Here is a 57,535-nt window from a genome sequence, read left to right on the forward strand (position 1 = left end):
GGTACTACATTTGTGGGAGAGTAGGTCGTCGCCTTTTTTAGAAATCCTCAACATTATTTGTTGAGGATTTTTTTGTATATAACTTTTAAATGTTTTTACTAATACGGTTAATAATTTTATAATATGATTTATTCTCTTTAATTTCGTTTTTATGAATATGATTATAGAATCTACACTATTAACTCTTAAAAAATCCAAAAGTATATTATTAAAACTCTCAAATAAAGAACTTAGTGATGCTAGCGTATCACCATACTATTCTAGTATTGGAACACATATAAGACATATATTTGACTTTTATGATTGTTCATTAAAATTTAATGATAAAGGTAAAGTCGATTTAACTTCGAGAGAGCGTAAATTATCTGTGGAAGTATGTTGTAAATCATCATTAGAGTATTATGATATTATTATAAATAGACTTAATAACATCAAAGATTCAAATATTAAGCATATTAAAGTTATAGATGATTTAGGTACTGGTAAAATAGAGATAGATTATACTTTTGATGCTTTATTATCCCAGGCAAATAGTCATACAATTCATCATTATGCTATTATTGGTTATATTCTTGATAGATTAAACATAAAAATAGAAGACTCTGGTTTTGGTTACAATCCTACAACACCAAAAGAAAACTAAATTAATTTTTAAACATACTATCTAAAATTGTATTTATACCTCTATAGGCTAAATAGATAGCACTACAACAAGATATAATCCCTAATACTAATAATGGAATAAATAAAACTCTTTCTTGATTACTAAATGAGATATATATTAGAGTTGGACCCAAGAACATAAGGATAACAGTTATACCCATTTTTTTTATTCCTTTTATTAATACATTCCTATTAGTTTTTTTCGTTTCCATCTATAGATATATTGTAAGCATTAATTGAACCTCTTACATTATTATTATTATCCTTTAATAATGATATTGCTTTTTGTTCATCAATATTTAGTTCCAACATTATTATTTTAACACCTCGATTTACAAGTTTATTATTACTGAGTTGCATATCAAGCATCTTGTTTCCTTTCACTCTGCCAAGCTTTATCATAGTTGATGTTGTTAACATATTTAAAACTAATTTTTGTGCAGTCCCAGCTTTCATTCTAGAACTACCAGTTAAGAACTCAGGTCCTACGACTATATCTACTGGAAATTTTGCAGAATTTGACAACGGGCTATTTTTATTACAAGAAATTGATCCTGTTATAATATTATTATGATTACATTTCTTCACTGCTTCTATTACATATGGAGTAGAACCAGATGCTGCGATACCAATAACTATATCCTTAGTTGAAACATTATGGCTTTTTAGATCTATCCAACCTTGATTTTTTGAATCTTCAGCAAATTCTACTGCTTTTCTAATAGCTTTATCTCCTCCAGCTATTAATCCAATAACCATTTCGTGTGGTACTCCAAATGTAGGTGGACATTCTGATGCATCCACAATACCTAGCCGTCCACTAGTTCCTGCTCCAATGTAGAATAATCTGCCATTATTTTTTAGTTTTAAAACTATTTGATCAACTAATATTTCAATCTGTGGTATCGCTTCTTTTACAGCTAAAGGAACTGTTTGGTCTTCTTTATTTATGTTTTTTAGAAGTTCTAAAGTACTCATCTTTTCTAGATGATTATATTTAGACTCTTTTTCTGTTGTTTTCTCAAAAGTCATAATTCAAAAATACAATTTTAGTTTTGATTATTGCTCTGTAATTGTTTTAGAGGTAGTAGTGTTATTATTTTTTTTAATATTTATTCAAAAAAAAAATAATTAGAGGCATTACTATGACTTGATATTTAAAAGTTTTGGTCATGCCTAAAATGTATCACTCTATAGTATATAATACTTCTGTGGCTTGAGAAACTCTAAAGTAGCCAAAAGGGAAGTTTTGAGGATTTGTTTGATTTATGCAATTGCCACGAACTGTTGCTGGCTGGATTTCGAATGGACCACCTCCACCATCTGAAGTTTGTTGTAATAATAAAAACATGAATTCGTAAAATTGTTTAGAAACGCCGTAGTTTTTAATACTTAATTGATTACCAACTTCTGAATCTGGATTTGAGTAGAAAGCGAAAATTTGGTTACCATCTATAAACTCATCTTCATAAACCTCTAAACTCGGATTGATCTCTGTGTCTTCTTTAAATTCAAAAAAATATTGATTTTCTTCTCCTGCAGGATCAGTATAGTAAGCTTTTATTTCAATTTCATCTCCAGTAAAGCCACCTTCATTATTTTGCTCTACATAATCTATTGGAGTAACGCTAACTAGGATTTCAGATCCTATATAACTTTCCTGATTGTAGTTGATGTTTAAGGTGTATTCTTGACCTATTTGAGGATTGAAATTGAAGCATTCATAAGTACCATCGTTGTTAGAGTCTATAAAGTTATATGTATTAGTATTATCAGTAACAATAACAATGGCTCCTAATGCAGGCGGTATTTGATTATCGAAAAAGGGTGCAGAAAGAGACAATTTAATCGTTTGGTATTCTCCAGAATCTCCTTCGAACCAATTTAATGAGGCATCTATAACGAGTCTTGGTTCTGCATTTGGGACTTCTACATCTATTACATCTTCGCACGATGTGTAAATAAGCAATAGAATAAATATGTATTTTAAGTTTTTCATTTTCTAAAATTTAAAATTGTAAGCTACTGACGGTACAGCACCAAAAATAGATAATCTCGTGGCTTCGTTATTACCTGAGTCTTGATTTTGACCGAATGAAATTGATGCTGCATTCCTTCTATTATAAGCATTATATAAGCCAAAGACCCATGAGCCTTGCCATCCTTTTGTTTTTTCTGGCTTTGGTGTATATGTTGCAGATAAATCTAAACGATGATAACTTGGTAGTCGAGTGGAGTTTCTAGGACTATAGTTAGGTACAATTATTCCGTTATACTCATACTGTCCGTTTGGAAAAGTCGTAGGTCTTCCTGTTTGAAAGAGGAAATTAGCATTAAAGTCCCATTTTTTATTTAGGTTATAACTTGTTGTTATAGATATATCGTGTGTTCTATCGAAAACAGTATTATACCAATCTCCATTGTTTATTCCGGTTTCGTTAGGTGCGCGACCTTCGGTTTTTTGTTCAGATTTAGATAGTGTATATGCAATCCAACCTTTAAAACGGCCTTCATTTTTTCTAAATAAAACCTCTAAACCATATGCTCTGGCTCTACCATTTAATATTACTCGTTCAATAGCATCATTAGCAATAAGATTTGCTCCATCTATATAATCTATTCTGTTTTTAACATCTTTATAATAGGTTTCTACTTCTAGTGAGTAATCACCGTCTTTTATATTTTTAAAATAGCCAATTGCATATTGATCTAAAATTTGTGGTTTAATAAACTTTCCACTTGGAGCCCAAACATCTAAAGGCGTTGGAGAGCTAGTGTTAGATAATAAATGTAAATATTGAGACATTCTATTATAACTCGCTTTTACAGAAGTATTCCGATTAAATTTGTAGGCTGCAGAAAACCTTGGTTCTAAGTTTAAAAATGATTTTATTGTTTTACTTCTACTTGAGGATTCTGTTGCTATTGCATCTGCACTTTGATAAATTTGAAAATCATCATTAAAAATTACTGCTTGATTGTTTTCATAAATATTCAATTCATTTTGTCCTAAACGCATAAAAGCGCTTAATCGCAATCCATAGGCTAGTGTAAGATTTTTTGATACTTTATGTTCAGTGTCAATGTAAATAGCATTTTCAAAAGCATACTTATCTGTAAGTTTATCTGCATTTATTCCAGAAGTAGGAGTAGAAGGTTCTATTTCTCCAGGATTAAATTTATAATACGTGCTATTTAAACCATACTGTAACTTAAATTTTGAGTTTAGATAATGTTTAAAATCGTATTTAAAATTAAAATTTTGGATACCTGAATTCCATTTAAACTCTACAAAATCAAGATTTAATCCGTAATAGTAATCAGAATAAATAAGAGACATGTTTGAAAACAACTTATCGTTAAACAAATGATTCCATCTAAAATTAACAATAGTATTACCATAAGTATTCTCGAAACTATCTGCTAAATTAAAAACATCCCTACCAAAATATCCAGACAAATAGATATTGTTATTATCGTTTAATTTATAACTTAATTTTGTGTTTAAATCGTAAAAGTAGGCCACGTTATCTAAGTCGAAAAGAGGCAAAAACAAATGAGCATAAGAGCTTCTTCCACATAATAAAAAAGAACCCTTGTCTTTTTTTAAAGGTCCTTCTACCAATAGTCTACTCGATACAATACCAATACCTCCATTGGCATGAAACTCCTTACTATTTCCTTCTTTTTGATAAATATCTAAAACCGAAGACACACGTCCACCATAACGAGCAGGAATACCACCTTTATATAATTTTAAGTCTTTAATCGCATCTGGATTAAAAACAGAAAACAAACCAAATAAATGCGAAGAGTTGAATACTGTAGCCTCATCTAAAAGTATTAAGTTTTGATCTGCAGCACCACCTCTAACATTAAAGCCGGAGGCTCCTTCTCCAGCATTTGTAACACCAGGCAAAAAAGTTATAGCCTTTAATACATCAGCCTCACCAAGTACTACAGGAATTTGTTTTATAGTAGAAGCAGTGAGTGCATTAACACTCATTTGTGGTTTTCTAATACTTAGTTTTTCAATATTCTCCGTAATTATTACTTCTTCTAAACTTTGTGCAGCCTCTGCTAATATGAAATTTTTCTTAAGGTTTTCGACAAGATTAATAGTTTCAATTTTATCGCTATATCCAATGTAGCTAAGCGATATTTTATAGTTTCCTTTGGGTAAGGTTATAGAATAAAAACCATATTCGTTTGTAGACGTACCAGTGTTTAATTCTGGAAAAAAAACAGTAACACCAATTAATGTTTCGTTGGTTTCTTGATCTTGAATAACACCACTTAATGTGAATTTTTCTTGTGCAAAACCGAAACTAATACTCAATAATAGGAGAATAACTGCAACTAGTTTTGATTGATTCATTTATAGCTTTTTTTTTGTAAAGTTAAGGAAAACACAATTTTTCATGAATAGTTTAACAAATATTTGGGCGTTACAAAAACATAAAAACACGTTTTTGTTGTGTTATCCACTCTATCTTTTTTTTGCATATTTACAACAAAAAAAGGATGCAGTTGCTAGTACTAATCCAAAAAAAAACTCCTAAAAAGGAGCTTTTTTTACAACTAATATTTTATTTGTATTAGTTTAAAATACTATTTAACGTTTTACTTGGTCGCATAGCAGCATTAATTAATTCTTCCTTTGGTTCGTAATAACCACCAATATTAATAGGTTTTCCTTGTATTTCGTTAAGTTCTTTTATAATTTTAGTTTCGTTGTCTTCTAATTGTTTTGCTATCGTAGAAAACTCATTAGCTAATTGTTTATCTTCTGTTTGGTTTGCTAATTCTTGAGCCCAATACAAAGCTAAATAAAAGTGAGATCCTCTATTATCTAATTCGCCAGCTTTACGAGATGGACCTTTTTTATTTTCTAATAAAGTTTCTGTAGCATTATCTAAAGCGTCACCTAATACTTTTGCTTTTGGGTTATTATTTACTTGACTAAAGTGCTCAAGTGAAACAGCCAAAGCTAAAAACTCGCCCAAAGAATCCCAACGTAAATGGTTTTCTTCTGTAAATTGTTGTACATGTTTTGGTGCAGAACCTCCAGCACCAGTTTCAAATAATCCACCACCATTCATTAAAGGCACAATAGATAACATTTTTGCACTAGTTCCAACTTCTAGAATTGGAAATAAATCTGTTAAATAATCACGTAATACATTTCCAGAAACTGAAATTGTATCTTTTCCTTCTTTTAATCTTTTACAAGTAAAAATAGTAGCGTCTATTGGTGATAATATTCTTAAATCTAAACCATTAGTGTCATGGTCTTTTAAATAGGTGTTTACTTTTTTAATTAGTTGTGCATCATGAGCTCTGTTTTTGTCTAACCAAAAAACGGCAGGAGTATTGGATGCTCTTGCTCTACTTACAGCTAGTTTTACCCAATCTTGGATTGGTGCATCTTTAACTTGACACATTCTCCATATGTCTCCAGTCTCAACATTGTGTGCTAATAAAGTTTTCCCGTTAGCATCTATAACTTCTACTTTTCCGTTAGAAGCGATTTCGAAAGTTTTATCATGAGAACCATACTCTTCTGCTTTTTGGGCCATTAATCCAACATTAGGAACTGTTCCCATTGTAGTAGGATCGAAAGCTCCATTAGTTTTACAAAAATCTATAGTTGCAGTATAAATTCCTGCATAACTACTATCTGGAATGACCGCTTTTGTGTCTTGAGATTTTCCGTCTGCATTCCACATTTGCCCAGAGTTACGTATCATTGCTGGCATAGATGCATCAATAATAACATCGCTTGGCACATGTAAATTTGTAATCCCTCTTTCACTATTTACCATAGCTAGATCTGCACTATGCTCTAAGGCATAGCGAATATCTTCTCTTATTTCTTCTCGTTTTTCTTCTGTTAACTCATTTAAGTTGCTTAATAAGTTACCAAAACCATTGTTTACATCTACACCAATTTTATCAAATGTTTTACCGTGTTTTTTAAATAAGTCTTTAAAAAAAACACGAACAGCGTGACCAAAAATAATGGGATCACTAACTTTCATCATCGTTGCTTTCATATGCAAAGAGAACAAAACACCTTTGTCTAAAGCGTCTTCAATTTGTTCTTCTAAAAAGGCTATTAAAGCTTTTTTACTCATTATGGTGGCATCAATAATTTCACCTTCTAAAAGCTCTAAATTATCTTTTAAAACTGTTGTTTTTCCATTTGTGTCTGTATGTTGAATTTTAACAGAAGTTGGCTTAGCTAAAGTTACAGACTTTTCATTATGCGCAAAATCTCCCGCAGTCATTGTAGAAACATGCGATTTTGAATCCTTGGACCATGCTCCCATAGAATGAGGATTCTTTTTTGCGTAGTTTTTTACTGCTTTAGGTGCACGTCTGTCGCTATTACCTTCACGTAACACAGGATTTACTGCACTACCTTTAATTTTGTCGTAACGTGATTTGATATCTTTTTCTTTATCATTTGTTGTTTCGTCTGGATAGCTAGGTATTGCGAATCCTTGTTCTTGTAGTTCTTTTATAGCAGCTTTTAATTGAGGTACAGAAGCACTAATATTTGGAAGCTTTATAATGTTAGCTTCTGGTTGTTTGGCCAAAGAACCTAAAAAGGCTAAATCGTCGCTCACCTTTTGGTCATCATTTAAAAAATCTGGAAATACAGCTAATATTCTGGCTGCAAGCGAAATATCTTTTGTTTCTATATTAATTCCTGAAGATTTTACGAAGGCTTCAACAATTGGCAAAAAAGAACGTGTTGCTAAAGCTGGTGCTTCATCCGTTTTAGTATAAATGATTTTTGGTGTTGTAGACATATATTTATGGTGTTTTGATTCTTAAAATTCCGAAAATTACGGGATTACGAAGATACAAAATTTAGAGAGCAATTTAAAGCTTGAAGTAAGGACTTAACAGAATTTATTTAGACCATAATTATTAGTGATTCAATTTATTAAATTGATAATTTTTTTGATAAAAATTTATTCAATTATAATATTATAGTCTTTTAAAAGTCCAAAAATTTCATTTTTAGAAAATTTAGCACCTTTTATTTTATTGTTGGATGGAGAAATAGAATAGTTATAGGCTGTTCTAAAATCTGTTTTTTCTAAGTTAGTATTATCAAATACAGCATTATTTAAATCACATTTTAAAAAAGTAGATTGTTTTAAATTACTGTTTGTAAAATCTGTGTGTTCTAGTTTATAGTTATTAAATTTTGTGTTATTTAGCTTTAAATTATAAAAAGAGGCCAAGTTTAGTTGACAATTATTAAATGTCATTGCTAATAAAAAGGTATTGCATTCATTAAAAGGAGTACCAACTAACTTACAATCTTTAAAAATAATATCCTTAAATGTTGTTTCACCTAGCTTAACAGAGCTAAAGTTACAATCTGTAAATTCACATTCTAGAAATGAAATTCCGGATAAGAAAGTGTTGCTAAAATTACAGTTTGAGAAAGTGCAATTATCGTATTCGCCTTTAGATAGATTGTTAATTGTATAATCTATATTATTGAATGTTTTATCTGTTATAAGAGGTAGATTCATTTTATAAAAGTACTGTTTTTACTTGTTTTGAGAGTATAGGACTACTTTTTTTAAGTTTTATATCTAGCTATAGATATGCTCATTAAAGAAAAAAGGGTTTCAAAAAATGATAGTTTTATAAAAATAACAAAAGCCATAATATAATAGATTTAACTATTAATATTATGGCTTTCTTGAAGTAACATCTACTTGATCTATTTAGTTTTCACTAACTCAATCCAAAACCAAGGCTTTGCATTTTTTCAATTCAAAATCTGTTACATCAATGATACATTTGGGTAACTTTCAAAATGTATTGACTGGTTACTCCTTTTGTATCGTTAATTGTTTTTCTTGAAACTTTAACTTGTGTACTTCGTTTTCACGTTGTATTTACATTAAAGTCTTGTTTCGTCTTTTGGTATTCTCTTTCGATATCTACTACTTTTACGGAAACTTTCAATTTATCTAAATACTATCTGCCTAGACATATTGTATTTTTCAAAATATCATGGTTTTTTAAATAACAATACCTAAATAGGGTAATTTCAAAACCTCAAAAAACAATTACTACTTAAAAAATAAATTTTAAGCTTTTATTTTAAAACTCATTAGCTATTTACATAACAAAGTTTTAAAAAATTAATTAACATAAATGCTGTATTAAACAGAAACCAATTCAAGTTGTTGTTAATTGTTTTACTAAATTATAAATTATTTATTGTAAAACTTGATTTTTAAAACGCTACTTATCAACGAGTTATAAACTTACTTTATTAACAATTGTTTATAACCAAAAAAGCCCATCTTAACTAAGATGGGCTTATTAATGTTATTTAAAAAGAAATCGATTATTTTCTTCTCGCTTCTTTAATTCTTGCTTTTTTACCAGTAAGACCTCTAAAGTAAAAGATTCTAGCTCTACGAACTTTACCTCTTTTGTTTACTTCAATCTTTTGTAGTGCAGGTAAGTTAATTGGGAAGATACGCTCTACACCAATTGTTCCAGACATTTTTCTAATAGTAAAAGTTTCTGATGTTCCAGTTCCTCTTCTTTGTAATACTACACCTCTAAAAAACTGTGTTCTACTTTTTTCTCCTTCACGAATTTCGTAGTATACTGTAATTGTATCTCCTGCAGAAAATTCTGCAAAATCCTTTTTTGGTACAAACTCGTCTTGTACAAATTTAATTAAAGATTCCATCTTTATTTATTTTTTTATATTAATTCAGAACAACATTCACGTATATCGCCAGAGGTTAACCCGAAATTGGCTGCAAAAATAAGTATTAATTACTAATGTGCAATATTTTTTTTAATTTTTAAGTCTATTTTAATTGTATTGGTATCCAAACACACTCTTCAGATTCTGGATGATTGTGTTTGTATTTGTTTCCTAATACGTTAAAATGAGCTCTATGGTCTAACTTGTACTTAGATTCGGGTAACCAATTAGTATAAATATATGACATAAATACACCAAAGTCTTTGGCTAATCCTTTATAATTAAAAACGGCGTACAAACCTGAAACTAGATTTAATGTTTTCATACCTTCAGGCAAAGTATTATAATTCTCTACTTCAATACATGCCCATTTTACGAATGTATTTGATGGACTAAAGTTTTTGAAGTATTCATTATCATAGACTAATACTTCAAACAAATCTGTGGTTACAACATTTTTTATGTCTTTGCGTTTTGGCATAAAACTAGAAAACAACTCTACTGTTTTATTCTCTGTTAAGGACATTTTAATGCATTTGCCAATTAATTTTTTTTCTTTTAAAGCTACTATTTTTGGAGCTTGTTTCATATTTGTTTAATAATGTAATTGTTCTTGATATAAAACACTAATTAAGCAACTTTGCTTTTAAGGCATACTTAATTTTTCTTACAGATTAACTTAATCTTCAAGTAAATCTGGTCGTCGCTCTTGTGTTCTTTTATATGCTTGCTCCTCGCGCCATTTTTCAATTTTTGCAGCATGACCACTAAACAAAATTTCTGGCACTTTATAACCTTTATAGTCTCTTGGCTTTGTGTAAATAGGTGGTGCTAATAGGTTGTCTTGAAAGCTATCTGTTAAAGCGGAAGTTTCGTTACCAAGAACTCCAGGTATTAATCTAATAATAGTATCGCATAATACTGCTGCTCCTAATTCTCCACCAGACAACACATAATCTCCTATCGAGATTTCTTTAGTAACAAACATATCTCTTACACGTTGGTCTACACCTTTATAATGACCACAAAGTATAATAATATTATCTTTTAAAGATAGTGTATTTGCCATACCTTGATTTAAAGTATTTCCATCTGGTGTCATGTAGATAACTTCGTCGTAATTGCGTTCTGCTTTTAAGCTAGAAATACATTTGTCTATTGGTTCACAACTCATTACCATTCCAGCTCCACCACCAAATTGTGTGTCGTCTATAGATTTGTAATTGTCTGTTGTATAGTCTCTTAAATTATGAAAGTGAACTGAAACTAAATTAGCATCTATAGCACGTTTTAAAATTGAGGCTTCAAACGGACTTTTAAGTAATTCTGGTAAAACGGTAATAATGTCTATTCTCATTATGTTTAGTATAGGATTGCAAAGATATATGAAATGTTTTTAAGATGAATTTTTAGTATAAGATGTAGTGTTGCTATATTTGATTCTTAATAAAAATCTAAAGGTTAGGTTATTTTAAATAAACCATATTTTACAATACAATAAATTGCTCTAACACCATCTTTCCATCCTATTTTTTTACCATGAATATACTTTCGGCTTTCGTAAGATATACTAACTTCTTTCAATCGAATGTTTTTTATTCTTGAGATTTTAGCAGTTACTTCTGGCTCGAAACCAAAACGTTTTTCTTTCAGTTGAAGAGATTTTACCATTTTTGTGTCGAGCAATTTATAGCAGGTTTCCATATCTGTTAACTTTAAACCAGAAAAAAGATTTGAAAGAAATGTTAAAAATTTATTAGCGTTATAATGCCAGAAATAAGAGGTCTTACGACCTTTGTTTTTTAGAAATCGTGATCCATAAACAACATCTGCTACATCTTCTATAATAGGCTTTAAAAGTAAATTGTATTCTTCAGGATTATATTCTAAATCAGCATCTTGTATAATTAAATAGTCCCCTGTAGCTTTAGAAATACCTTTTTGGATAGAGGCTCCTTTTCCTTGGTTTGTTTCGTTATTAATAAATAAGATTTCTAATGTTGGATTTTCTTCGTTAAATGCTTGGATTATTTTTCTAGAATGGTCTTGAGAATTGTCATTAATGATTACAAACTCTTTTTTAATATTATTTATTAAATGTACCTCTTTAATTTTATTCAAAATTAAGCTAACTGAAGCCTCCTCGTCAAACACTGGAATTATAATTGAGAGTTTAATTATCTTCATCTATTACTTTTACTTTTTCGTTGTTTTTGTAAATACTTTTTTCTAAAATCTTTCCATCTTTAGTTTTTTTTATCACTTCTCCCTCAAGTTTACCATTTATCCATACTCCTGATATAATTTCTCTATTTTTAAAATAGACTGCTCCTTTACCATGTCTTACATCATTTTTCCAATGGCCTGTGTATTTTTGTCCATCTTCCCAAACATATGTACCTAAACCGTTTCTTTTCTCATTTTTCCAATCACCAGAATAACCAAGACTTGGTAAAAATTGCATTAAATAGGTATTGGGATTTTTAAGTTCTTTAATAATTTTAAATTTGTTTGGATAGCGATTTATAGTTGGTAATAAATAGTTGTTAGTTGAAGAAAAACCAAGTTGTTCTATTACTACATAGTTTACATTTTTACTTTTTAAATATTCAATTTGTTCCTCTCTATTGAGTGTTTTCTTGTAATTAGTTACGGGTTTTTTTGAGAATAAATAAAACAGTCCTTCTTTTCTTACACTAGTTACAGCATTGTCTTCTGTGTTTTTTTTAACCTAATCTGCTAAAGCAAAATAATTTTGATAATTGTTTGTATATACTCCTTGTGCTTGTTCTTTTAATTTTGTAATTGATTCATCACCATATACAAAAGACCAAAAACCTATAATTAGTGTAACTGTGATGGCTACAAAATCCTGACTAGATTTTGAAAATAATTTTGAGTTTAACCAAATCAAGAATTGTATTATTCCAAAAACAAATAAGAAAATAAGTAAAGGAATTATTGGTACTAAAAAACGTGTTCCATACCAAACGCTTGGCCACAACATTAATATTGATAAAAAGGCAACTACATAAGATAATATTAAGATTCTAAAGTTAGGCAGTTTATATATTCCAAAAACAATTATCGTTAATATTAATAATCCAATTAGCCATTCTGTTTTTATAGTTGATGATTCCTCATACATGATGTCTTTTACTTGCAATAAACCAGAAGGAATTTCTTTGGTAATGTACCTTTCGAAATTTAATAAAACTCTATCAACTAAATCTGTAATACCAATGCTACCTAATTCAGGTTGATATGGGTTTTTTAATAATAATTGAGAAATGTAAGTGTTTCCAGAAACACTTCTGTTTCTTAACATCCATGGTGGATACAATAACAAAAAGCCAGCATTAAGATTAAATAAATATTTCCAGTGTTTTTTTATTAGTAAGAAAAATGTAAAACTTACAAGTAAAGCTAAAGCTATAGACCTGATATAGAATGAAAAGGATAAACAGATAAGTAAAACCCAAAATTTCCAATTTTTGGATATTGAAAGAGAAAAATTAATTTTTAAAAATAGCCACAAAGATAAAAATGAAAAAAACTGAAACGGAATCTCACTCATCATAATAGTGGAATACTCTAAAAGATGATAATTCAGCATACTAATAAAACAAACAGCAAAAGCAATATGAATGTTTTTGGATATTAGTTTTATAATAAAAAAAAGAAGTAAAATTGCACCAAAAAGTAATATGCCATTAAATATTTTTATAGGTATAATTTCGTTTGAAAATAGCGTTGTAATTCCTGCTATTAATAAAGGATATCCTGGTGGATAATGATAATGTGCTTCTCTCTCAAGATGTTGAATATTTGTATATCCATAACCATTAGCAATTGAGTGACCTAATATGTAATAACTCGCATTGTCACCAATTAAACTTATTTTTTGATCAAAAATACTGCTGTATATTTTTATAAAACCTAGTGTTAAAATTAAAATATATATAACTTTAATAATATATTTTTTATGGGTTATAGACTTTATCATTATTATTTTTGAGATTTCAAATAGCTAATTTTAAAGTTTTAAGTTATTAACAGCTTTAAATCACTTAACATTTTTTGTAAACAGAATGTTAATATAGAAAATGTTTTTTATATACTCTACAAACATAATAGCTGTTTCAATTTTTTTAATAATTTGTTAGTTTTAAACTATTTATTTCAGTCGCTACATAGTATTATAGGTTCTATAAAAATGATGTTAATTTTTTTATAATAAACCAATATACGTTTAAAATTTATGTAGTTTTGTTAAACAAATAAATAAATAATGAAAGTTTTTTTAATTAAAATTTCAATCTTAGTACTTGGGTTATTAATTCCACTTCAATCTAATTTTGTTAAATCTAATGATTCATCTCAAGACTTTAAAGGTCAATCTTACTACATGTCTAAAACAAGAATGGATTTAGGAAATTGGGGAGCTAGATTAAGTGAGGCTCAAAAAAAAGAGGTAGCTGCTAGAATGCAATCTCGATTAGAGAAAACATATATTCTAACATTTAATAGAGAAGAATCTATGTTTAAAGAGGAAGAGAAACTAGATGCACTATCTGGTGCTACAGATTCTTGGGGAAAAAACTTTACTCCTGGAGCACAATATAAAAACGTAAAAACTAACACACAAATCCAGAATCAGGAATTTTATGGTAAGCAATTTTTGGTTAAAGATAGTTTACAACCTATTACTTGGAAAATGAGTGGAGAAACCAAAACAATAGGAAAATATAACTGTTTTAAAGCAACCGCATTAATACCTTCTAATGAGCTTACTTGGTATGCTTTTTCTTGGGATAAACTAAGAACTAAGGAGAAAACCGAAAGTGAAACAGGTGATGAAAAAGAAGAATTGGTAGAGATGACTCAGGTTGAGGCTTGGTTTACACCACAAATACCTGTTGGACATGGACCGTTAGAATATTGGGGACTTGCAGGTTTAATATTAGAGGTAAGTGCAGGAGATACTACAATGTTGTGTTCTAAAATTATTTTAAATACAGATGATGATATTGAAATTATTGCTCCAAAAAAAGGAGCGGAAGTTACTAAACTTGAATATCAAGATATTGTTCTAAATAAAATGAAAGAGTTCAGAGATAATCGTGGTGGTAGAAGTAGAGGTCGTTAATTAACATGCTTTTAAATTAATTTATTCTTGTCATAAAATAAGACATTTCAAAATCTATTTCTTCTATTGAACAATTAAAAAAGATTTTATCACCTTTAATATTCGTAATATTAACTATCATTTTTTTACCAACAAAAAAGTGGTATTTTGGGTTTTTACTGTTTGTTTTTAAGTAAGTAAAAATGTAGGTGCATTTGTCAATCCATTCTATAGACCCTGTAAATGTTTCACCTGTATTTAAATTAGTTTCAATTTGTTCTGTTTCGGTTCTTTCAATTATAGTTCGCAAGTTAATTTTATTGTCGTTTATTTTAAACTTACCAACATGAATTGAATTGCAGTCCTGAGAAAAACTAAAGTTACTAGCTAAGCAAAGTATAAAGGCTGTTTTTAGTATTAATTTCATTATTTTTAACTATTGTTTTTCCAAATGTAATGTAAATCGTTATCCTTTTTCCACTCAAGGCTTTCATACAAATACTGTGCAGGATTATTAGCTTCGGTTTGTAAAATAACAAATTTATAATGTTCTTCTTTTGCTTTTTTCTTAGCCTGATTTAACAAAGCCAAACCTATCCCTTTTTTTCTAAATTCGTTAATAACAAACAAATCATTTAGTATGTAAAGTGGTTTCATAGAGACCGAAGAAAAGCTATGGAACAAATGCATAAAACCTACAGCTAATTCTTCTGAATAAGCGATATAAATTAGAGTGTCTTGTTTTTCTAATCGAGCTTTTAAAAACTGTTTTGCTGCCACTAGGTTGCTTCTTTGCCTATAGAATATACGGTAACTATCAAATAAAGGTATTAGGTCGTTTAAGTGTTGTATTTCCGCTTTGATTATAGTCATTTTAATTTTTCTTAGAAGCAAATAGTATATAAGAAATATATAACTCGAAAAAAAAATCTGTAACCGAAGTTACAGATTTTATATTTACTATGTAATTTTAATGCTTATTTTAATTAGCGTTTTTGTGTTTGTTTATTTCATCTTGTAATTGTCTGCGTACCTTTTGTTCTCGCTCTAAAGCTACGCGTCTATGCTCTTGAAACTCTTCTTCTGTTTCTTCTAAAGTTTTTTTAGCTTCTTTAGTAATGGCATTACTGTTTTTAAATTTGTACATAAATAATAATGCTACAGCTAATAAAACAGCAATAATAGACCACATTATACCATTGTAACCTCCTTTACTCATCTGTATTCCAAATAAAGACATGCTATCTTTCTCTGTATTTGTTTTGTCTAACACACCTTGAGTTTCATCCAAATTTGTTCTTAATTTAGTTATTTCATCCTCTTGTTTTGCTACAATAACTTTGGTGTCGTTAAGTGTTTTGTGTACTGCTTTTAAAGAATCTATAGTATTCGCTTTTAATTTTTCTATCCATTGAATTCTAACCACTTCATAACGTTGTCCTCTTTCGTCTGTCCAGCCATTAGATTTTTTAGTTAAATACTCAAACTGACTCTCAATAGAACCACTTTCTAAAGATAGTTTTTCGTCTTCATCTGTAGTGTTGTCTGTTTGCGCTTCAATTTGTATAGTAAAAAAGGCTAGTAAAAATAATAAAGTAGCTTTTGTAAGATTCATTTTTATGCTGTTGTTTATTTATTGATGCGAAAGTAAAAAATATTGTTCAGTTTTGTTGTAAAAGTTTAAACGAGTTTATGGCAATTACAATAAAAGCCTCACAAATAGTGAGGCTTTTATATTTACGTTACAAACTATGGTTTAGATGTTTATAGTACTTAATTCTATTGTGTTTTGAATGTTATTCTCGTCCAAACTGTATTGGTAAACACCAAATTCGCCCACAAGTATTAATAGATTATTTTGAATAATTACATCGAAAGCGTCACGATTAATATTATGTACTAGTTGTATATTTTCTGGTTCTGAAATATCGAATATTTTAACCTCGTCATCACAAATAATAAGGTAATCGTTATATAAACCAAGACCAATAGGTTTTGTTAAGTTTCTTGTAGAAAGTAAAACAGGGTTTTGTATGTTTTCAATATTATAAATCTCTAATTGGTTTAATGTGTTACCACAGCCAATATCTGAATGTAAGGTTACAAAGGCATGCGTATCGTTTGCTACAACTGGATCACAAGCTGTAAAATGTTGTGCTTCAGACATGTATTCGGGAGTTTCAGGGTTTGCAACACTATAAATATACATGCCGTTTTGCGAACCTATAAAAAGATATTGTTTGTAGTTAAAAAGTGTTTCTATATTAAAACCAATTGGGATTTCGTTTACTTGAACAGGCTGTTCATTATCGACAATACTGAATACATTTAAATCTTGGTTATCTACAGTATATAAGTAGTTGTCGTAAGTTGTAAAACGTGCTAGAGAACCTCCTTGTCCTGTTGAACCATCAAAAGCAGAAGCACTTTCATTGTTATCTGAATTTGAATCACAACTCAAAAATATAAATACTATTACTATTAGGCTATATTTTTTCATCTTGTTATTCAATTAAAGTCCAGTTAATAATTACTTCATTGTCTGCTGTATTATTGTAGCAACAATTGTTTGGCGAAGCTAATTCAGGAAAGGTATTCACTATACGTTTTGTAATTTCTATTGTATTGTTTGTAAAATCAGGCTTTACTGCAATTAAATCTGTTGCATTATTAATATACAGTATGTTGTTTTTAACACTTAAGTCTGAAGAACCCAACACCTTTAAATAAGCCATATTAAAAGGATTTGAAGGATTTGAGTTGTCGAATATATGAAACCCTTTATTTGGTTGATTGATAAATAAATAGTCGTCTTTTACATAAATTTTGCCAGTTTCTAAAATTGGTTCTGCTGGTAAAAGTTCTGTTGAATTTTCGAATTCTGTTCTTGATATGGTTACGGCTTCATACTGCTGCTGTACTTCAAAAGGAGGATTATTATCATCATCTACAGTTCCCCAAATGCAGGAGTTTAGCAAAAGTAGCATTAGTAGATAAGCGACTTTGTAAGTTGGTTTTATCATAAGTCCATTTTTTAGTTAGATGCTGAAAATCTATAATGGTTGCGTACAAATATGTTAAATGTTAAACAAAAAAAATCTCACAGATTTTGTGAGATTTTTTTGAATATATATTTGGATGTATATCTATATCTATTAGTAGTAAGTAAAGCGTCTTACCTTAGCAATGTGCTTAGCTAAACGAATAACTTGATGGCTATAACCATATTCGTTATCGTACCAAACATAAAGCACCGCGTTTTTACCGTCTTTTCTAACTATAGTTGCTTTACTATCATAAATAGAAGGCGCAGAACTACCAACTATATCACTAGATACTAGTTCGTCACTCATTTCATATTTAATTTGCTCAACAAGATCTCCTTCTAAAGCATATTTTTTTATTGTAGCATTCATGCTGTCTACACTGGCTTTAGATTCTAATTCTAAGTTTAGTATAGCTAGTGAACCATTAGGAACAGGTACTCTTATAGCATTAGATGTTAGTTTGCCTTCAAAACTTGGTAAAGCTTTTGATACAGCAGCTCCAGCACCAGTTTCTGTAATAACCATGTTTAGTGCAGCAGCACGTCCACGTCTGTATTTTTTATGAAAATTATCAACTAGGTTTTGGTCGTTTGTATAAGCATGTATTGTCTCTAAATGTCCGCTTTTAACACCAAAAGTATCTTCAATAGCTTTTAAAATTGGTGTAATGGCGTTAGTAGTACAAGAAGCCGCAGAGAAAATATCTATGTTGTCTGGATTATTCTCTAAATGGTTAACACCATGCACAATATTTGGAATGCCTTTTCCTGGAGCAGTTAATAAAACTTTATCTGCACCTGGAGAGTTTTTTAAACGTGTTAAAGCTTCTTTATCTCTAAAAACGCCTGTATTATCTATTATTAAGGCGTTATTGATATCGTATTTTGTATAATCTATATCTTCTGGTTGGTTTGCAGAAATAATACGAACTGTCGTTCCATTTATAATTAAAGCTTCGTTTTCTAAATCTACAGCAACTGTACCAGAAAAATCACCATGAACAGAATCGTTACGTAATAAAGCAGCTCTTTTTTCTAAAACAACAGCATCGTTTTTGCCACGAGTTACAATTGCTCGTAAACGCAATTGACTGCCTTTTCCTGTTCTTGTCATTAATTCACGTGCAACTAAACGACCAATACGACCAAAACCATATAAAACAACATCTTTTGGTTTAATTTCTTCTGAAGTACTTGCGCCTTTAAGTTTACTGGCAACAAAAGCAATAGCATTAGAGTGCTTTTGTTCCTCAAGGTGATACTCGTAAGTTAACTTACCTATGTCTAATTTTGCAGGTGGAATATCTAGTGTTTTAATAGCTTGTGCAATTTCTACAGAATCGAAAACCGAAATTGGTTTTTGTACAAATTCGCCTGCATATTCATGAAGGTTTAAAATTTGGCTTACATTTCTATCTATTAATTGGTTTCTAAAAAGCACCAATTCAATGGACTTGTCGTACCAAAGGTCGCTAACAATTTTAATGAATTCTACAGTAGCACGACGTCTATCGGCTTGAAATGCTAATTCGTTTTCATAGGTTTCTTTAACTGGCATTCGTTTAGGTGTTTAGTGTGTTGATATTTTTTTAGTCTTTGCTAAAATTTTTTGCAAAAATAGTTATTTCAAACGTTTTCGTAAAGTATTTCCTGTAAAAAATAAAAGCACTTTATAACATTATAAAGTGCTTTTATTTAATTAACGGTTTTAATGTAATTATCTAAATCCGTATTTTAATTCTTGGCCTTTAGAATTAATTAATTCAACAACTAAAGGACTGTATAAATCTTTATTTCTAATAATTTTTTGAACCTCTTCTACAGAATTTACTGAAACACCATTGATTTTAGTAATTATATTACCAGATTCAATGCCTTCCTGTCTTAAATATTTTGCATATTCACCAACAAGTTCAGTTATTTTTACACCACTTTCAACTTTGTACCTTTTTAAGTCTTCAGGTTTGGCATCTTTTATAACAGCAATATTAGAAATTACAACAGTATTATTTTTTAACAAGGTGACGCTTACTTCTTTTTGAACTCCATTTCGTAAAAAATAAACATTAACCACATCATTAGGTCGTTTAGTATCTAAATATCCCTTTAAATCTGATAATTTATTAATTTCAATACCATCAATTTTTTTAATAATATCACCACTTCTTAATCCAGCAATAGCTGCTCCAGTGTCTTCATCTACATCATCTACATAAAAACCTTCGGTTTCATTCACACCAAGTTTTTCTGCTGCATTACTGTTTAATGAGCCTCCTCGAACACCCAAAATACCATTTTGTACATTACCAAACTCCATAATATCTTGTATTACTTTTTTTGCAATATTACTTGGCACTGCAAAAGAATAGCCAATATATGAACCTGTTTGCGAGGTAATCGCTGTATTAATACCAATAAGTTCTCCTTTTGTGTTTACTAAGGCACCTCCAGAATTTCCTGGGTTTACAGCAGCATCTGTTTGTATGAAAGATTGACTACTATCTCCAGATAAATCTCTAGATTTAGCACTTATTATACCTGCAGTTACTGTAGATGTTAGGTTAAAAGGGTTGCCAACAGCCAAAACCCACTCACCAATTTTTGCGGTATCACTGTCTCCAAATGTAGTATATGGTAAAATGTCGTCTGTTTCTATTTTTAATAAAGCAATATCAGTTTTTGGGTCTGTACCAACAATAGTGGCTTCTAAGGTTCTATTGTCGTTAAGTGTAACGCTTAATTTATCAGAACCATCAATAACATGATTATTGGTAATAATATAGCCATCTGGAGAGATTATAACTCCACTTCCAGTTCCTAATTGTCTGCGTTGTGTTGCACGACCTAAAAGTAAATCACGCATGGTTAATTGTTGATTTGTAACAGTAACACTTTTTACATGCACTACAGCGTGTATGGTTTTTTCAGCAGCTTGAGTAAAATCAATACTTTCTGTAGCACCCAAATTGGTTTTGTTTGCGGTGTAATTTACAGGTTGAAATATAGGTTGAGATAGTTCTTCTTTGTGTGCAATTGTTTGTGCTTCTTCTTCAAGAAAGGTTTTGTATGTTCCTAGAGTAATTGCGCCTCCTAAAACTGAAACTAAAACCAGCATTGCTAACTTTTTCATAGATAATATTTAGTTTAGAATTCATAATTATAACTATAAAATTAATTTTTAATTGTTTAACAAAATCAACTTTAACGAGACATTAACAACAAAAATAAATTTTCAAAACACTATATTTGTCAAAGTAAAACTTACTAAATGACACATACCTTTTTTAAATATCAAGGCACAGGTAATGACTTTGTTTTTATTGATAATCGCCTAGAAATATTCAACAAAAATAATACCAAATTAATAGCGCATCTATGCGATAGACGTTTTGGCATAGGTGCAGATGGCTTGATTTTATTGGAGAATGATGTAGAAACCGATTTTAAAATGGTTTATTTTAATGCAGATGGAAACCAAAGTACCATGTGTGGCAATGGAGGACGCTGTATTGTTGCTTTCGCTGAAATGCTAAACATAATAAATAAAAAAACAATATTTAATGCTATTGATGGTTTACATAAAGCTACAATAGAAAACGGATTTGTAAAATTAAAAATGAAAGATGTAGAAGTAGTTGAAGTTTGCCAGAATCATGTTTTTTTAAACACTGGTTCTCCTCATCATGTTACCTTGGTAGAAAATATTAAAGATTTTGATGTTAAAACCGAAGGTTCTAAAATTAGATATGGAGCTCCTTACATTAATGAAGGTGTTAACGTGAATTTTGTAGAACAAATTAATAATAATGTGTTTACAGTAAGAACCTACGAAAGAGGAGTAGAAGATGAAACCTTATCTTGTGGAACTGGAGTTACTGCTGTAGCATTAGCTATGCATAAAACAGGAAAAACTAATGCTGAAATTGTAAATTTAAATGTTCAAGGAGGTGAATTAAAAGTCTCTTTCAATACGACAGGAAGTGCTTACAAAAATATCTGGCTTCAAGGTCCAGCAACTTTAGTTTTTAAAGGCGAAATAGAATGCTAACATTAAAAGGCGAACATATTTACTTACGTGCTTTGGAGCCAGAAGATTTAGACTTTATACATACCATTGAAAACGATGAAACCATTTGGGAACTAAGCAACACTATAACACCTTATTCTAAGTTTTTAATTAAAGAATATCTCGAACATGCACATAAAGATATTTATGAAGTAAAACAGTTACGTTTACTAATATCAGATTTTAATGATAATGCTATTGGTCTTATAGATATTTTTGATTTTGATATTAAAAATCGTCGAGCAGGTATTGGTATTCTAATCCATAATTCAACAAACAGAGCTAAAGGTTATGGAAAAGAAGCTTTAGCATTATTATCTAATTATTGTTTTTCTCATTTAGATTTACATCAATTATATTGTAATATTTCTGAAACCAATAGGGCTAGTATTAAGCTTTTTGAAAACCAAGGTTTTACTAGAATAGGACTGAAAAAAGACTGGAATTTTAAAAACGGAAATTACACTAATGAATATTTATACCAACTTATAAATTATGTACCTTAAAAAAATACTTGCAGCTATTGCTATTATTGGTTTGCTTGTAGCAGCTTATTTTGCTTACTTTGTTTATGGCGTAATGTTATCGCCAAATACTGCTTTTAATAATGAAGAGGCTTATATTTTTATACCTACAAATGCTAGTTATACAGAAGTAAGAGCACAATTAGAACCTTTATTAAAAGATATCGATAAATTTGATGCTTTAGCTGAACAGAAAAAATACACTAACAATATAAAGGCTGGTCGTTTTTTAATTAAAAAGGGTATGAATAATAATGATATTATTAACTCTATACGAAGTAAAAATGTACCTTTAAAAATAGCCTTTAATAACCAAGAACGTATAGAAGATTTAGCAGGACGTATAGCATTTCAAATAGAAGTAGATAGTTTAAGTTTGTTGCAATCTATGACTAATGTAGAGTTTTTAAGTAAAAACGGTTTTACAAAACAAACAGCTTTAGCAATGTATGTTCCTAATAGTTATGAAGTGTACTGGAATACATCTGCAGATGCTTTTAGAGATAAAATGCTTAAAGAATACAATCGTTTTTGGACAAAAACCAGACTTGAAAAAGCTAAACAATTAAACTTAACACCAAATGAGGTGGTTTCTTTGGCAGCTATAGTTCATAAAGAGACTGCAAAAGTGGACGAGCGTCCAAGAGTAGCTGGAGTGTATTTAAACCGCATTAAAACAGGTATGCCGCTTCAAGCAGATCCTACAGTTATTTATGCTGTTAAAAAAGAATCTGGAGATTTTAATCGCATAATAAAAAGAGTACTTTATAAGGACTTAGAGATAGATTCTAAATTCAACACTTATAAATATAGTGGCATTCCACCAGGACCAATTTTTATGCCAGACGTTTCTGCAATAGATGCTGTTTTAAATGCTGAAAAACATAGCTATTATTATTTTGTAGCAAACGTAAAAAACTTTGGTTATCATAAATTTGCTAAAACATTATCTCAGCATAATGCTAACAAACGAGAGTATGTAGCTTGGATTAATAAACAAGGCGTAAATAGATAATTGGTGAAGTATTCTTTATTTTTTATACTTTTTATATGTTTCTCGCTGTTTGCGTTTTCTCAACAGATTAGTTTTTTTAAGCCTAGTGATACTTTAAATACTAAAAGGCGAAATACTGTGGTTATAACAGAAGCAGCAGTTGGAGGTTTAACACTTTTAGCTTTAAATCAATTATGGTACGCAGACTACAAGCGCTCAAAATTTCATACTATAGACGATAACAGCGAATGGCTTCAAATGGATAAGTTAGGCCATGTGTTTTCTGCTTATCAATTGGGAAAATTAGGAGCCAAATCTTTACGTTGGAGTGGTGTAAACGAAAAAAATCAATTGTTATATGGTGCAACTTTAGGGTTTTCATTTTTAACAGCTGTTGAGGTTTTAGATGGTTTTTCTAACGAATGGGGATTTAGTTGGGGAGATTTTGCAGCAAACACCACTGGAGCAGGTTTGTATATTGGTCAAGAGTTGCTTTGGAAAGAACAGCGTATTCTTGTTAAATACTCATTTCATCGTACTGAGTTTGCTTCATCAAGGCCAGAAAAATTAGGTAATGGCTTGCTTGAAGAATCACTAAAAGATTATAATGGACAAACCTATTGGTTATCTGCAAATGTACATTCCTTTTTTAAAAACAGTAATGTTCCAAAATGGTTAAATGTAGCTGTTGGCTATGGTGGTGAAGGTATGCTCTCTGGAAACAATTCGCTTATTGTTAATGATGTTTTGATTGTACAGAATAGAAGAAGACAATTTTATTTAAGTCTAGATTTAGATTTAACTAAAATTGAAACAAAATCTCATACACTTAAAACCATTTTTAGCATTTTTAATGCCATTAAAATACCGTTTCCTACACTTGAGTTTACACACAAAAATGGCGTTAAGTTCCATTCTGTCTATTTTTAGAGCAAGTTAATTAATTGATTTTCAGTATTAAAATAAAAGTTGTATATTTGCACTCGAAATTTTAGGCACGCTTATTGTTTGTTAGCAGCTTTAAAAAATCAAATAATTATGAGTAAAAAAAGTATTGCAAAGTTAGTTTCATTAGCGCTTACAATATGTATTTTAATTATAGTATCGCTATCAACAAGTTCTACTACTAAAGATTATGCTTTATTAAAGGACAACACTATCGAAACTTCAGAAGAAGTTAATTTAACAACAGAAGCACAAGTCTCAAGTGTTGCTTCTATCGTTCCTCAAAATGCTTTTTCACCTAAATTAGGGAAGTCTTTTAATGGCTTTAAAGAACAATTGGGTTTTAAAGAATCTCAAAACGATTACTTTAGAGTCAACTCATTAGGTTATTTAGGTAAATACCAATTTGGCAGGAGCACTTTAGAGTTAATAGGTATTAAAGATGTTAATCATTTTTTAAATACTCCAGAATTACAAGAAAAAGCATTTATTGCGAATGCAGAGCGAAATAAATGGGTTTTAAGACGAGATATTAAGCGATTTGTTGGAAAAAACATCAATGGTGTTAAAATTACAGAATCTGGAATATTAGCCGCAGCACATTTAGCAGGTCCAGGTGGAGTAAAGAAATATTTAAGAAGTTTTGGTTCTAATGGTTTTGAAGATGCTTTTGGTACATCAATAAGAAATTATATGAAACGTTTTCAAGGCTACGATACATCGAGAATTAAGCCAAATAAAAAGGCAAAAGCAGCTATAAAAGCATAATAGAAATTAGCTTTTATGAATAATAAATAACGTTGGTCTTTTATGAAGGTCAACGTTATTTTTTTTCCAATCGTTTGCAGACATTGTTTTTATGTACTCAGAAGGCAAGGTTATATCGCAAGCCACGCAAATCTCTGTATTACTATTTAATGTTGCACACAAGTCTTCTAGAAACTTATTGTTTCTATATGGTGTTTCTATAAATAATTGAGATTGATTCTGTTCAAAACTTAAACGTTCTAAACGTTTTAATTCTGCTTTGCGTTCTTGTTTGTCTATTGGTAAATAACCATTAAAAGCAAAGCTTTGACCATTCATTCCACTGCTCATCATTGCCATTATTATAGAAGAAGGTCCTACTAGAGGTACTACTTTAATATTGTTTTGGTGAGCAATCTTTACAATATCTGCTCCAGGATCTGCAACACCAGGACATCCTGCTTCCGACAGTAAGCCTAAATTTAGTCCATTTTTACAAGGTTCTAAATAGCTGGGAAGTTCGGCAATATCTGTAAACTTATTTAATGGAAATAGCTTTAGGCTTTGTTGTTTTTTGTCTGGGCAAATTTTCTTGATGTCTCGCCTTGCAGTCTTTTCGTTTTCAACAATATAAATATCTATTTGATCAATAATTCTTTTTACGGTTAATGGTAAAACGTTTAAAGGTTCTGTATCTCCTAAAGTTGTTGGTATTAGATAGAGTTTTCCGAAAGTGTCGTTCATTTTCATTTTTATAAATTAACTATCTAAGATAAGATGTGCTTTTTAACTTTTTTGCTATATTATTACAAGCTATATCTAGCATATTATAAACATTATCAAAGCCTGAGTCACCACCATAATAAGGGTCTGGAACTTCTAGATTTTTGTTAGGAAAGCTTTCGTTTAAAATGAGTTTTACTTTAGAGATATCTTCAGTATTTCTTGCCATTTTCACAACATTTTCAAAGTTAGATTTGTCCATGACGTAGATATAATCGAAAGTATCAAAATCTTCAACCTTAAATTGTCTGCCACGCTGGTTTGTAATATCTAAGCCTTTTTTTCTAGCAATAGCAATAGAACGTTGATCTGGTAAACTACCAATATGATAATTACTTGTTCCTGCAGAATCTACCTGAAAATTTTCAGTGTCTAATTTTGAAGCTAAAATACCATGAGCTAGTGGTGAGCGACAGATGTTTCCGAGGCAAACCATTAGAATTCTAATCATAATTTAGGATATTAGACTGAAAGCTTTTTTGTTAAATCTTCAACATACTTTCTAAACTGCTTATCTGTAGAAGATAAGTTGTCTACAGTTTTACAAGCGTGCAATACAGTAGCGTGATCACGTTTTCCTATTTGAGAGCCTATACTTGCTAAAGACGCTTTTGTAAACTTCTTAGCAAAGAACATTGCTAGTTGTCTTGCTTGTACAATATGGCGTTTTCTTGTTTTAGACTGCAGCGTATCCACATCCATTTGAAAATAATCTGACACTACTTTTTGTATGTAATCTATAGAAACCTCGCGTTTGGTGTTTTTTACAAACTTCTCAACGACTTGTTTTGCTAGCTCAATATTTATTTCCTTTTTATTGAAAGACGATTGCGCAATTAGAGAGATAATAGCACCTTCAAGCTCGCGTATATTAGTTTTAATATTTTTAGCGACATATTCAATAATATCATCTGGCATTTCTACACCATCACGATATAATTTATTTTTTAGTATAGAGACACGTGTTTCAAAATCTGGTGTTTGCAGTTCAGCGCTTAATCCCCATTTAAAACGAGACAATAGGCGCTGTTCTATATCTTGCATATCTACAGGCGCTTTGTCACTTGTTAAAATAACTTGCTTACCATTTTGGTGTAAATGGTTGAAAATATGGAAGAACACGTCTTGAGTTCCAGATTTTCCAGATAAGAACTGAACATCATCTATTACCAACACATCTATAAGTTGATAGAAATGGATAAAATCGTTTCTATTATTCTTTTTTACTGAATCTATATATTGTTGCGTAAATTTTTCAGCAGAAATATATAAAACTGTTTTCTCTGGGTATTTATCTTTTATATCCACACCAATAGCATGTGCTAAATGTGTTTTTCCTAATCCTACACCTCCAAATATTAGTAAGGGATTAAAAGAGGTGCCACCTGGCTTTGCTGAAACAGCTAAGCCTGCACTACGTGCCAAACGGTTAGAATCTCCTTCTAGAAAATTATCAAAATTATAATTTGGATTAAGTTGAGATTCGATTTTTACATTTCGAATGCCAGGAATTACAAATGGATTACGTAATTCTCGGTCCTTATTTTTTAAAGGCACATCTACATCTTGAGATTTAACAGCCGAACGGTTAGAGCTAGGAATACGCTCTGTAAAAGGCTGTTTGTTGCCATAAGTGTTTTCCATTTTAATAATGTAAACTAGCTTGGCAGTTTTTCCTAATTCTTTTGTAAGTGCTACTTTAAGTATTTTAACATAATGCTCCTCAAGCCATTCATAAAAGAATTTACTTGGTACTTGAATGCTTAAAGCGTTATCTGTAAGCTTTACTGCGATTATTGGCTCGAACCAAGTTTTATAGGCTTGAGGTTGGATATTGTCTTTTATAAAATTGAGACAATTATTCCATACCGATTGCGCAGTTACACTCATTGTTAAATTTTTGTGTTTTTAGTTAGTTATAAAGGTTGAAATAGAAATATTTCCTTCCTTTTTTATAGCGAGACAAATATGTGAACAAAAAACTTAAAAAAAAAATAATTTACTATTGAATTTGTAGTTTTTTTTCCTCATACTGGTAACTTGGACGAAACTACAAAAAAATATTTAAACTTTTACAGATGAAGACAGATAAAATTGATATTCGAGTACGCTATGCCGAAACAGACCAAATGGGTGTAGTTCATCATGGAAACTATGCATTATATCTAGAATTGGCTAGAATTGAATGGTTTAGGAAAATAGGTATTTCATACAAAAAAATGGAGCAAGATGGAATAGCCTTACCTGTTGTGTCTTTAAATGTAAACTATAAGAAAACCATTGAATATGATGATATAATTACAGTTAAAACCATGCTTAAAAAAACACCTACTGCTAGCCTAGAGTTTGAGTATGAAATATTGAACGATTTGGGACAAATTCTCTCAACCGCAACTGTAGTTTTGGTATTTGTTGATTTAAAGACCAATAAGCCAACAAGACCTCCAAAATATTTTCTAGACGCTTTAGGGAAATAAGATTATTAATTATTGGTCTATTTTTTTTATAGTTACCTTATAAATAGATTCGAAAATATCTAATATGTTTTCAACTTCGTTTTGTCTAACCAAAATTGTGATTTCACAGTCTAGCTCAAGTTTTTGATGTGTGATATTTAAGTTTTTCTCTTTAATAACTCGCATGACTTTATTCATTAATTCATATTCAAATTTAATTAGAAAGTGAATATTAATGGTACGCTTTATAATTTTAGAAACTTCTAAAGCTTGCTGTGCTCCAGTTTTATAAGCGTTTATTAATCCTCCTACACCTAGTTTTACACCTCCAAAGTATCGAACGACTACTATTAGAATGTTTGTTACCTCATAAGATTGTATTTGTCCATAAATAGGCATTCCTGCGCTATTATTAGGTTCGCCATCATCATTAGTTCTATGCCTAATGCTGTTTTGCGCTTCGCCAATTTGGTATGCATAACAAAAATGTCCTGCTTTTTGATGTTGCGTTTTTAAGTTTTCTAAATGTATTTTAACTTCATCTTCAGTTTTCACAGGAAAAGTATAACTATAAAACTTGGAGTTTTTGTCTTTAAAAAGCACTTCTTCCGAAGGTTTTAATATAGTTTTATAGGTATCGTTATTTTGTGCTTCCATTATGCTAAAGTTACTAATGCAATAGATATAATTGCTAATCCAATTCCAATCCAGTTTTTGGCAATTAGTTTTTCTTTAAAAAAAGAAAGACCTATTAGTGTAGATAGCATAACGATAGCAACATTATTTACCGTGAAAATTGTTGAGCTTTCAAAACCTTCAAATTGCAAGGCTTTTAATAGCATATATATTGAGTAGTAGTTAACAATACCTAGAAAAATACCACCAAAAACGCTTCTGTAGTCGAACTTAAAATTGCCTTTTATTACTTTAGCTGAAATAATAGTTATACCTATTACACCTGCAATGGCGAATATTGTTGCTGAAAATATTGGAATTCCATTTTTTGAAACATAAGAAGTTTCTAGGAATTTAATAGAAGTATCTATAATTCCAGAACCAAAAAACAGCAATAAAGGAAGCCATAAACCTTTTAAGCTTAAAGTATTGCTTTTTGCTTTTACAGAAGTTAAATAAACGGCAATTAATGCTAAAACAATACCAATACTTTTTTGGAGACTTAAGCTTTCGTTGTAGGCATATAAACCAAAAACAATAGGGAGAACCACACTCATTTTGCTAGCTACAGAAGCTACTGAAAGTCCGTTACGTTGAGCTGTAAGTGCCATAACATTAAAAATAGCAATAAATAGAAAGCCTAAGAAAATGGCACCATAAAACCATTCTTTACTAATAATCTGGTTAATATCTAAAGATTCTTCAGAAGATAAAATGCCAAGAGTAAAAGCTGCAAAATAATTTGCTACAATGGCTTGTAGCGTGTTAATTTTGTACTTGCCAAGCAGATTGAAAATAACAAATATTAGAGTAGAAGCAAGTATGCTTAATATTAAATAAATCAAAACAATTCACTTTTAATGGTGAATAAGTCTATTATATCTTCGGTTTTTGGGTTGTTATTCCAAACATGAATGCCAAGTTTTGCTGCAGCTGCTGTGTTTTCGGGTGTATCGTCTATAAAAAGGCAGTTTTCGGCTTTTAAATTGTTTTCATTTAAAACAAAATTAAAAATAGCTGAGTCTGGTTTTCTTTGCTTAATCTCATGAGACAAATAAAATTTTTTAAAGCAAGATTTAAAATCATCATAAAACGAGACTTGCTTTTTTATACAATCTATATGTAGCTCGTTTGTATTGCTAAGTAAAATTAAGTTGTATTTTTTGTCTTTTGCTAATTGTTCCATAAATGCTAATCGTTTAAATGGAAAATCACAAATTATATAATTCCATGCTTCAATAATTTCTTTTTTTGAAAGTTTTGGAAAATTTTCTGTGTAGAATGTTACAAATTCCTCTGTAGACAGAAGTCCTTGTTCATAGAGTGTGTTAATAGCAACTAAATCTTCAGAAAGTTTATCGATTTCAAAAAGGTCTAGAGCATGTTGCATGGCACCTTCTTTGTCAAGGTTTATGAATACATCTCCAAAATCGAATATTATAGTTTTAATCATATTTTTTTTGTTGTTCCTGCGAAGGTAAGAATCTATTTAATTTTAAATCTAGAGTGTTTTTCCTGTGTTTACAGAAATAGTAAAAGATTTTAAGTTTTATTTTTGTAAATTTTTAAAATATTATCTAATATTTTTTCTTCACTTATGCATTCACCATAAAAAACTGGTGCTTTAACACCTTTTTTAAATTCTATTTTGCCTGTAAACATTCTAGCTTCGTCCCAAAGATTTGCATCTATAAAAAGCTGAAGTGTTTTTGCGCCACCTTCTATAATTATGGAGTTAATATTGTGTTTATGTAGCGCAGCACATATGGCTATTGCTGTATTTTCTGTTAAAATTAATGTTTCTGCTTGGTTATTAAAAACTGAGAAGTCTTTTGAAAGTTTTTTGTATTTATTTAAAACGACACGTATAGGATTGTTACCTGTCCAATCGCGAACGGTTAAACTTGGATTATCTTCTTTTACTGTATTTGTTCCAACTAAAATAGCTTGCTCTTGTGCTCTCCATTTGTGAACTAGTTGTCTCGACAAGTTGTTTGTAATCCAAATGGGTTTCTTTTTGGCCTTAGTTTTTGGAGCTAAATAACCATTATTAGTTTCTGCCCATTTTAGTATAATGTAAGGACGCTTTTTATTATGAAATGTAAAAAAACGCTTATGGTGTGTTTTGCAAGCTGTTTCTAAAATGCCAACAGTAACTTTACAACCTTGGGTTATTAGTTTTTTTATACCTTTTCCAGCAACTTCAGGATTGTCGTCTACACAACCAATAACTACATTTGGTATTTTATGATGAATAATAAGATCGCTACAAGGTGGTGTTTTTCCAAAGTGTGAACAAGGTTCAAGGGTAACGTAAAGTGTGCTTTTCTCTAAAAGCGATTGATTTGTAACAGATTTTATAGCATTAACTTCTGCGTGATTTCCTCCATAACCACTGGTGAAACCTTCTCCTATAATAGTATTATTGTAAACAATTACAGCGCCAACCATAGGATTTGGTCTTGTTGTACCTAATCCGTTTTTTGCAATTTGTATTGCACGTTGCATGTATGTTTCGTGAGTTGTCAAGTTTAGATTTTAATCTTTATATCTTCAATTTCGTCCACAGTGTACTTATGTGAAAACCCAAAGATCTTATATTTTATATCTCCTTTGTACTGTACTTTCATAGACTTGTTAAGCACACTGTTTAAAAGACCGCTTAAATTATTAAGATTCAATAATTTTTTAGTCGGAATATTTGCACTTAATGGGATGGAAAATTCTTTTTTAGCTGGAACTTTAAAGGCTTTTGAAGATACTGTTCCAACCTCCATATTGTTAACAGTAATTGTAATACCATCGGTTTCTAATGTTCCACCAACAGTATTTGGGTTGTTAAAAAAAGCATCTGCTGTAAGCACTATAAATTCAGAATTAGATTCTTGTACATTTATGTTTTCTACACGCAAAAATTCTGGTTTCTCTTTAATTGTACAGCTTAAAAAACAAATAGAAATTGTTAATAAGATTATGAGTTTCTTCATATTGAAATTTTTTAATTTGTTTGGTATTAATGTATCTTCAACCTCTAAATACAGCGTAAAAATACTATAATATCGTGAGTAAAAATAATATAGTAATAAGAGAAATTCGTCAGGAAGATAATGCTCAAATAGAAAGCGTTATACGTGAAGTTTTTATTGAATATAAATTGCCTTTGGTTGGTACAGCTTATGCAGATAAAGAAACGCCAAAAATGTTTGAGTCTTATGCCAAAGAAAACGAAGTATATTATGTCGTAACTATAAATGATGTAGTAGAAGGTGGAGGAGGTTTAAAGCCTTTGGCTAAAAATGAAGATGATGTTTGCGAAATTCAAAAAATGTATTTCTCTTCTAGGCTTCGTGGTAAAGGTTTTGGGAAAGCACTATTTTTTAAATGTTTAGAAAAAGCAAAAGCTTTAGGTTTTAAACAATCTTACTTAGAAACTATTCCTGAGCTAAAAGAAGCCATTCATATTTACCAATCTCATGGTTTTAAACATTTAAAAGGACCTTTAGGAGATACAGGTCATTATAATTGTGGTGTTTGGATGATTAAAGATTTATAAAAGAAATAAATAACATTTGTGTTAGTAAAAGATTTAAAGCATATTTTTCATGAAACCTTAGATGTTATCTATGGTGAGCAAGAAGTATCTAGCTTTTTCTTTTTATGTACAGCTTCATTTTTTAATATTTCGAGATTAGATTTGGCACTAGACAGAAATTTAGTAATTACTAAAGCAGAGCAACAACCCATATTTGATGCTTTAGAAGCTTTAAAAAACGAAAAACCCATTCAGTATATTTTAGGCGAAACAGCGTTTTATGGCTTGCCATTTAAAGTGAATGAAAACACTTTGATTCCGCGTCCTGAAACTGAAGAACTTGTTGCGCTTGTTCTTCATAATATAAAAAAGCAAAAACAAAATTCTAAGGCTTGCTCCATTCTAGATATTGGTACAGGAAGTGGTTGTATAGCTATTTCATTAGCTAAAAATATTAAAGAGGCTCAGGTTTATGCTATAGACGTTTCAGTGAAAGCACTAGAAAAAGCAAAAGAAAATGCCGTTTTAAATGCTGTTGATATAACATTTATTGAAGCCAATATTTTAAACAAGAACTCTTGGGATTTGGAGCTTTTAGATTTGAAATTAGATGTCATAGTATCAAATCCACCATACGTTCGTAATCTAGAAAAAACCGAAATACAAAACAATGTTTTAAATAACGAGCCACATTTAGCCTTATTTGTAGAAGACGATAATGCGTTAGTGTTTTACAGAGCGATTTCTGAGTTTGCTATTAAACATTTAAAACCAAACGGACAATTATTTTTCGAGATTAATGAGTATCTGGGAAAGGAAACAAAAGTATTGGTAGAGCGTTTTGGTTTTAAAGATGTGGAACTTATACAAGATATGTATGGTAAAGACAGAATGCTGAAAGCAGATAAGATATAAATGAAGCAATTATTTATCATATTCGTTTTATTATCTAGTTTTAGTTGTAAAGAAGAAGCCAAACCAAATTCTTTACATATTGAGCCTCCTGTAAAGACCAAAACAGTAATCACTCTGCCAAAAAAAACATTCGATTTTACTTCAATTCCAAAAGACACTTTATTTGTAACTGGAAAACACATTGTTTTTACTAGGCCATCAAAAAAAGAGTTTGAACTATTAAAAGACCAAACTGGCATCTATGAAGTGGATTCAGATTTTGGATTATATACTGCTAAAGTAACAGACTCATTAAAAAACACTTATAAAATAACTACAACAAGTAAACGTATTATTTCTGTTGTAGAGTCTCATGATACAACTTATATAGATAGACTTACACCAAAAACAAGAATTAGTAGAGATCCAATTCATTACTCTGCTATTTTAGTCTTTAACGACTTTTTCTCAATTTACTCTAATGTTTATACAGACGCTGCATATTATGGATTAATTAGAGATTATTATACGACAGTTAGATACGAAAAACCAATAGAGTACAAGTATGTTGTTTCACGAAATGGCTTAAACATTAGAGAGGCAGATGGAAGCTTAGACGGTAAATTTAATAATGGAGATCGTGTAAACGTTTTAGGTTATACAGATGATATTGTAGAAGTGCAAGATAAAGGTAAAACCATAACAGGTCGTTGGGCAATTATACAATGGAATGATAACGGAAGAACAAAAAAGCGTTATGTTTTTGAAGGCTTTTTAGGAGATATTAAAGATGTAAAAGTTTTTGAAGACCAAATTTGCACAGGTTTTAAATTGATTGGAGAAGCTAGATATAATAGTAGTAATGCAGATTTAGAATGTTTATCGAAGTATCTGGATTTAGAGCTAATTTCTAAAAAAGATTTTAATGCAATACATAATAAGTATAAAGGAGAATTACAAATCAAACCTTCTGTAATTATTAAAGAAAACGAAGATAAAACGCAAAGTATTAGTTTACCAACAAAAGACAGGTTAATTGTTTACAATAGTAAGGTTGGTTATGGTAATTCTACTCATGTTTATTATGGTGATATCGATTTCTTAAATCAATATGTGTTGCATCATACGTATCCAGAAGCCGAAGAACAATTTTATAGTTTTATAGATAGGAATACAGGTAAAGAAACTATTGTTTTTCCAGAGTTTCCATATATTTCAATAGATAGAAAAAAGATTATTTCTTTTGTATTTGATGTTTACGAAGCGCAATTTTTTATAGAAATTTATAAAATTAATAAAGATAAATCCATAACTTTTGAACATGCATTTAACTTTGTACACTGGCTAAAGACATATCAAAATGAAGTAAAATGGATTTCTAATACAGAGTTTGCAATTGAAATTGTAAATCAAAATATTTGGAATGGTAGTGAGGTAAAACAGCCTCAGTATTTAAAAATTAAACTAAAAGAATAGTGGATAATATTAAAGACACAATACAATCACTTAGAGACGAGCTTCGCGAGCACAACTATAATTACTACGTACTGGATAATCCTACAATTAGCGATTACGATTTCGATATCAAACTAAAAGAGCTTCAAACTTTAGAAACAGCACATCCAGAGTTTTACGACGCTAATTCTCCAACCTTAAGAGTAGGAGGAGAAGTGACTAAAAATTTTAATACTGTTGTTCATGAACACAGAATGTACTCTCTAGATAATTCATATTCTTTAGAAGATTTACAAGACTGGGAAACAAGAATTAAAAAGCTAGTAGATGGTGATATTAGTTATACTTGCGAGTTAAAATACGATGGTGCCTCTATAAGTTTAACATACGAAAATGGGAGTTTAGTAAGAGCAGTAACACGAGGCGATGGTTTTCAAGGAGATGAGGTTACAGCAAATATTAAAACCATAAAGTCTGTGCCATTACAATTAAAAGGAGCGTATCCACAAAAGTTTGATATTCGTGGCGAAATTGTTTTGCCTTTTGATGGTTTTATTAAAATGAATGAAGAGCGAATAGTTAATGGAGAAGAGCCATACAAAAACCCAAGAAATACAGCTTCAGGAAGTTTAAAGCTTCAGGATAGTGCAGAAGTAGCAAAACGACCTTTAGACTGTTTATTGTATAATTTAACAGGTACAAAATTAGGTGTACAAAACCAATTTGAAAGTCTAGAAAAAGCCAGGCAAATGGGCTTTAAAGTTCCAAACGAAGCACAACTTTGTTATTCTATAGAAGATGTTTTTCAGTTTATAAACCATTGGGATAAGGCAAGACATCATTTGCCTTACGAAACAGATGGAGTAGTAGTAAAAGTTAATAGCCTATTACAACAGGAAGAACTAGGTTATACTGCAAAAGCACCACGTTGGGCTATGGCTTACAAATTTAAAGCAGAGCAGGTTACAACTAAACTAAACAGTATAACTTATCAAGTAGGAAGAACAGGAGCGATAACTCCAGTTGCAAATTTAGAACCTGTAGAGTTAGCAGGAACTATTGTAAAACGAGCATCGCTGCACAATGCAGACCAAATAGAGAAATTAGATATTAGAATAAATGATGTTGTTTTTGTTGAAAAAGGAGGTGAAATAATCCCAAAAATAATAGCAGTAGATTTATCACAAAGGCCATTAGATTCTATCCCAACACAATATATAACACAGTGTCCTGAATGTAATACCGTTTTAGAGCGTTTAGAAGGAGAGGCAAAACATTTTTGTCCTAATTATAATGGTTGCAATCCTCAGGTTATTGGTAGAATACAACATTACATTTCAAGAAAAGCAATGGATATTGAAGGCTTAGGAGGTGAAACCGTTGCGCTTTTAGTTAATGAAGGACTTATTACAAATTATGCGGATTTATATACACTTACCAAAGAGCAAGTAATGCCTTTAGAAAGAATGGCAAAAAAGAGTGCAGAGAATTTGGTTAATGGAATAGAAGCTTCAAAACAGATACCTTTTGAACGTGTTTTATTTGCCATTGGTATTCGTTTTGTTGGAGAAACAGTAGCTAAAAAATTAGCAAAGCAATATAAAAGTATTGAGGCATTATCTAAGGCATCTATTGAAGATCTAGAAAAAGTTGATGAAATTGGTATTAAAATTGCCGAAAGTGTTGTTGCTTTTTTTACCTCGGAAGCCAATGTAAATAGTATTCAATGTTTAAAAGATTACGGTGTTCAATTAGAAGTGTCTGCAGAAAAATTAGCAAATCAAACCAACAAGTTAGAAGGAAAATCTTTTGTGGTTTCAGGTGTTTTTACACATGTCTCTAGAACAGAACTTAAAAAACTAATTGAAGATAACGGTGGGAAAAACGTAAGCTCTATTTCATCTAAAACCGATTATGTTGTGGCTGGAGATAAAATGGGTCCAAGTAAAAAAGAGAAGGCCGAAAAACTTAATATTCCTTTAATTTCTGAAGCTAACTTTTTGAATATGTTGTTGTAACGAATTGTATTCTTTTTGCATTTCATCGGAGATATTTGCTTTTTATTGGTAATAGTTGTTTATTTGATTAACCAATCGCTTATATCATTTTTATAATGACAAGACCAATCAGTTTTATTACTGCTTGTATAGTTACAATACTATTTGTGATATTTTTTGATGTTTACGGGTTTGAATATCTGTCTTCAGTAACAGAACTATTACTTATTCCACTTTTTGCTTTATTTTATTTTATTTTTAACAAGGCTAAAGTTAATCGTTTAATATGCTTTTTTGGTTTTTACGCTTTAGCAGATATTATTAATTTAATAGACTACAGTGCTATATCAAATTGGGCTTATTACGTTTGTAATGGTATTTATATTATTGCTTACAGTTGCTTAATTTATTATATTTTAAGCACTTTGTGTTTTAAATTGGTATTAAAGCGTTTTCTTCTAGATTTTATTGTGTTATTAGCTTTAGACCTGTACATGATTTATGTGTTAATAAATATTGTAAAGCCCTTAGAGTTTGAATCTAATTACACAAGTATAATACACATTGTAGAGTTTTTGTACAGTTTAATTTTAATACTAGTGTTTTCATTATCTTATTTAAATTATATACAGAACGGTCTTAAAAAATATCTTTTTCTATTTATAGCCTGTGTGCTAATAGCTTTCTCAGAGCTTATTCTTGTAGGATATTATTATTTATTAGATGACGTTAGGCTAAATTACATGTCTACAACTTTATATGTTTGTGGCGTGTTCGCAATGTATTATCATACCTTAAGTACAACTAAAAAGGGTCAAATAAATTTAGTTGAAGCAATAGAATATTAATATTGAAACAAAGGCTTTATTCTTATACAATTATGGATGTTCCATTTGCTGTTTTATTCTTTTCAGCATCAAAATAAAAATCAATTCTGCCTAGATTTATTCCATAACAACCTACTTGGTTTACTAATACATTTTTACCTTCACTATTTTGTGCCACTGTAGGTTTTGGTAAAAAAGTATGAGTGTGGCCACCAATTATTAAATCGATGTTTTTTGTCGCTTTAGCAAGCATAAGGTCGCATACTTTTTTTGCATCTTTGCTGTAGTAATAACCTAAATGCGAAAGACAAATAATAAGATCGCATGCTTCCTCTTCTTTTAAAATTCTAGACATGTCTGAAGCAATTTCAATAGGATCAAGATATTCAGTTTCTTTGTACATTTTTTTATCTACTAACCCATCTAATTTAACACCAAGTCCAAAAACACCTATTTTAATACCATCTTTTATAAACACATGATAAGGTTTAACATGTGTATCCATTACAGTGTTTTTAAAATTGTAATTAGCAGATAAGAATTTAAAATTAGCATGCGGTAATTGTGCGTACAAACCATCTATACCATTATCGAAATCGTGATTTCCAATAGTTGCTGCATCATATTTCATTTTAGACATTAATTTAAATTCGAGTTCTCCACCATAATAGTTAAAATAAGGTGTGCCTTGAAAAATATCTCCAGCATCTAGAAGTAATGTGTTTGGGTTTTCGTTTCTTATATTTTGTACTAATGTTGCGCGTCTTGCAACACCACCTTGGTTAGCATTTTTAGCATCGTCTGGACCAAAAGCATCAATGTGGCTATGCACATCGTTAGTATGTAGTATAGTTATTTTTCTTGTTTTAATAATTGAGTTACACGATTGAAAACCAAATCCTCCAAGTGTTACTAAAGCTGTAGCAGCCGTAGATTGCTGTATAAATGTTCTACGTTTCATAAAGGTAAATATTATCTGGTTTGAGTAAAACGGTTATCAATTTTTGGATTAATAGTATCTACTTTTTTAAAATAGTCTATCATAGCGTTTCTAATTTTATAATTTAAATAATAGGTAGTGTCATTAGGCTTAAAAAAAAGCATGCTGTCTCCACCATCATACAAATAATCGTTTGTGGCTAGATAATAAGTTTTGTCTTTAATAATAGGCTTTCCTTGAATTAGAGCTTCACTAATACTATAGTCTTTATCTAATGTAAGTGTTATGCCTTGAACAGGATGTGCTTTTTTTGCTTTACTTAAATATTGCATCATACTATCTATTTGTTGTCCTTTTAATGCAACAACAACAATACTGTTTTCAAATGGCATCACTTGAAACGCAGTTTCGGTAGTAATATTTCCCTCAGAAATTATAGAACGAATACCACCATGATTCAATATTACAGCGTCAATATTTTTATTTGTTCGTTTATTAAAAATAGAATTACCTTGTTTAAAAACAATATCTGCCATTAAATTACCTATTGCTGTGTTTAAATCACCATCTGTTTTACTGTAGGTTTTTGGAGCGTAAGAGATTATGGTGTTCATGTCTTCTTGTAAACGTGCTCTATATGGAGCGATTTCGTTTTCAAATTCCTGATTAATGGCAAGGCTATCTTTTATTCCTATTTGTTTGCCTTCAATTTTCGAAATTACCATTGGTTTTTGCTTACAAGAGTAGATAAAAAACAATAGACAAATTAAAAATGGTATGTAGTGTTTTCTCATTAGTAATACTTAGATATTTAAGTCAATAATTAGTTAGGTTTTTGCTATTTTTGTAGAAAGCTTAAATATAAATGATTTTAAAAGGATTTAAAGAAAAATCTAAAAAAAACTACATTAATTCTCAGTTAAAAAACCGAATAATTAAAGAGTTTAATACTAAAGTTGCTAGTATTGGAGTTGTGTTTAATACCGATGAGATAAATGAAATTCCTGACTTTAATGGTTTAGCACAAGCTTTGGGTATAGAAAAAGAGAAAGTTGAGGTAATAGCTTTTAAATATAGAGTAGAAGAAAAAGAAAAAGAAAGCTTATTTAATCCCACATTTTCTTCAAAACAAATAGGTTGGAGAGGTGTAATTAAAGACCAAACCTTACAGCAATTTTTAAATAAAGAATTCGATATCTTGATAAGCTATTATAAAAAAGATGTAACAGCTTTAAAGCTAATTACAGTAGCATCAAAAGCAAAACTTAAAGTTGGTGTTTTAGAAACAGATGAACGTATTAACGATATAATAATAAAAACTGAGATAAATAATTTTTCAACATTTACTTCAGAAATAAAAAAATATCTCAATATTCTAAATAAAATTTAAATAATGAAAAACCCTTTTTTAGGAACAGGAATTGCTATTGTAACACCATTTACAAAAGATGGAAATGTAGACCACAAAGCTTTAGCAAATATTGTAGAATTTAATATTGAAAATGGTACAAATTACATTGTAATTAGTGGTACAACTGGAGAAAGTGTTACGATTACAAAGCAAGAAAAACAAGACATAATAGACACCATTAGTAAAGCAAATAATGATCGATTGCCATTAGTTCTAGGAATAGGAGGAAACAATACAGCTGAGGTAATAAACGAAATAAAAACTACAGATTTATCTCAATTTGCTGGCATTTTATCTGTCTCTCCATATTACAGCAAACCTACTCAAGAAGGAATATACCAACACTTTAAAGCAATTTCCCAAGCGTGCCCAATTCCAATTATACTATACAATGTGCCAGGAAGAACAGCCTCTAACATGTCTCCAGAAACAACGTTAAGACTAGCAAAAGATTATGAAAACATTGTAGCGGTAAAAGAGGCAGGAAATAATGTTGCGCAATATTTACATTTATTGAAAGATAAACCAGAAGGTTTTGGAATAATTTCTGGTGATGATGATTTAGCACTTGCTGTAGCTTTAGCAGGAGCAGATGGTGTAATTTCGGTAATTGGACAAGCTATGCCAAAAACATTTTCTAAAATGATTGCTTTAGGACGCGAGGGAGAGGCAAAGAAAGCTTATAAACTTCATTTTAAGTTAATGGAGATTACAAGTCTTATTTTTTCTGAAAATAATCCAGCAGGAATTAAAGCCGTTTTACAAGCATTAAACTTATGCAATGATACTGTTCGCTTACCATTAGTTGAGGCAACAGATGATTTAAAGCAAAAAATTAAAAACTATTTATCAAACTTCAATAGTTAAATATTACTTAAAGCAAGTGGCAGTAGTATTTGTTCTGTTATTTTCGCTTGTAAATAATATTTTTAAAATCCATATAAATAGCGTATTTTTGCATCTTGTTCAAGATGGTGTTAAATGAGTATGGCTTATTTACAAAGAGCAAAAAAATAAAACATTAAAAATTACAGATGAAAAACATCTTTTATATACTATTAATATTAGTAACTTTTAGTTCATGTAGCGAGTATCAAAAGGCTCTCAAGTCTGAAGATGCAACTCAAAAATATAAAGTTGGAGAAGAGTTATACAATGCAGGAAAATATGCAAAAGCAAATCGGTTGTTCGAGCAAGCCATACCTCAATTTAGAGGAAAGCCTCAAGCCGAAAGATTAATGTTTTTAAATGCAGATGCTTCATACCAAATGGACCAACATTATGTTTCTGGTTATCATTTTGAGCGTTTTGTTTCCGCTTATCCAAAAAGCACAAAAAGAGAAGAAGCCCTTTTTAAAGCAGCAAAAAGTTACTATCATTTATCACCAGTGTATTCTAAAGATCAAGAAGACACTTATACAGCCTTAGAAAAGTTACAAGAATACATAAACGTATATCCTGAATCTACTAACGCCAAAGAAGTAAATGCTCTAGTAAAAGAATTAGATTTTAAATTAGAAAAAAAAGCATTTGAAGTAGCAAAGCAATACAATAGAATTTCAGACTTTAAAGCATCAATTGCAGCAATAGATCATTTTATTATTGATTTTGCCGGAACCTCTCTTAGAGAAGAAGCACTTTACATAAGATTTGACTCTGCATACCAATTGGCCTCAAAAAGTGTTGAGTATAAAAAGAAAGCACGTTTAGAAGCAGCTTTAACATATTATAACAATTTTAAAAAAGCTTATGCTAATTCTGAGTTTTTAGAAGATGCAACCACAAAGTACGAAAGTGCTCTAGAACAATTAGAACAGTACAATACTAAAAGTTAATATAACTACTATGGATTTAAAAAAAATCGATGCTCCATTAAGTACAACAACTTACAATAGAAATGAAGTTGATGCACCTACAGAAAACATTTACGAAGCAATCTCAATAATTTCTAAAAGAGCAGAGCAAATTAATTCTGAAATAAAAAAAGAATTAATTGAAAAGTTAGAAGAATTCGCAACATTTAATGATTCTTTAGAAGAGGTTTTTGAAAACAAAGAACAAATTGAAGTTTCTAAGTTTTATGAAAAATTGCCTAAACCACACGCTTTAGCAGTTAAAGAATGGTTAGATGGTAAAATATACCACAGAAACACAGCAGAAGAAAATCAAGACTAATTAGTATGTCTATTTTAAGCGGCAAAAATATACTTTTAGGCATTAGTGCTGGTATTGCTGCTTATAAAACAGCTTCATTAGTAAGAGAATTTATTAAAGCAGGTGCCAACGTAAAAGTTATAATGACACCTGCTTCTAAAGATTTTGTAACACCGCTTACACTTTCTACACTATCTAAAAATCCTGTGCATTCTTCGTTTTATAATGAAGATGATGAAAACGCAGAGTGGAACAATCACGTTGAACTCGGCCTTTGGGCAGACTATTTTTTAGTCGCTCCAGCAACAGCAAACACTTTATCTAAAATGGCAAGTGGCACCTGCGACAATTTGTTGTTAGCAACCTATTTGTCTGCAAAATGTCCAGTATATTTTGCTCCAGCTATGGATTTAGATATGTACAAACATCCATCAACATTAAATACTTTTAATACACTTGAGAGTTTTGGTAATATCATGATTCCTGCAACTACTGGAGAATTAGCTAGTGGCTTAGTTGGACAAGGTCGTTTGGCAGAACCAGAAGATATTGTTGCATTTATAGAAGCAAATATTTTAAAAAAATTACCTTTAAGAGGCAAGAAAATACTTATTACTGCAGGACCAACCTACGAAGCTTTAGATCCTGTTCGGTTTATAGGTAACCATTCTAGCGGTAAAATGGGATTCGAAATTGCAAAAGCATCAGCAAATTTGGGAGCTGAGGTTTGCTTAATTACTGGTCCAACACATCAAGAAGTTAAGCATAGTTTTATAGAGGTTATTCCTGTTGTTAGTGCAGAAGACATGTACAATGCAACACATAAATATTTTAAAACAGTAGATGTTGCTATACTTTCTGCAGCAGTAGCAGATTACAAACCAAAAGAATTCTCTAATTCTAAAATAAAAAAGAAAGACGCAGCGTTTATATTAGAATTAGAGAAAACAAAAGATATTTTAGCTTCTTTAGGCGCAATTAAAACAAAACAAATTTTAGTTGGTTTTGCATTAGAAACAGACAATGAACTCGAAAATGCAAAAGGCAAACTAAAAAAGAAGAATTTAGACTTAATTGTTTTAAATTCGTTAAAAGATAAAGGTGCTGGTTTTAAATCAGACACCAATAAAGTCACTATCATCGATAGTAAAAATAATATTAAAACTTACAAATTAAAATCTAAAGCCGAAGTTGCTACAGATATTTTAAGCGTAATAACACAAAAATTAAATGCGTAATTTACTTATACTTTTAGTCTTTTTTGCAACACGTTTTGGGTTCGCTCAGGAGCTTAATTGTAACGTAGTTGTTAATGCGCAGTTAACAGGGAATGAGAATTTTCAGATATTTAAAACTTTAGAGACTCAACTTAACGAATTTGTTAACAAAACACAGTGGACCAAAAGAAAATTCAAACCACAAGAGGCAATCAATTGTAACATTGTTATTAATGTAACTGGTTTAAGTGGAGAAAATTTTGACGCTTCAATACAAGTACAATCTTCAAGACCAGTCTTTGGTTCTTCATATACAACGCCTATTTATAACATGAACGATAAAGATTTTACGTTTAAATATTTAGAGTTTCAAAATTTAATTTATAACGAAAACCAATACGTGTCTAATCTTATATCGGTTTTAGCGTTTCACATTAATATGGTTCTTGGTTTAGATGCAGACTCTTTTTCAAAAGAAGGAGGAGATGTGTATTATAAACAAGCACAGCGCATAACAAATTACTCTCAACAAGAAAATTATAAGGGTTGGAAGTTAGAAGATGGCCTTCAAAGTAGATTTGCTCTAATAGACAATATCTTGTCTCCAACATTTAAAGATTTTAGAACTGTAATGTATAATTACCACAGGAATGGTATGGATATTATGAGTCAAAACACAAAAGATGCAAAAAATGAAATAGTTTCTGCATTAACGTTTTTTAAAGCAATGAATGCTAACAGACCAAATTCTTTTTTAGCTCGTGTGTTTTTTGATGCTAAAGCAGAAGAGATTGAACAAATTTTTTCTTCAGGACCAAATGTAGAGATAGCAGATTTAATAGAATTATTAAATAGAATTGCACCTACACATGCCAGTAAATGGAGAAATATCAAGTATTAAAACAATGTATTCATTATTTAAAAGTATAAAGCACGACTTTATAACTTTATAAATTTAACGTTAAAGAATGCTCACTTCACTATCAATAAAAAACTACGCTTTAATCGATCATTTACATGTCGATTTTAATAATGGTTTTACAATTATCACAGGAGAAACAGGAGCAGGTAAATCTATTCTATTAGGAGGATTATCTTTAATTCTAGGTAAAAGAGCAGATTTAAGTAGTTTGCGAGATAAAGAATCAAAATGCGTTATTGAAGCTGTTTTTGATGTCACTAACTATAATCTAGAAAGCTTATTCAGCACAGAAGATTTAGATTTCGAACCACAAACTATTATTCGTCGTGAGATTTTACCAAGCGGAAAATCGAGAGCCTTCGTAAACGATTCTCCAGTAAACTTATCTAGCTTGCAATTATTAGGCAATAGGTTGGTAGATATTCACTCGCAACACGAGACACTTCAATTAGTAGACGATGCTTTTCAATTTCAAGTAATAGATGCTTTAGCCAATGTAGCTAACGATCTAAATGTTTATTCTCAAAAGCGTAAAGAATATAAAACGCTTAATAAAGCACTCAATCAATTAGTTGCTTTTCAAACAGAAGCCATTAAAGAGCATGATTATAACTTGTTTTTATTAAATGAATTAACCCAAGCAAAATTAAAATCAGAAGAACTTGAAAGTTTAGAAGAAGAACTTGAAACATTAAGTAATATTGATGCAATACAAGAAAAATTAACAGCTTCAAATCAATTATTTAGCGATGAACAAATTGGAGTTCTAAACAATGTAACCGAATTAAAAAATACGCTTAAACAACTGTCAAGTATTTCAAATAAATACGAAGACCTATATAATAGAGTAAATAGTAGTTTAATCGAGTTAGACGATGTATTTAGTGAGTTAGAGCGTTTTCAAGAGGACTTAGAAGCAGATCCAAATAGATTACAAGAAGTAAATGCTAGGTTAACATTAATTAATAATTTGTTTCAAAAGCATGTTGTTAATTCTATTGAAGATTTAATTATAATACAAGCACAGTTGTTAGAAAAAGTTTCAGCAACCGAAAATGTAGATGCAGATATTAATACAAAAAAATTAGAAATAGCAAAAGCACAACAAGAGCTAGATGCTATTGCTTTAGTTATTCATAACAAAAGAAAAAAAGCAATTCCAGTATTAAAAATCAAGTTAGAAGCTATTTTAGCGCAATTGGGAATGCCAAATGCACAGTTTAATATAGTATTAAATATTACTAATACATACTATCCTAATGGTAAAGAAGAATTAAATTTCCTATTTTCTGCTAATAAAGGAGGCGATTTTAAACCCTTAAAAAAAGCAGCATCAGGAGGAGAATTGTCTAGAATAATGTTAGCGATAAAATCAATTTTAACACAATACATAAAGTTGCCAACCATAATGTTCGATGAAATAGATACAGGAGTTTCAGGCGAAATTTCAAATAAAATGGCAGATATAATGGCTGGTATGAGTACAACTATGCAAGTGTTTAGTATCACGCATTTACCACAAATTGCAGCAAAAGGACATACACATTTTAAGGTGTACAAAGAAGATGTAAACGAAATAACAACCACTAATCTAGTGCAATTAAATCATGACGAACGTATTGTAGAAATAGCACAAATGCTAGGAGGAATAGAGGTGTCTAACTCTGCATTGGCTCATGCAAAAGAGTTATTAAATTAAATAAGTGTATTTTAAATAGGAATAGAAGTTATGAATGAATTTGATGACGCAGAAGACATACTTTTCGAGGTAGATACTCTCATCTCTCAAGAGAAAATTGTAGAAGCCAAAAAAATGTTATACGAAGTTTTAAGTAACTTTCCAGATTATTGTAAAGCTCACAATCATTTAGGGTGGATTTATCACCAAAAAATGACTAATTACACAAAAGCAGAAACCCACTTTAAATTGGCTTTAAAATATGCCAAAGATTATTTTTCGCCTTATATGAATTATTCTTATTTTTTAATAGATCTAGGAAAATATAATGAAATGATTACTTTTGGAGAACACGCTTTAAAAGTTAAAGGCGTAGACGAAGGCACCATTTTAAATCAAATGGCAAAAGCTTACGAATTAAAAAACAATCTAGAAACAGCATATTCGTTTTACGAGAAAGCAAAAATTAAATCCACTGCCAGTGGTTATATAGAAGAAATAAATGCATCTTTATATAGAGTGAAAGAAAAAATGAATTTCTTTCAAAAAATTAAATATATTTTTAGATAAACAAAATAACTAATCAACTAACAACTAAAAGCATGTCATACAATTTATTAAAAGGAAAAAAAGGAATCATATTTGGAGCATTAGATGAGAACTCTATTGCATGGAAAACAGCAGAACGCGTGCATGAGGAAGGTGGAACCTTTGTTTTAACAAACGCACCAGTTGCCATGAGAATGGGACAAATTAATGCCTTAGCAGAAAAAACAGGTTCTCAAATTATTCCTGCCGATGCAACAAGTGAAGAAGATTTACAAAATCTTGTAGAACAGTCTATGGAAATTCTTGGTGGCAAAATAGATTTTGTTTTGCACTCTATAGGTATGTCTATAAATGTAAGAAAAGGAAAAGCGTATACAGACCAAAAATACGATTGGACTCAAAAAGGAACAGACGTTTCTGCAATGTCGTTTCATAAAGTTATGCAAACCTTGTACAAACAAGATGCTATGAACGAATGGGGAAGCATAGTCGCTTTAACCTATATGGCAGCACAACGTGTGTTTCCAGATTATAACGACATGGCAGATAATAAAGCCTATTTAGAAAGTATAGCACGTAGTTTTGGATATTTCTTTGGTAGAGATAAAAAAGTAAGAGTTAATACCATTTCGCAGTCTCCAACACCTACAACAGCAGGAAGTGGTGTTAAAGGTTTTGATGGCTTTATAGCTTACGCCGAAAAAATGTCACCATTGGGTAATGCTACAGCATTAGATTGTGCAAATTATACTGTAACTCTTTTTAGCGATTTAACAAAACGTGTTACTTTGCAAAACCTTTATAACGATGGCGGTTTTAGTAATATGGGCGTTAGTGATGCGGTAATGGATACCTTTATGAAGGAATAATATAAATAAATTTTTATAAATAAGAAAGGAAGTAATTTTTCTTCCTTTCTTATTTTCTTATTTTAGGTGAGGTATAAAAACTTTAAACAGATATTAATTGATAATTAAAGGTTTTGGTTTTCAATCTCTGGTGAGTTTATGTCATAACCATAGGCTCTCCAAAATGTGGATCCTTGCCCATTAAATTTCCAAGCAATTTCATTAGTATTAGTAACTTCCCAAAAACCATAATCGCCTTCACATATTAGGGTATTTCCATTGGTTAACCTTACAGCTCCAGATATTTTACTAAAAAAAAGGTTTTCATCAGTAAAACTCCAAACAATATTTGGTTCATTATTGGTATTAGGTAAAAGATTAAATGGTTCTGGTATTTCTAATTCATAAACTGTTGATTGTGAAGTATCAACTCCATTTTCATAAATTAAAATGTTACCAAAACCAGGTTTATTCTCTTTAATTAAATTTGGAAAATGATTTCTATGAAACAATTGCTCACCAAGACTGTTGCGATATGCGGTTGGATTTCCAAATCTGTAAAGTAAATCTCCACCTTTATTGTAATTACCACCAGAATGAGTACTTGCTTGTTGAGTTGTAGTATTATGATCTATTACCCAAACTTCATTGTAAAAATTAACACTTATATAAATCACATCTTTTTCTTCATCAATATCAATACCATTTGCATGCCAATTATCTCCATTATCTTCTATTAAATAATTAAAATCAATTAATTGAGGGTTGTCGCCTACATTTCCAAAAGTAGGTAAAGTAGATACAGCTTCTTGTATCATATGATCTATACTATGCCACTCCCAAACAATTTGATTAGTTGAAGGGTTTACTTCCAATAAGGCTTCAGGATAAACATCTACATTAGTCTGAATTCCCATTCCTTGCGCAGTAATAGCGTCAACTTTTTCCCAAACCAAAAACAGTACATTCCCATTTGGAAGCATTTCTACATCATGATGCGCTAAATAATTTTGTGATGCATACTCATATTCCCATTCTGTAACTCCTTCACTATTTAAGATTCTTATTATACCACCATAACCTCCAAATTCAAAAAAAGGAGCTTCAGTTTTAAACATACCTAAAAGTCTACCATCTGGAAGAATTTCTAAATCATTGCCTAGCTTAATGTCAAAATTCCATTCTTTTATTGTATCTCCTATTTTGTCAAATAGGAAAGCGTTTTTAGCTCCATTTTCTACTCCTAAAACATAACTATCTTCAATACTGTTTTCATTATAAATTTCTATGGCATCGTTTAAGATAACTGGTTCCTCAATAATACGTATATCATCATTTTTACATGCATTTAGTAAAACAATTAAAGTAAATAACAAAATTTTATTTAATAATCTCATAGTCTTAAAAGTAATGTATTAGTTTACAAATTTACAACAACATTTTTAATTAAAAAATAATTTGCTTTTCATGTATTTAGTCGATAGTTTTATTTGTTTTATCGATTAATAATTAGATATATTAGGTAATTCATTTTAATATTAATATATTCGTAGGTATATCTAACTAAAAATTATATTAATTATGAAAAAAATTACATTATTATGTTTTGCTTTATTTGCGTTATGTTGGCAAGCAAACGCTCAGTTTAGCGAGGATTTCGAAGCTGGAGTTCCCGGATTATTTACAGAAATGCAAGATGCCTCTGCTGTAGCTTGGGGTTCTTGTGGAGGATCTTTAGGTTTACAAACTTGTGCTATTACTGGAACAGCATCTGCAACTTTTTATGATACTTCTTATTCAGCTACAGTTACATCTTTAACTACTCCAACTATGGATTTATCTGCTGCAAGTGGTTTTAGACTTAAGTTTAACCACTCTCAAGAGGCTTGGTTTACAGATCAGAATACTTTAGAAGTATTAATTTCTACAGATGGAGGTACTACATTTACTTCCATGGTAAATTATACTACTAGTATTGTTGCTTTTGTTGAAGAAATTATTGATTTAACACCTTATACTCCAACTGCAACTACTCAAATTAGATTTGAAGGTACTTCGGTCTATGGTCGTTCTATAGTATTAGATGATGTTGTTGTAGAACCTTTACCAGCTTGTATACCAACAGTGGTAGATAGTTCTACAGTAGTGGACGATTGTGGAAACAGTCAATTTAGTGTAGATGTCGTAGTTTCTACTGTTGGTGATGGTACTAATATAACAGATGGTTTAGGAGGAACTTTCCCTGTAGTTGCTGGAACAGTAACAGCTGGTCCTTATACAATTGGTGATACAATAACATTAACAGTAGAACATACAGATGGAGCTTGTGATTTCTCTGAAGATTTTGAAACAGGTTGTACACTTCCTGGAGAAGTGTGTGAAAACGCTATTGTAGTGGGTTCACTTCCATACAATACAACAGATACTACTGCTAATTTTGGAGATGATTATACTGGTTCGCCAGGAGCTTCAGGTTGTGGTTCAACTAGTACCTATTTAAATGGAGATGATGTTGTGTATGCATACACAGCAACAGCAGACACGAGTATTAACGTGAGTTTAACTGGTATAGGTGATACTTATGTAGGTGTATTTGCATACGAAAATTGTGCTGATATTGGTACAGCTTGTGTTGCAGGAGCTATAAATAGTTTTTCAACTGCTGATTTAGAGTTTGATTTAGCAGTTGTTAACGGAAGCACTTATTATGTAGTAATTTCTACATGGGCAACGCCACAAAGTTCTACTTATACTTTAGACATTACAGAAAATTTCTGTACAGCAGCAACAGTAACTATTCCTGCCGCTGCTATAGATAATGCTAATTGTCCAGCAACTGTAGATGTTTCTATATCTATAGACGATTTAGGAGATGCAACATCATTAACTATTACTGCTGAAGATGATATGGGTAATCCAGCTGGTACTGGTGGTACTGTTACTGCAACTGGAATATTTACAATTACAAATATTCCTGTTCCACAAACGTCATGGACTATTAAAATAGCACACAGTTCAGATATTACTTGTGATTTATACATAGGGCCATTTTTTATAGAATGCCCGCCAGCTAATGATGATCTAGCTAATGCTATGCCAATAGTATGTGGAGATGTAGTTACAGGAGATAATAGTTATGCAACTTTAGATGAAGACACTGCACCAGATCCTACAGGAGGAGCGGATACAGATAGTCCAAACGTATGGTATAGCTGGACAGGAACAGGTGATGATGTAACCTTATCTACAATAGCAGCAGGATTTACTTTAGATACTGATATTATCGTATTTACAGGTACATCTGGTGCTTTAACAGCAATAGTTGGTGGATATGATGAAGGTGGAGCTCCTCTTTATCAATCTGAAGCAACTTTTACATCAGTTTTAGGAACAGATTATTTAATTGCCGTAGATGGTTATGGTTCAGCAAGTTTAGGAACTTTCCAATTAACTATGACATGTGTATCACCACCACCAGTAAACGATGAATGTTCAGGTGCTATTGCTGTTGCTTTAGGAGCAGATACAGCATTCGATAACACTGGTGCTACAGATTCTGGAGTTGCTACATGTTATTCTGGTGCAGTTTCAGACCTTTGGTATTCATTTGATGCTCCAATGTCTGGAGATGTAACTATTACTGTAGGTGCTGGTACTCAATTTAGTTTGTGGTCTGGTGCTTGTGGTACTTTAGCACAAGTTGGAACTTGTGATCAAGTTGCACATACAGGTTTAGCATCAGGTACCTATTACTTATCTGTAACAGATGATGGTGGAGCTAGTACTCTAAGAGTAGATGATACTGCTACTTTATCTACTACAGATTTTGATAGTTCTGTAGGCTTTACTTACTATCCAAACCCAGTAAATAATACATTAACATTAAGTGCTCAAAAAGAGATTTCTAATGTTGCAGTATTTAATATGTTAGGTCAAGAAGTTATTAGAACTGCACCAAATGCTGTTTCTAATGATGTTGATATGTCTAACTTACAATCTGGAGCTTACTTTGTACAAGTAACTATAGGCCAAGCAGTAGAGACAGTAAGAGTTATTAAAAACTAATAATTAGTCATATATGTTTTACTAAATTTAGTACAACATAAAAATTTTAAAAGCCACTCTTTTTAGAGTGGCTTTTTTATTTACATTAGTTTACATTTGTGTTATGCAATTGCTTTTTTCATTTATAATACCAGTATATAATCGTCCAAACGAGATTCTAGAACTCTTAGAAAGTTTCTTGATACAAGAGCCTCCTATTGAATATGAAATTGTTATTGTAGAAGATGGTTCTACAATAACCTCAAAACAAGTTGTAGATAATATTAAATCACAGCTTAATATATCTTATTATTATAAACAAAATTCTGGACCTGGAGACTCTAGAAATTTTGGTATGCAAAAGGCAAAAGGTAATTATTTTATTATTCTAGATAGCGATTGTATTTTACCAAAAGACTATGTAATTGAATTAGAAAAAAACTTAAAAGCAAAATATGTAGATTGTTTTGGAGGACCAGATGCTGCACACCACTCTTTTACTAACCTTCAAAAGGCTATTAATTTTAGTATGACCTCTTTTATTACAACAGGTGGAATAAGAGGAAATAAAAATAGTGTAAATAAGTTTCAGCCTAGAAGTTTTAATATGGGAATATCGAAAAAAGCGTTTAACGCTACCCAAGGATTTGGAAGAATTCATCCAGGTGAAGATCCTGATTTATCTATACGTTTATGGAATTTGGGTTTTGATACTGCTTTTTTTGAAACGGTTTATGTTTATCATAAAAGAAGAATTTCATGGTCGAAGTTTTATACTCAAGTTAAAAAATTTGGAATGGTTAGACCAATTTTAAATACTTGGCATCCTTCAACAAAAAAAATAACCTACTGGTTTCCTATTGCATTTGTTTTGGCTTTTATACTTTCTGTTTTAGCTGCTTTTTTTAATTTAATGCTACCAATATATCTTATATTAGGGTATTATATTTTGGCTTTTATTGTAGCTTTAATAGAAACAAAAAATATTATCGTTGCTTTTCAATCTTTAATAGCTATAACAATACAGTTTTTTGGTTATGGTATTGGTTTTTTAAAATCTACATTTTTTGTTGGTATTTTAAAACGCAACCCAGAGAAGCAATTTCCAAAATTATTTTTTAAAATTTAATATGTCTTTAGTCCCAAGTAAAATAAAAACGTTTATGAGAAGCAAGAAACTAAATGTGTTTCTAATATTCTTTTTATTAGCTTTCTTTATTTTAGTGCTCTCAAGACTATCTGCAAACTATACAAGTACAGTTAAGTTTAAAGTTAATTTAGAAAATGTACCAGAAGAAATGATTGTACTTAACGATTCTTTAAATACTTTAAACTTAACCATGTCTACAAATGGTTTTGCATGGTTAAAATATTATACAAAGACACCTTCTATTGCTATAGATTTTAAAAACGAAGTTAGAAAAAGTGACTCTTTGTTTATTTGGTCTTTATCTAGAGGCTTTGCTGGAATAAATCTGCAATTTGGTAAAGACATAGACGTAAAAACAATTAATCCAGACTCTCTTTTTTTTAAAGTAGATATTAATGCCGTAAAAATAATTCCAGTTAAGCCCAATATAGAAATTAAATTTAGTCCTGGTTTCAATGTTTTAGAGGATCTTAAAACGAAACCAGATTCTGTTAAAGTTATTGGCCCACAGTCTTTACTTAACACTTTAAATTTTATTGAAACCGAACCTCTTAAAAAGAATAATATTAATAAGCCATTTAGTACACAATTAAAATTAAAGATTGAAGCATTAGATTCACAAATACTAGTAAAAACAAAAACGGTGAGTATTGATGTTAAAACAGAAAAATTTACTGAAGGTACTTTTAATCTACCCATTAAAATAATTAATATTCCTAACAATTTAGAAGTAAACTTTTTTCCAAAAACAATTAATTTGTCTTTTTATACAAGCCTAGAAAGTTATAACTCAATAAAAGAAAGTGACTTTGAAATTGTGTGCGATTTTAACGAGCACAGTAACACATCGTCTTACTTATCAACAAAGTTAGTTAAATTTCCAAAAGCCATTAAAACATCGCGTTTACACCAACAAAAGATAGAATATATAATTTCAGAATGATAACCGTAGGACTTACAGGTGGAATAGGTAGTGGAAAAACCACAGTTGCCAGAGCGTTCGAAGCTCTTGGTATTCCTATCTACATCGCAGATGATGAAGCTAAACGGTTAATGAATACCTCTAAAGTAATAAAACGAAAACTTATTGCGCTTTTTGGAGAATTAGCCTATGTAAATAATACCTTAAATAGACCTTATTTAGCGAAAACCATTTTTAACGATAAAGCGCTTTTAGAACAAATGAATGCGATTGTGCACCCAAAAGTTGGAAACCATTTTAAGAAATGGAAGAAAAAACAAAAAGCACCTTACGCAATTAAAGAAGCTGCAATACTTTTTGAAAACGGAAGTTATAAAAACTACGATTATATAATAACTGTTATTGCGCCAGAGAAAGAACGTATTGCTCGTGTAATGAAACGAGATCATGCAAGTAAAGAAAAGGTTGAAGCCATTATAGCTAATCAATGGAAAGATGAGATAAAATCTAGCCTTTCAGACTTTGTTATTGTAAACACAAATCTTGATTCTACAAAAGAAGCGGTTTTAAAAACACACAAAAAACTCTTAAAATTAAGTGCTAAAGCTTGAATTTTAACATTTGTGTTAATGTAAGGTTAAATGCGTCGCTTACTAAATGTTAAAATATTAATTTTGAATGGATGAGTAAAAAAGTGTTTTTTGTGCTGGTAATCCTTATGAGTTTATCTCTAATAGGTATCATATTTGTTCAAGGCTATTACATTTCTAATTCCATTAGTAACAAAGAAAACAACTTTAATTTTACAGTAAAGCAGGCATTAATTCATGTCTCTAAAAAAATAGAGAAGGAAGAGTACAGAGACCACGTTATTAAAGTAAGAAAACTATTAGAGCAAGGTATCGAAGTAAATAAAGATACTACAGCTATAATTAATCTTTACATTAAGCAAGAAAATCAAGCAAATAACGAAACCCTTGTTTACAGAAATGCCATTTTAGAAGAGAATTATAAATTATCTTCTGCGCTCTTTGACATAGGTTTAGATAGTACAAGCATTAAAAAAATTATTAATGAAAACGAAACCAAAATCTATAAAACTAGTGAGATAGATGGTAAAAAATCATCTGACGCTTTATTGAGCCAAATAGGTAAAACAGAAGATATAATGTACGAAACACATTATGAAAATTTTGCCTACAGAAAGCCAATACACAAGCGTACCTCAAGAGAAGAAATAGATAGATTGCTTAAATTAAAACTATTGCAAGACGGAATAGATGTTAATTATGAGTTTGCCATATATAGTAATGATTTAGCAACTAAAGTACAAACAGAAAATTTTGAATTAGAAAACCAAAATACCTTAGGATTTCCTATTTTTTCTGGAGACAATGGTAACAGTAATTATAAATTATTAGTCAATTTTCCTCAAAGAGATAAATTTATATGGTCTTCTGTTTTAGGTATGTTGGGTTTATCTGTTTTGTTTACATCAATAATATTAATAGCTTTTATAACAGCATTAATACAAATAATGAAACAACGTCAAATTTCTGAAATCAAAACAGATTTCATTAATAACATGACACATGAATTTAAAACACCAATTGCAACTATAAATTTAGCTTTAGATTCTATTAAGAATCCTAAAATTATAGACGATAAAGAAAAGGTAGCACGCTACTTACGAATGATTCGTGAAGAAAATAAACGTATGCATGCACAGGTGGAAAATGTGTTAAGAATATCTAAACTTGAAAAAAACGAGCTAAACATTAGTAAGGAAGGTATAAGTTTACACGACCTAATTGAAGATGCTATTTCTCATGTAGAATTAATTGTTGAAGATAAGCAAGGTAGTATAGAAACAGAGCTTATGGCAACTAAGTCTTCTGTTTTAGCAAACGAAACGCATTTTATAAATGTTTTAGTTAATATTTTAGACAATGCCATTAAATACACACCAGAAGCACCAATAATTACTGTAGAAACTGTAAATGTTGGTAATAATATTTTAGTAAGTATTAAAGATCAAGGTAGCGGAATGAGTAAAGCTGCTACAAAACGTGTTTTCGAAAAATTTTATAGAGAACACACAGGAAATATACATAACGTAAAAGGTCATGGTTTAGGCTTGGCTTATGTAAAAAGAATTGTAGAAGACCATAGTGGTCATATATCATTAACAAGTGAAAAAGATAAAGGAAGCACTTTCACAATTAAGCTTCCATTAATATCGTAATATTATGGATGAACAAGAAAAAAAAATATTATTAGTAGAAGACGATCCAAATTTTGGAACGGTTTTAAAAGATTATTTAATGATGAATGACTATGCAGTTGTTCATGCTAAAAATGGTATGGAAGGCTTCGAGAAGTTTAAAAAAGAGGATTATGATCTTTGTATTCTAGATGTTATGATGCCTTATAAAGATGGCTTTACACTTGCTAAAGAGATAAGAGAAAAAAATGCCGATGTGCCAATTATTTTCCTTACTGCAAAAGCAATGAAAGAAGATGTTTTAAAAGGATATAAAGTTGGAGCAGACGACTACCTAAATAAGCCTTTTGATAGTGAAGTGCTTTTAATGAAAATTAAAGCAATCATGACCAGAAAAGCAACAGAGACAGTAGCAGATAGCAAACAATTTGAGTTTAAAATTGGGAATTTCGATTTAAATTCTAAATTACGTTTCTTAACCTATAAAGATGGTGAAGCTGTAAAACTGTCTCCAAAAGAAAACGAATTATTACGTTTGTTAGCATTACACGAAAACGATTTAATGCCTAGAGAATTAGCATTAACAAAAATATGGAGAGATGATAACTACTTTACATCTAGAAGTATGGACGTTTATATAGCTAAATTACGTAAGTATTTAAAAGTTGATGATAAAGTAGAAATACTTAATATTCATGGAGAAGGTTTTAGATTAGTTGTAAATCAATAAAACCGACTATAAAATTTTAAAAAAGGCCTACATGTATAGTTATATGTAGGTTTTTTTATTCAATATTTTTTTAATAGATACTATCCAAAATTTTATTAGCGACAACTGGTCTGTAATGACTCTGCTCGTAAAAATTACTAATAGGTCTAGTTAATTCGTTATCACCAGAAAAATTGTATACTGAATTAGGTTTAAAAACACGTTTTAATAATTCTAATTGTTCTTTTTCTAAAGGAATTTGATCGTATAAAGGTGAAACTACTATTTTGTAGGATGTTTTATGTTTTTCTAAAATGGTTTCAATGGCTTTTAAAAGTTTAATTTCTTCGTTAGAAACTTCAGCCTTTTTATAATTGGTTATTGGTCTTTTATAAAATTTACTACTCATGTGTTTATATTAAGCTAAAGAATCTTCAGCAATTAATTTATCATAATCATAATAGATGTCATTACTAATAGGAGTATAGGTATCAGGATATTTATAACGCCTAATATGATTTTTCATATAAGACCTATACGTTTTAAAGAGCGAGTAATCAATATATGATATTACTAATCTAGGATTAAGAGATGCTTTTAAATTCAGCCAATAGAATTTTACAGCAGAGACATCATTAAACACAATTGGATTTATTTGATGATGCGTATCTCTTTTTTCTGTACCTATTAATGTGCTTCTATCAATAATAATTAAAGCATGCTCTAAATTAATATGCTGCGAATCCAGAAACTCTATTTTTTTATAAATACCATATAAATTTTCGGTATAGCCATCGTAATGAAAAACACTAGCATTTTCAGGTAAGTACTTTTTCCATGATTTTGCTTTAAAAGCTTGAGATCTTGAACTCCCAAAAATAAAAGCGTTATAGTTTTCAGAGGCATTGTTTTTTTAAAGATTTTTGTAGAAACTAAAGTTCTATTTAATGCTACAAGATTATCGTTATCATAATAATTATCATAAGACTTAAAAACTTTTAGAATGTCTAAATTAAAGCCTATAATTAATAGAATAAAAAATGGTGTACAGAATAAAGCTAGTTTTTTTAAGAATTTTTTCATGACTTAAAATTGAAAATAAATAAAACTCTGTGAATTACCAGATTCCATTAATATTAATATAGTTATAGCATAATAAAAAAGATATCTTATGTACCATTTTATAGAAAGATGTTCAATAGCATATTGGTTGTTTCTTCCTAACCATTCTATCACAATAAAAAAGAGAAACGTAAAAAATAAATATTTTGGTC

Annotated in this window: 61 protein-coding genes (1 of these 61 cut by a window edge); 28 read left to right on the forward strand and 33 right to left on the reverse strand. The window is 30.3% G+C overall.

Annotated elements, in window-relative coordinates; translation table 11 throughout:
- The first annotated feature begins 151 nt into the window (after positions 1 to 151).
- Positions 152 to 643, forward strand: coding sequence for a hypothetical protein (locus tag P8H50_RS06525; RefSeq protein ID WP_300206850.1), 492 nt, complete (start codon positions 152 to 154; stop codon positions 641 to 643).
- Position 644: 1 nt separating this feature from the next.
- Here P8H50_RS06525 and P8H50_RS06530 read toward each other — a convergent pair whose 3' ends face one another.
- The 12 genes from P8H50_RS06530 to P8H50_RS06585 all read right to left on the reverse strand — a co-directional run bounded on the left by P8H50_RS06530 (position 645) and on the right by P8H50_RS06585 (position 13,430).
- A complete protein-coding gene (locus P8H50_RS06530) occupies positions 645 to 875 on the reverse strand; it encodes a DUF6095 family protein (RefSeq protein WP_366900965.1) in 231 nt (76 codons plus the stop codon).
- Positions 856 to 1,695, reverse strand: coding sequence for an N-acetylmuramic acid 6-phosphate etherase (gene murQ / locus P8H50_RS06535; protein WP_300206853.1), 840 nt, complete (start codon positions 1,693 to 1,695; stop codon positions 856 to 858). Before murQ ends, P8H50_RS06530 begins: the two co-directional genes overlap by 20 nt.
- A 154-nt stretch (positions 1,696 to 1,849) precedes the next feature.
- On the reverse strand, positions 1,850 to 2,662 hold the full coding sequence (locus tag P8H50_RS06540; RefSeq protein WP_300206855.1) for a DUF4249 domain-containing protein: 813 nt from the start codon (positions 2,660 to 2,662) through the stop codon (positions 1,850 to 1,852).
- Positions 2,663 to 2,665: 3 nt separating this feature from the next.
- Positions 2,666 to 5,041: a TonB-dependent receptor gene (locus tag P8H50_RS06545; RefSeq protein WP_300206857.1), complete on the reverse strand. Its 2,376-nt coding sequence runs from the start codon at positions 5,039 to 5,041 to the stop codon at positions 2,666 to 2,668.
- Between the two features lie 220 nt (positions 5,042 to 5,261).
- Positions 5,262 to 7,481, reverse strand: a complete 2,220-nt coding sequence (locus tag P8H50_RS06550; RefSeq protein WP_300206859.1) for an NADP-dependent isocitrate dehydrogenase — start codon at positions 7,479 to 7,481, stop codon at positions 5,262 to 5,264.
- Positions 7,482 to 7,646: 165 nt separating this feature from the next.
- Complete coding sequence (locus tag P8H50_RS06555) at positions 7,647 to 8,219, reverse strand: pentapeptide repeat-containing protein (protein WP_300206861.1); 573 nt, start codon at positions 8,217 to 8,219, stop codon at positions 7,647 to 7,649.
- 830 nt (positions 8,220 to 9,049) lie between these two features.
- Positions 9,050 to 9,403 carry a 50S ribosomal protein L19 gene (rplS, locus tag P8H50_RS06560; RefSeq protein WP_300206863.1) on the reverse strand — a complete coding sequence of 118 codons (354 nt, stop codon included), beginning with the start codon at positions 9,401 to 9,403 and terminating at the stop codon, positions 9,050 to 9,052.
- A 124-nt stretch (positions 9,404 to 9,527) separates the two neighbouring features.
- Positions 9,528 to 10,013, reverse strand: a complete 486-nt coding sequence (locus P8H50_RS06565; protein ID WP_300206865.1) for a GyrI-like domain-containing protein — start codon at positions 10,011 to 10,013, stop codon at positions 9,528 to 9,530.
- 90 nt (positions 10,014 to 10,103) lie between these two features.
- A complete protein-coding gene (gene trmD, locus P8H50_RS06570; RefSeq protein WP_300206867.1) occupies positions 10,104 to 10,781 on the reverse strand; it encodes a tRNA (guanosine(37)-N1)-methyltransferase TrmD in 678 nt (225 codons plus the stop codon).
- A 104-nt stretch (positions 10,782 to 10,885) separates the two neighbouring features.
- Positions 10,886 to 11,611 (reverse strand): glycosyltransferase family 2 protein, encoded by a 726-nt coding sequence (locus P8H50_RS06575; protein WP_300206869.1) that lies wholly within the window; start codon positions 11,609 to 11,611, stop codon positions 10,886 to 10,888.
- Positions 11,598 to 11,888: a hypothetical protein gene (locus P8H50_RS06580; RefSeq protein WP_300206871.1), complete on the reverse strand. Its 291-nt coding sequence runs from the start codon at positions 11,886 to 11,888 to the stop codon at positions 11,598 to 11,600. The genes P8H50_RS06575 and P8H50_RS06580 overlap by 14 nt, the downstream gene beginning before the upstream one ends.
- 267 nt (positions 11,889 to 12,155) lie before the next feature.
- Positions 12,156 to 13,430, reverse strand: a complete 1,275-nt coding sequence (locus tag P8H50_RS06585; protein ID WP_300206874.1) for a glycosyltransferase family 39 protein — start codon at positions 13,428 to 13,430, stop codon at positions 12,156 to 12,158.
- A 285-nt stretch (positions 13,431 to 13,715) separates the two neighbouring features.
- Between P8H50_RS06585 and P8H50_RS06590 the strand changes: the two genes are divergently transcribed.
- A complete protein-coding gene (locus tag P8H50_RS06590) occupies positions 13,716 to 14,573 on the forward strand; it encodes a GLPGLI family protein (RefSeq protein ID WP_300206876.1) in 858 nt (285 codons plus the stop codon).
- Between the two features lie 16 nt (positions 14,574 to 14,589).
- On the opposite strand, the gene P8H50_RS06595 is transcribed toward P8H50_RS06590, so the two are convergent.
- The 7 genes from P8H50_RS06595 to P8H50_RS06625 all read right to left on the reverse strand — a co-directional run bounded on the left by P8H50_RS06595 (position 14,590) and on the right by P8H50_RS06625 (position 20,728).
- Positions 14,590 to 14,979, reverse strand: a complete 390-nt coding sequence (locus P8H50_RS06595) for a hypothetical protein (RefSeq protein WP_300206878.1) — start codon at positions 14,977 to 14,979, stop codon at positions 14,590 to 14,592.
- 5 nt (positions 14,980 to 14,984) lie between these two features.
- Positions 14,985 to 15,425, reverse strand: a complete 441-nt coding sequence (locus P8H50_RS06600; protein ID WP_300206880.1) for a GNAT family N-acetyltransferase — start codon at positions 15,423 to 15,425, stop codon at positions 14,985 to 14,987.
- Between the two features lie 109 nt (positions 15,426 to 15,534).
- Entirely contained in the window at positions 15,535 to 16,167 is a 633-nt protein-coding gene (locus tag P8H50_RS06605; RefSeq protein ID WP_300206882.1) for a tRNA (guanine-N1)-methyltransferase, read from the reverse strand.
- 141 nt (positions 16,168 to 16,308) lie between these two features.
- A complete protein-coding gene (locus P8H50_RS06610; RefSeq protein ID WP_300206884.1) occupies positions 16,309 to 17,052 on the reverse strand; it encodes a hypothetical protein in 744 nt (247 codons plus the stop codon).
- Between the two features lie 4 nt (positions 17,053 to 17,056).
- Entirely contained in the window at positions 17,057 to 17,575 is a 519-nt protein-coding gene (locus P8H50_RS06615; protein ID WP_300206887.1) for a hypothetical protein, read from the reverse strand.
- A 132-nt stretch (positions 17,576 to 17,707) separates the two neighbouring features.
- The gene (locus P8H50_RS06620; RefSeq protein ID WP_300206889.1) at positions 17,708 to 19,156 is read right to left on the reverse strand and encodes a glyceraldehyde-3-phosphate dehydrogenase; all 1,449 of its coding nucleotides are present in this window, start codon (positions 19,154 to 19,156) and stop codon (positions 17,708 to 17,710) included.
- 159 nt (positions 19,157 to 19,315) lie between these two features.
- Positions 19,316 to 20,728: a trypsin-like peptidase domain-containing protein gene (locus P8H50_RS06625; RefSeq protein ID WP_300206892.1), complete on the reverse strand. Its 1,413-nt coding sequence runs from the start codon at positions 20,726 to 20,728 to the stop codon at positions 19,316 to 19,318.
- Between the two features lie 138 nt (positions 20,729 to 20,866).
- Between P8H50_RS06625 and dapF the strand changes: the two genes are divergently transcribed.
- The 5 genes from dapF (at position 20,867) to P8H50_RS06650 (ending at position 24,895) form a co-directional block, all read left to right on the forward strand.
- Positions 20,867 to 21,646, forward strand: a complete 780-nt coding sequence (dapF, locus tag P8H50_RS06630; RefSeq protein ID WP_300206894.1) for a diaminopimelate epimerase — start codon at positions 20,867 to 20,869, stop codon at positions 21,644 to 21,646.
- Positions 21,640 to 22,170: a GNAT family N-acetyltransferase gene (locus P8H50_RS06635; RefSeq protein WP_300206896.1), complete on the forward strand. Its 531-nt coding sequence runs from the start codon at positions 21,640 to 21,642 to the stop codon at positions 22,168 to 22,170. The genes dapF and P8H50_RS06635 overlap by 7 nt, the downstream gene beginning before the upstream one ends.
- Entirely contained in the window at positions 22,160 to 23,203 is a 1,044-nt protein-coding gene (gene mltG / locus P8H50_RS06640) for an endolytic transglycosylase MltG (protein ID WP_300206899.1), read from the forward strand. Before P8H50_RS06635 ends, mltG begins: the two co-directional genes overlap by 11 nt.
- Before the next feature lie 3 nt (positions 23,204 to 23,206).
- Positions 23,207 to 24,112: a DUF2279 domain-containing protein gene (locus tag P8H50_RS06645; RefSeq protein WP_300206901.1), complete on the forward strand. Its 906-nt coding sequence runs from the start codon at positions 23,207 to 23,209 to the stop codon at positions 24,110 to 24,112.
- A 108-nt stretch (positions 24,113 to 24,220) separates the two neighbouring features.
- Positions 24,221 to 24,895: a peptidoglycan-binding protein LysM gene (locus P8H50_RS06650; protein ID WP_300206903.1), complete on the forward strand. Its 675-nt coding sequence runs from the start codon at positions 24,221 to 24,223 to the stop codon at positions 24,893 to 24,895.
- 6 nt (positions 24,896 to 24,901) lie between these two features.
- Here the strand turns inward: P8H50_RS06650 and P8H50_RS06655 are convergent, their stop codons facing one another.
- The 3 genes from P8H50_RS06655 to dnaA are packed head-to-tail and all read right to left on the reverse strand — an operon-like array spanning position 24,902 to position 27,547.
- Positions 24,902 to 25,618: an SAM-dependent methyltransferase gene (locus P8H50_RS06655; RefSeq protein ID WP_300207173.1), complete on the reverse strand. Its 717-nt coding sequence runs from the start codon at positions 25,616 to 25,618 to the stop codon at positions 24,902 to 24,904.
- A gap of 19 nt (positions 25,619 to 25,637) precedes the next feature.
- The gene (locus P8H50_RS06660) at positions 25,638 to 26,108 is read right to left on the reverse strand and encodes a low molecular weight protein-tyrosine-phosphatase (protein ID WP_300206905.1); all 471 of its coding nucleotides are present in this window, start codon (positions 26,106 to 26,108) and stop codon (positions 25,638 to 25,640) included.
- A gap of 11 nt (positions 26,109 to 26,119) precedes the next feature.
- On the reverse strand, positions 26,120 to 27,547 hold the full coding sequence (dnaA, locus tag P8H50_RS06665) for a chromosomal replication initiator protein DnaA (RefSeq protein ID WP_300206907.1): 1,428 nt from the start codon (positions 27,545 to 27,547) through the stop codon (positions 26,120 to 26,122).
- A gap of 188 nt (positions 27,548 to 27,735) precedes the next feature.
- Between dnaA and P8H50_RS06670 the strand changes: the two genes are divergently transcribed.
- A complete protein-coding gene (locus tag P8H50_RS06670) occupies positions 27,736 to 28,134 on the forward strand; it encodes a thioesterase family protein (protein WP_300206909.1) in 399 nt (132 codons plus the stop codon).
- A 9-nt stretch (positions 28,135 to 28,143) separates the two neighbouring features.
- Here the strand turns inward: P8H50_RS06670 and P8H50_RS06675 are convergent, their stop codons facing one another.
- From P8H50_RS06675 to P8H50_RS06695, 5 genes are all read right to left on the reverse strand, one after another.
- Positions 28,144 to 28,770 carry a YigZ family protein gene (locus P8H50_RS06675; RefSeq protein ID WP_300206912.1) on the reverse strand — a complete coding sequence of 209 codons (627 nt, stop codon included), beginning with the start codon at positions 28,768 to 28,770 and terminating at the stop codon, positions 28,144 to 28,146.
- Positions 28,770 to 29,633: an EamA/RhaT family transporter gene (locus tag P8H50_RS06680; protein ID WP_300206914.1), complete on the reverse strand. Its 864-nt coding sequence runs from the start codon at positions 29,631 to 29,633 to the stop codon at positions 28,770 to 28,772. The genes P8H50_RS06675 and P8H50_RS06680 overlap by 1 nt, the downstream gene beginning before the upstream one ends.
- Positions 29,630 to 30,241 carry an HAD family phosphatase gene (locus P8H50_RS06685; protein WP_300206916.1) on the reverse strand — a complete coding sequence of 204 codons (612 nt, stop codon included), beginning with the start codon at positions 30,239 to 30,241 and terminating at the stop codon, positions 29,630 to 29,632. The genes P8H50_RS06680 and P8H50_RS06685 overlap by 4 nt, the downstream gene beginning before the upstream one ends.
- Before the next feature lie 89 nt (positions 30,242 to 30,330).
- On the reverse strand, positions 30,331 to 31,317 hold the full coding sequence (ribD, locus tag P8H50_RS06690; protein WP_300206918.1) for a bifunctional diaminohydroxyphosphoribosylaminopyrimidine deaminase/5-amino-6-(5-phosphoribosylamino)uracil reductase RibD: 987 nt from the start codon (positions 31,315 to 31,317) through the stop codon (positions 30,331 to 30,333).
- Positions 31,318 to 31,319: 2 nt separating this feature from the next.
- Positions 31,320 to 31,775, reverse strand: a complete 456-nt coding sequence (locus tag P8H50_RS06695; protein ID WP_300206921.1) for an LEA type 2 family protein — start codon at positions 31,773 to 31,775, stop codon at positions 31,320 to 31,322.
- 74 nt (positions 31,776 to 31,849) lie between these two features.
- On the opposite strand from P8H50_RS06695, the gene P8H50_RS06700 reads away from it, so the two are divergent.
- The 5 genes from P8H50_RS06700 to P8H50_RS06720 all read left to right on the forward strand — a co-directional run bounded on the left by P8H50_RS06700 (position 31,850) and on the right by P8H50_RS06720 (position 37,514).
- Complete coding sequence (locus tag P8H50_RS06700) at positions 31,850 to 32,341, forward strand: GNAT family N-acetyltransferase (protein ID WP_300206923.1); 492 nt, start codon at positions 31,850 to 31,852, stop codon at positions 32,339 to 32,341.
- Positions 32,342 to 32,359: 18 nt separating this feature from the next.
- Complete coding sequence (gene prmC, locus P8H50_RS06705; RefSeq protein WP_300206925.1) at positions 32,360 to 33,235, forward strand: peptide chain release factor N(5)-glutamine methyltransferase; 876 nt, start codon at positions 32,360 to 32,362, stop codon at positions 33,233 to 33,235.
- Positions 33,236 to 34,690, forward strand: a complete 1,455-nt coding sequence (locus tag P8H50_RS06710; protein WP_300206927.1) for a hypothetical protein — start codon at positions 33,236 to 33,238, stop codon at positions 34,688 to 34,690.
- The gene (gene ligA, locus P8H50_RS06715; RefSeq protein ID WP_300206929.1) at positions 34,690 to 36,687 is read left to right on the forward strand and encodes an NAD-dependent DNA ligase LigA; all 1,998 of its coding nucleotides are present in this window, start codon (positions 34,690 to 34,692) and stop codon (positions 36,685 to 36,687) included. Before P8H50_RS06710 ends, ligA begins: the two co-directional genes overlap by 1 nt.
- Positions 36,688 to 36,782: 95 nt before the next feature.
- Entirely contained in the window at positions 36,783 to 37,514 is a 732-nt protein-coding gene (locus P8H50_RS06720; RefSeq protein WP_300206932.1) for a hypothetical protein, read from the forward strand.
- A 22-nt stretch (positions 37,515 to 37,536) separates the two neighbouring features.
- On the opposite strand, the gene P8H50_RS06725 is transcribed toward P8H50_RS06720, so the two are convergent.
- Both P8H50_RS06725 and P8H50_RS06730 read right to left on the reverse strand, forming a co-directional pair.
- Positions 37,537 to 38,454 carry a bifunctional UDP-sugar hydrolase/5'-nucleotidase gene (locus tag P8H50_RS06725; RefSeq protein WP_300206934.1) on the reverse strand — a complete coding sequence of 306 codons (918 nt, stop codon included), beginning with the start codon at positions 38,452 to 38,454 and terminating at the stop codon, positions 37,537 to 37,539.
- Positions 38,455 to 38,465: 11 nt separating this feature from the next.
- Positions 38,466 to 39,158, reverse strand: a complete 693-nt coding sequence (locus P8H50_RS06730) for a 5'-nucleotidase C-terminal domain-containing protein (protein WP_300206937.1) — start codon at positions 39,156 to 39,158, stop codon at positions 38,466 to 38,468.
- Positions 39,159 to 39,298: 140 nt separating this feature from the next.
- Between P8H50_RS06730 and P8H50_RS06735 the strand changes: the two genes are divergently transcribed.
- From P8H50_RS06735 to P8H50_RS06775, 9 genes are all read left to right on the forward strand, one after another.
- Positions 39,299 to 39,823 (forward strand): hypothetical protein, encoded by a 525-nt coding sequence (locus P8H50_RS06735; RefSeq protein ID WP_300206940.1) that lies wholly within the window; start codon positions 39,299 to 39,301, stop codon positions 39,821 to 39,823.
- A gap of 3 nt (positions 39,824 to 39,826) precedes the next feature.
- Positions 39,827 to 40,711 (forward strand): 4-hydroxy-tetrahydrodipicolinate synthase, encoded by an 885-nt coding sequence (dapA, locus tag P8H50_RS06740; RefSeq protein ID WP_300206942.1) that lies wholly within the window; start codon positions 39,827 to 39,829, stop codon positions 40,709 to 40,711.
- A 167-nt stretch (positions 40,712 to 40,878) separates the two neighbouring features.
- Positions 40,879 to 41,679, forward strand: coding sequence for an outer membrane protein assembly factor BamD (bamD, locus tag P8H50_RS06745; RefSeq protein ID WP_300206943.1), 801 nt, complete (start codon positions 40,879 to 40,881; stop codon positions 41,677 to 41,679).
- Between the two features lie 10 nt (positions 41,680 to 41,689).
- On the forward strand, positions 41,690 to 42,019 hold the full coding sequence (locus P8H50_RS06750; RefSeq protein WP_300206944.1) for a DNA-directed RNA polymerase subunit omega: 330 nt from the start codon (positions 41,690 to 41,692) through the stop codon (positions 42,017 to 42,019).
- Between the two features lie 5 nt (positions 42,020 to 42,024).
- Positions 42,025 to 43,236 carry a bifunctional phosphopantothenoylcysteine decarboxylase/phosphopantothenate--cysteine ligase CoaBC gene (gene coaBC, locus P8H50_RS06755; protein ID WP_300206947.1) on the forward strand — a complete coding sequence of 404 codons (1,212 nt, stop codon included), beginning with the start codon at positions 42,025 to 42,027 and terminating at the stop codon, positions 43,234 to 43,236.
- Positions 43,229 to 44,116: a DUF4835 family protein gene (locus tag P8H50_RS06760; protein ID WP_300206949.1), complete on the forward strand. Its 888-nt coding sequence runs from the start codon at positions 43,229 to 43,231 to the stop codon at positions 44,114 to 44,116. Before coaBC ends, P8H50_RS06760 begins: the two co-directional genes overlap by 8 nt.
- A gap of 67 nt (positions 44,117 to 44,183) precedes the next feature.
- Positions 44,184 to 45,836 (forward strand): DNA repair protein RecN, encoded by a 1,653-nt coding sequence (recN, locus tag P8H50_RS06765; protein ID WP_300206952.1) that lies wholly within the window; start codon positions 44,184 to 44,186, stop codon positions 45,834 to 45,836.
- Positions 45,837 to 45,866: 30 nt separating this feature from the next.
- A complete protein-coding gene (locus P8H50_RS06770) occupies positions 45,867 to 46,385 on the forward strand; it encodes a hypothetical protein (RefSeq protein ID WP_300206954.1) in 519 nt (172 codons plus the stop codon).
- 32 nt (positions 46,386 to 46,417) lie between these two features.
- Positions 46,418 to 47,233, forward strand: a complete 816-nt coding sequence (locus P8H50_RS06775; protein WP_300206957.1) for an SDR family oxidoreductase — start codon at positions 46,418 to 46,420, stop codon at positions 47,231 to 47,233.
- Positions 47,234 to 47,337: 104 nt separating this feature from the next.
- Here the strand turns inward: P8H50_RS06775 and P8H50_RS06780 are convergent, their stop codons facing one another.
- Entirely contained in the window at positions 47,338 to 48,609 is a 1,272-nt protein-coding gene (locus P8H50_RS06780; RefSeq protein ID WP_300206960.1) for an aryl-sulfate sulfotransferase, read from the reverse strand.
- 184 nt (positions 48,610 to 48,793) lie between these two features.
- Here P8H50_RS06780 and P8H50_RS06785 point away from each other — a divergent pair, with 184 nt between their 5' ends.
- From P8H50_RS06785 to P8H50_RS06810, 6 genes are all read left to right on the forward strand, one after another.
- On the forward strand, positions 48,794 to 51,277 hold the full coding sequence (locus tag P8H50_RS06785) for a T9SS type A sorting domain-containing protein (protein ID WP_300206962.1): 2,484 nt from the start codon (positions 48,794 to 48,796) through the stop codon (positions 51,275 to 51,277).
- Positions 51,278 to 51,380: 103 nt separating this feature from the next.
- Positions 51,381 to 52,385 carry a glycosyltransferase gene (locus tag P8H50_RS06790; protein WP_300206965.1) on the forward strand — a complete coding sequence of 335 codons (1,005 nt, stop codon included), beginning with the start codon at positions 51,381 to 51,383 and terminating at the stop codon, positions 52,383 to 52,385.
- 34 nt (positions 52,386 to 52,419) lie between these two features.
- A complete protein-coding gene (locus P8H50_RS06795) occupies positions 52,420 to 53,349 on the forward strand; it encodes a YbbR-like domain-containing protein (protein WP_300206967.1) in 930 nt (309 codons plus the stop codon).
- Complete coding sequence (gene coaE, locus P8H50_RS06800) at positions 53,346 to 53,939, forward strand: dephospho-CoA kinase (RefSeq protein WP_300206970.1); 594 nt, start codon at positions 53,346 to 53,348, stop codon at positions 53,937 to 53,939. The genes P8H50_RS06795 and coaE overlap by 4 nt, the downstream gene beginning before the upstream one ends.
- A 107-nt stretch (positions 53,940 to 54,046) precedes the next feature.
- A complete protein-coding gene (locus tag P8H50_RS06805) occupies positions 54,047 to 55,573 on the forward strand; it encodes a HAMP domain-containing sensor histidine kinase (protein ID WP_300206973.1) in 1,527 nt (508 codons plus the stop codon).
- Between the two features lie 4 nt (positions 55,574 to 55,577).
- A complete protein-coding gene (locus P8H50_RS06810) occupies positions 55,578 to 56,282 on the forward strand; it encodes a response regulator transcription factor (protein WP_300206975.1) in 705 nt (234 codons plus the stop codon).
- Between the two features lie 70 nt (positions 56,283 to 56,352).
- Here P8H50_RS06810 and P8H50_RS06815 read toward each other — a convergent pair whose 3' ends face one another.
- The 3 genes from P8H50_RS06815 to P8H50_RS11070 all read right to left on the reverse strand — a co-directional run.
- Positions 56,353 to 56,670, reverse strand: a complete 318-nt coding sequence (locus P8H50_RS06815) for a hypothetical protein (RefSeq protein ID WP_300206977.1) — start codon at positions 56,668 to 56,670, stop codon at positions 56,353 to 56,355.
- 344 nt (positions 56,671 to 57,014) lie between these two features.
- Positions 57,015 to 57,344, reverse strand: a complete 330-nt coding sequence (locus P8H50_RS06820) for a hypothetical protein (RefSeq protein WP_300206980.1) — start codon at positions 57,342 to 57,344, stop codon at positions 57,015 to 57,017.
- Positions 57,345 to 57,347: 3 nt separating this feature from the next.
- Positions 57,348 to 57,535: the final stretch of an MBOAT family O-acyltransferase gene (locus tag P8H50_RS11070; RefSeq protein ID WP_366900966.1), read on the reverse strand. 631 nt of this gene lie beyond the right edge of the window; the window shows 188 of its 819 coding nt (coding positions 632-819); its start codon lies beyond the right edge, outside the window; the stop codon is at positions 57,348 to 57,350.

Source organism: Lacinutrix sp. (assembly GCF_029238095.1).
GTDB lineage: Bacteria > Bacteroidota > Bacteroidia > Flavobacteriales > Flavobacteriaceae > Lacinutrix.

What these genes read in the sequence shown, in the direction of transcription:
- P8H50_RS06525 (WP_300206850.1), top strand. Translation starts at nt 152, where the DNA reads ATGAATATGATTATAGAATCTACACTATTAACTCTTAAAAAATCCAAA.
- P8H50_RS06530 (WP_366900965.1), bottom strand. Translation starts at nt 875, where the DNA reads ATGGAAACGAAAAAAACTAATAGGAATGTATTAATAAAAGGAATAAAA.
- murQ (WP_300206853.1), bottom strand. Translation starts at nt 1,695, where the DNA reads ATGACTTTTGAGAAAACAACAGAAAAAGAGTCTAAATATAATCATCTA.
- P8H50_RS06540 (WP_300206855.1), bottom strand. Translation starts at nt 2,662, where the DNA reads ATGAAAAACTTAAAATACATATTTATTCTATTGCTTATTTACACATCG.
- P8H50_RS06545 (WP_300206857.1), bottom strand. Translation starts at nt 5,041, where the DNA reads ATGAATCAATCAAAACTAGTTGCAGTTATTCTCCTATTATTGAGTATT.
- P8H50_RS06550 (WP_300206859.1), bottom strand. Translation starts at nt 7,481, where the DNA reads ATGTCTACAACACCAAAAATCATTTATACTAAAACGGATGAAGCACCA.
- P8H50_RS06555 (WP_300206861.1), bottom strand. Translation starts at nt 8,219, where the DNA reads ATGAATCTACCTCTTATAACAGATAAAACATTCAATAATATAGATTAT.
- rplS (WP_300206863.1), bottom strand. Translation starts at nt 9,403, where the DNA reads ATGGAATCTTTAATTAAATTTGTACAAGACGAGTTTGTACCAAAAAAG.
- P8H50_RS06565 (WP_300206865.1), bottom strand. Translation starts at nt 10,013, where the DNA reads ATGAAACAAGCTCCAAAAATAGTAGCTTTAAAAGAAAAAAAATTAATT.
- trmD (WP_300206867.1), bottom strand. Translation starts at nt 10,781, where the DNA reads ATGAGAATAGACATTATTACCGTTTTACCAGAATTACTTAAAAGTCCG.
- P8H50_RS06575 (WP_300206869.1), bottom strand. Translation starts at nt 11,611, where the DNA reads ATGAAGATAATTAAACTCTCAATTATAATTCCAGTGTTTGACGAGGAG.
- P8H50_RS06580 (WP_300206871.1), bottom strand. Translation starts at nt 11,888, where the DNA reads ATGCAATTTTTACCAAGTCTTGGTTATTCTGGTGATTGGAAAAATGAG.
- P8H50_RS06585 (WP_300206874.1), bottom strand. Translation starts at nt 13,430, where the DNA reads ATGATAAAGTCTATAACCCATAAAAAATATATTATTAAAGTTATATAT.
- P8H50_RS06590 (WP_300206876.1), top strand. Translation starts at nt 13,716, where the DNA reads ATGAAAGTTTTTTTAATTAAAATTTCAATCTTAGTACTTGGGTTATTA.
- P8H50_RS06595 (WP_300206878.1), bottom strand. Translation starts at nt 14,979, where the DNA reads ATGAAATTAATACTAAAAACAGCCTTTATACTTTGCTTAGCTAGTAAC.
- P8H50_RS06600 (WP_300206880.1), bottom strand. Translation starts at nt 15,425, where the DNA reads ATGACTATAATCAAAGCGGAAATACAACACTTAAACGACCTAATACCT.
- P8H50_RS06605 (WP_300206882.1), bottom strand. Translation starts at nt 16,167, where the DNA reads ATGAATCTTACAAAAGCTACTTTATTATTTTTACTAGCCTTTTTTACT.
- P8H50_RS06610 (WP_300206884.1), bottom strand. Translation starts at nt 17,052, where the DNA reads ATGAAAAAATATAGCCTAATAGTAATAGTATTTATATTTTTGAGTTGT.
- P8H50_RS06615 (WP_300206887.1), bottom strand. Translation starts at nt 17,575, where the DNA reads ATGATAAAACCAACTTACAAAGTCGCTTATCTACTAATGCTACTTTTG.
- P8H50_RS06620 (WP_300206889.1), bottom strand. Translation starts at nt 19,156, where the DNA reads ATGCCAGTTAAAGAAACCTATGAAAACGAATTAGCATTTCAAGCCGAT.
- P8H50_RS06625 (WP_300206892.1), bottom strand. Translation starts at nt 20,728, where the DNA reads ATGAAAAAGTTAGCAATGCTGGTTTTAGTTTCAGTTTTAGGAGGCGCA.
- dapF (WP_300206894.1), top strand. Translation starts at nt 20,867, where the DNA reads ATGACACATACCTTTTTTAAATATCAAGGCACAGGTAATGACTTTGTT.
- P8H50_RS06635 (WP_300206896.1), top strand. Translation starts at nt 21,640, where the DNA reads ATGCTAACATTAAAAGGCGAACATATTTACTTACGTGCTTTGGAGCCA.
- mltG (WP_300206899.1), top strand. Translation starts at nt 22,160, where the DNA reads ATGTACCTTAAAAAAATACTTGCAGCTATTGCTATTATTGGTTTGCTT.
- P8H50_RS06650 (WP_300206903.1), top strand. Translation starts at nt 24,221, where the DNA reads ATGAGTAAAAAAAGTATTGCAAAGTTAGTTTCATTAGCGCTTACAATA.
- P8H50_RS06655 (WP_300207173.1), bottom strand. Translation starts at nt 25,618, where the DNA reads ATGAACGACACTTTCGGAAAACTCTATCTAATACCAACAACTTTAGGA.
- P8H50_RS06660 (WP_300206905.1), bottom strand. Translation starts at nt 26,108, where the DNA reads ATGATTAGAATTCTAATGGTTTGCCTCGGAAACATCTGTCGCTCACCA.
- dnaA (WP_300206907.1), bottom strand. Translation starts at nt 27,547, where the DNA reads ATGAGTGTAACTGCGCAATCGGTATGGAATAATTGTCTCAATTTTATA.
- P8H50_RS06670 (WP_300206909.1), top strand. Translation starts at nt 27,736, where the DNA reads ATGAAGACAGATAAAATTGATATTCGAGTACGCTATGCCGAAACAGAC.
- P8H50_RS06675 (WP_300206912.1), bottom strand. Translation starts at nt 28,770, where the DNA reads ATGGAAGCACAAAATAACGATACCTATAAAACTATATTAAAACCTTCG.
- P8H50_RS06685 (WP_300206916.1), bottom strand. Translation starts at nt 30,241, where the DNA reads ATGATTAAAACTATAATATTCGATTTTGGAGATGTATTCATAAACCTT.
- P8H50_RS06695 (WP_300206921.1), bottom strand. Translation starts at nt 31,775, where the DNA reads ATGAAGAAACTCATAATCTTATTAACAATTTCTATTTGTTTTTTAAGC.
- P8H50_RS06710 (WP_300206927.1), top strand. Translation starts at nt 33,236, where the DNA reads ATGAAGCAATTATTTATCATATTCGTTTTATTATCTAGTTTTAGTTGT.
- P8H50_RS06720 (WP_300206932.1), top strand. Translation starts at nt 36,783, where the DNA reads ATGACAAGACCAATCAGTTTTATTACTGCTTGTATAGTTACAATACTA.
- P8H50_RS06725 (WP_300206934.1), bottom strand. Translation starts at nt 38,454, where the DNA reads ATGAAACGTAGAACATTTATACAGCAATCTACGGCTGCTACAGCTTTA.
- P8H50_RS06730 (WP_300206937.1), bottom strand. Translation starts at nt 39,158, where the DNA reads ATGGTAATTTCGAAAATTGAAGGCAAACAAATAGGAATAAAAGATAGC.
- P8H50_RS06735 (WP_300206940.1), top strand. Translation starts at nt 39,299, where the DNA reads ATGATTTTAAAAGGATTTAAAGAAAAATCTAAAAAAAACTACATTAAT.
- dapA (WP_300206942.1), top strand. Translation starts at nt 39,827, where the DNA reads ATGAAAAACCCTTTTTTAGGAACAGGAATTGCTATTGTAACACCATTT.
- bamD (WP_300206943.1), top strand. Translation starts at nt 40,879, where the DNA reads ATGAAAAACATCTTTTATATACTATTAATATTAGTAACTTTTAGTTCA.
- P8H50_RS06750 (WP_300206944.1), top strand. Translation starts at nt 41,690, where the DNA reads ATGGATTTAAAAAAAATCGATGCTCCATTAAGTACAACAACTTACAAT.
- coaBC (WP_300206947.1), top strand. Translation starts at nt 42,025, where the DNA reads ATGTCTATTTTAAGCGGCAAAAATATACTTTTAGGCATTAGTGCTGGT.
- P8H50_RS06760 (WP_300206949.1), top strand. Translation starts at nt 43,229, where the DNA reads ATGCGTAATTTACTTATACTTTTAGTCTTTTTTGCAACACGTTTTGGG.
- recN (WP_300206952.1), top strand. Translation starts at nt 44,184, where the DNA reads ATGCTCACTTCACTATCAATAAAAAACTACGCTTTAATCGATCATTTA.
- P8H50_RS06770 (WP_300206954.1), top strand. Translation starts at nt 45,867, where the DNA reads ATGAATGAATTTGATGACGCAGAAGACATACTTTTCGAGGTAGATACT.
- P8H50_RS06775 (WP_300206957.1), top strand. Translation starts at nt 46,418, where the DNA reads ATGTCATACAATTTATTAAAAGGAAAAAAAGGAATCATATTTGGAGCA.
- P8H50_RS06780 (WP_300206960.1), bottom strand. Translation starts at nt 48,609, where the DNA reads ATGAGATTATTAAATAAAATTTTGTTATTTACTTTAATTGTTTTACTA.
- P8H50_RS06785 (WP_300206962.1), top strand. Translation starts at nt 48,794, where the DNA reads ATGAAAAAAATTACATTATTATGTTTTGCTTTATTTGCGTTATGTTGG.
- P8H50_RS06790 (WP_300206965.1), top strand. Translation starts at nt 51,381, where the DNA reads ATGCAATTGCTTTTTTCATTTATAATACCAGTATATAATCGTCCAAAC.
- P8H50_RS06795 (WP_300206967.1), top strand. Translation starts at nt 52,420, where the DNA reads ATGAGAAGCAAGAAACTAAATGTGTTTCTAATATTCTTTTTATTAGCT.
- coaE (WP_300206970.1), top strand. Translation starts at nt 53,346, where the DNA reads ATGATAACCGTAGGACTTACAGGTGGAATAGGTAGTGGAAAAACCACA.
- P8H50_RS06805 (WP_300206973.1), top strand. Translation starts at nt 54,047, where the DNA reads ATGAGTTTATCTCTAATAGGTATCATATTTGTTCAAGGCTATTACATT.
- P8H50_RS06810 (WP_300206975.1), top strand. Translation starts at nt 55,578, where the DNA reads ATGGATGAACAAGAAAAAAAAATATTATTAGTAGAAGACGATCCAAAT.
- P8H50_RS06815 (WP_300206977.1), bottom strand. Translation starts at nt 56,670, where the DNA reads ATGAGTAGTAAATTTTATAAAAGACCAATAACCAATTATAAAAAGGCT.
- P8H50_RS06820 (WP_300206980.1), bottom strand. Translation starts at nt 57,344, where the DNA reads ATGAAAAAATTCTTAAAAAAACTAGCTTTATTCTGTACACCATTTTTT.